General features: G+C 73.0%; 48 protein-coding genes and 3 pseudogenes. 30 read left to right on the top strand and 21 right to left on the bottom strand.

Annotation, left to right across the window (positions count from 1 at the left end; translation table 11 throughout):
* Positions 1–214: 214 nt before the first annotated feature.
* Positions 215–1,126 carry an aminoglycoside phosphotransferase family protein gene (locus tag KJS59_RS12640; protein WP_249714074.1) on the bottom strand — a complete coding sequence of 304 codons (912 nt, stop codon included), beginning with the start codon at positions 1,124–1,126 and terminating at the stop codon, positions 215–217.
* Positions 1,123–2,544, bottom strand: a complete 1,422-nt coding sequence (locus KJS59_RS12635; RefSeq protein WP_249714073.1) for a helix-turn-helix domain-containing protein — start codon at positions 2,542–2,544, stop codon at positions 1,123–1,125. Before KJS59_RS12635 ends, KJS59_RS12640 begins: the two co-directional genes overlap by 4 nt.
* A 505-nt stretch (positions 2,545–3,049) precedes the next feature.
* Here KJS59_RS12635 and KJS59_RS12630 point away from each other — a divergent pair.
* The 4 genes from KJS59_RS12630 (at position 3,050) to KJS59_RS12615 (ending at position 7,120) form a co-directional block, all read left to right on the top strand.
* The gene (locus KJS59_RS12630) at positions 3,050–3,763 is read left to right on the top strand and encodes a hypothetical protein (RefSeq protein ID WP_213453033.1); all 714 of its coding nucleotides are present in this window, start codon (positions 3,050–3,052) and stop codon (positions 3,761–3,763) included.
* A gap of 234 nt (positions 3,764–3,997) precedes the next feature.
* On the top strand, positions 3,998–5,152 hold the full coding sequence (locus KJS59_RS12625; protein ID WP_213453032.1) for an ABC transporter substrate-binding protein: 1,155 nt from the start codon (positions 3,998–4,000) through the stop codon (positions 5,150–5,152).
* The gene (locus KJS59_RS12620; protein WP_213453031.1) at positions 5,149–5,991 is read left to right on the top strand and encodes a class I SAM-dependent methyltransferase; all 843 of its coding nucleotides are present in this window, start codon (positions 5,149–5,151) and stop codon (positions 5,989–5,991) included. The genes KJS59_RS12625 and KJS59_RS12620 overlap by 4 nt, the downstream gene beginning before the upstream one ends.
* A 370-nt stretch (positions 5,992–6,361) precedes the next feature.
* Positions 6,362–7,120, top strand: a complete 759-nt coding sequence (locus KJS59_RS12615; protein ID WP_249714072.1) for a hypothetical protein — start codon at positions 6,362–6,364, stop codon at positions 7,118–7,120.
* Positions 7,121–7,203: 83 nt separating this feature from the next.
* Here KJS59_RS12615 and KJS59_RS12610 read toward each other — a convergent pair whose 3' ends face one another.
* The 4 genes from KJS59_RS12610 to KJS59_RS12595 all read right to left on the bottom strand — a co-directional run bounded on the left by KJS59_RS12610 (position 7,204) and on the right by KJS59_RS12595 (position 12,448).
* The gene (locus tag KJS59_RS12610; protein ID WP_213453029.1) at positions 7,204–8,028 is read right to left on the bottom strand and encodes a hypothetical protein; all 825 of its coding nucleotides are present in this window, start codon (positions 8,026–8,028) and stop codon (positions 7,204–7,206) included.
* Positions 8,021–8,518: a sigma-70 family RNA polymerase sigma factor gene (locus KJS59_RS12605; protein WP_213453028.1), complete on the bottom strand. Its 498-nt coding sequence runs from the start codon at positions 8,516–8,518 to the stop codon at positions 8,021–8,023. Before KJS59_RS12605 ends, KJS59_RS12610 begins: the two co-directional genes overlap by 8 nt.
* A 49-nt stretch (positions 8,519–8,567) precedes the next feature.
* Positions 8,568–9,320, bottom strand: coding sequence for a M50 family metallopeptidase (locus tag KJS59_RS12600; protein WP_213453027.1), 753 nt, complete (start codon positions 9,318–9,320; stop codon positions 8,568–8,570).
* Positions 9,321–9,412: 92 nt separating this feature from the next.
* Positions 9,413–12,448, bottom strand: coding sequence for a glycoside hydrolase family 9 protein (locus KJS59_RS12595; RefSeq protein WP_283775773.1), 3,036 nt, complete (start codon positions 12,446–12,448; stop codon positions 9,413–9,415).
* Positions 12,449–12,742: 294 nt separating this feature from the next.
* Here KJS59_RS12595 and KJS59_RS12590 point away from each other — a divergent pair, with 294 nt between their 5' ends.
* Positions 12,743–14,173: a TerB N-terminal domain-containing protein gene (locus KJS59_RS12590; RefSeq protein WP_306345164.1), complete on the top strand. Its 1,431-nt coding sequence runs from the start codon at positions 12,743–12,745 to the stop codon at positions 14,171–14,173.
* A 1,739-nt stretch (positions 14,174–15,912) separates the two neighbouring features.
* Here the strand turns inward: KJS59_RS12590 and KJS59_RS31765 are convergent.
* Positions 15,913–17,115 (bottom strand): annotated as a pseudogene (locus tag KJS59_RS31765) (serine/threonine-protein kinase); the annotation flags it as partial.
* 80 nt (positions 17,116–17,195) lie between these two features.
* Here KJS59_RS31765 and KJS59_RS12580 point away from each other — a divergent pair.
* From KJS59_RS12580 to KJS59_RS12570, 3 genes are all read left to right on the top strand, one after another.
* Positions 17,196–17,423 carry an acyl-CoA carboxylase subunit epsilon gene (locus KJS59_RS12580; protein ID WP_213453025.1) on the top strand — a complete coding sequence of 76 codons (228 nt, stop codon included), beginning with the start codon at positions 17,196–17,198 and terminating at the stop codon, positions 17,421–17,423.
* A gap of 13 nt (positions 17,424–17,436) precedes the next feature.
* A complete protein-coding gene (locus KJS59_RS12575) occupies positions 17,437–18,072 on the top strand; it encodes a Maf family protein (RefSeq protein WP_213453024.1) in 636 nt (211 codons plus the stop codon).
* Positions 18,073–18,178: 106 nt separating this feature from the next.
* A complete protein-coding gene (locus tag KJS59_RS12570; RefSeq protein ID WP_213453023.1) occupies positions 18,179–18,835 on the top strand; it encodes an O-methyltransferase in 657 nt (218 codons plus the stop codon).
* Between the two features lie 25 nt (positions 18,836–18,860).
* Here KJS59_RS12570 and KJS59_RS12565 read toward each other — a convergent pair whose 3' ends face one another.
* The 3 genes from KJS59_RS12565 to KJS59_RS12555 form a co-directional block, all read right to left on the bottom strand.
* The gene (locus KJS59_RS12565) at positions 18,861–19,616 is read right to left on the bottom strand and encodes an ABC transporter permease (protein WP_213453022.1); all 756 of its coding nucleotides are present in this window, start codon (positions 19,614–19,616) and stop codon (positions 18,861–18,863) included.
* Positions 19,617–19,619: 3 nt separating this feature from the next.
* Positions 19,620–20,576, bottom strand: coding sequence for an ATP-binding cassette domain-containing protein (locus KJS59_RS12560; RefSeq protein WP_213453021.1), 957 nt, complete (start codon positions 20,574–20,576; stop codon positions 19,620–19,622).
* 63 nt (positions 20,577–20,639) lie between these two features.
* Positions 20,640–21,230: a PadR family transcriptional regulator gene (locus tag KJS59_RS12555; RefSeq protein ID WP_249714070.1), complete on the bottom strand. Its 591-nt coding sequence runs from the start codon at positions 21,228–21,230 to the stop codon at positions 20,640–20,642.
* 124 nt (positions 21,231–21,354) lie between these two features.
* On the opposite strand from KJS59_RS12555, the gene KJS59_RS12550 reads away from it, so the two are divergent.
* From KJS59_RS12550 to KJS59_RS12530, 5 genes and pseudogenes are all read left to right on the top strand, one after another.
* On the top strand, positions 21,355–23,106 hold the full coding sequence (locus KJS59_RS12550) for an ATP-binding protein (protein ID WP_213453045.1): 1,752 nt from the start codon (positions 21,355–21,357) through the stop codon (positions 23,104–23,106).
* 36 nt (positions 23,107–23,142) lie between these two features.
* Positions 23,143–24,582, top strand: a complete 1,440-nt coding sequence (locus tag KJS59_RS12545; protein WP_213453020.1) for a GuaB1 family IMP dehydrogenase-related protein — start codon at positions 23,143–23,145, stop codon at positions 24,580–24,582.
* A 33-nt stretch (positions 24,583–24,615) separates the two neighbouring features.
* Positions 24,616–24,666, top strand: a pseudogene (locus KJS59_RS31965) (hypothetical protein); the annotation flags it as partial.
* Positions 24,667–24,897: 231 nt separating this feature from the next.
* Positions 24,898–25,959 (top strand): ABC transporter ATP-binding protein, encoded by a 1,062-nt coding sequence (locus tag KJS59_RS12535; protein ID WP_213453019.1) that lies wholly within the window; start codon positions 24,898–24,900, stop codon positions 25,957–25,959.
* A complete protein-coding gene (locus tag KJS59_RS12530) occupies positions 25,956–26,777 on the top strand; it encodes an ABC transporter permease (RefSeq protein WP_213453018.1) in 822 nt (273 codons plus the stop codon). Before KJS59_RS12535 ends, KJS59_RS12530 begins: the two co-directional genes overlap by 4 nt.
* On the opposite strand, the gene thrS is transcribed toward KJS59_RS12530, so the two are convergent.
* Together thrS and KJS59_RS12520 are read right to left on the bottom strand one after the other, a co-directional pair.
* Complete coding sequence (thrS, locus tag KJS59_RS12525) at positions 26,774–28,063, bottom strand: threonine--tRNA ligase (RefSeq protein WP_283775772.1); 1,290 nt, start codon at positions 28,061–28,063, stop codon at positions 26,774–26,776. The two genes, KJS59_RS12530 and thrS, sit on opposite strands and share 4 nt — an antisense overlap.
* A gap of 159 nt (positions 28,064–28,222) precedes the next feature.
* Positions 28,223–29,626, bottom strand: coding sequence for an NAD(P)H-quinone dehydrogenase (locus KJS59_RS12520; protein WP_213453016.1), 1,404 nt, complete (start codon positions 29,624–29,626; stop codon positions 28,223–28,225).
* A 79-nt stretch (positions 29,627–29,705) separates the two neighbouring features.
* Between KJS59_RS12520 and KJS59_RS12515 the strand changes: the two genes are divergently transcribed.
* A complete protein-coding gene (locus KJS59_RS12515; protein WP_213453015.1) occupies positions 29,706–30,161 on the top strand; it encodes a gamma-glutamylcyclotransferase in 456 nt (151 codons plus the stop codon).
* A gap of 109 nt (positions 30,162–30,270) precedes the next feature.
* On the opposite strand, the gene KJS59_RS12510 is transcribed toward KJS59_RS12515, so the two are convergent.
* Genes KJS59_RS12510 through KJS59_RS12495 form a run of 4 tightly spaced genes read right to left on the bottom strand, consistent with a single transcriptional unit; the run spans position 30,271 to position 33,028 of the window.
* On the bottom strand, positions 30,271–30,687 hold the full coding sequence (locus KJS59_RS12510; RefSeq protein ID WP_213453014.1) for a GNAT family N-acetyltransferase: 417 nt from the start codon (positions 30,685–30,687) through the stop codon (positions 30,271–30,273).
* Entirely contained in the window at positions 30,665–31,426 is a 762-nt protein-coding gene (locus KJS59_RS12505; protein ID WP_213453013.1) for an SCO6745 family protein, read from the bottom strand. Before KJS59_RS12505 ends, KJS59_RS12510 begins: the two co-directional genes overlap by 23 nt.
* A gap of 55 nt (positions 31,427–31,481) precedes the next feature.
* Positions 31,482–32,390 carry a coiled-coil domain-containing protein gene (locus KJS59_RS12500; protein ID WP_213453012.1) on the bottom strand — a complete coding sequence of 303 codons (909 nt, stop codon included), beginning with the start codon at positions 32,388–32,390 and terminating at the stop codon, positions 31,482–31,484.
* A 5-nt stretch (positions 32,391–32,395) separates the two neighbouring features.
* The gene (locus tag KJS59_RS12495) at positions 32,396–33,028 is read right to left on the bottom strand and encodes an MBL fold metallo-hydrolase (protein ID WP_213453011.1); all 633 of its coding nucleotides are present in this window, start codon (positions 33,026–33,028) and stop codon (positions 32,396–32,398) included.
* A 79-nt stretch (positions 33,029–33,107) separates the two neighbouring features.
* Here KJS59_RS12495 and KJS59_RS12490 point away from each other — a divergent pair, with 79 nt between their 5' ends.
* Positions 33,108–34,046, top strand: coding sequence for a DUF4349 domain-containing protein (locus KJS59_RS12490; protein WP_213453010.1), 939 nt, complete (start codon positions 33,108–33,110; stop codon positions 34,044–34,046).
* 66 nt (positions 34,047–34,112) lie between these two features.
* Here KJS59_RS12490 and KJS59_RS12485 read toward each other — a convergent pair whose 3' ends face one another.
* Both KJS59_RS12485 and KJS59_RS12480 read right to left on the bottom strand, forming a co-directional pair.
* A complete protein-coding gene (locus tag KJS59_RS12485) occupies positions 34,113–35,573 on the bottom strand; it encodes an amidohydrolase (protein WP_213453009.1) in 1,461 nt (486 codons plus the stop codon).
* A gap of 596 nt (positions 35,574–36,169) precedes the next feature.
* The gene (locus tag KJS59_RS12480; protein WP_213453008.1) at positions 36,170–37,738 is read right to left on the bottom strand and encodes an acyl-CoA mutase large subunit family protein; all 1,569 of its coding nucleotides are present in this window, start codon (positions 37,736–37,738) and stop codon (positions 36,170–36,172) included.
* Between the two features lie 220 nt (positions 37,739–37,958).
* Here KJS59_RS12480 and KJS59_RS12475 point away from each other — a divergent pair, with 220 nt between their 5' ends.
* Together KJS59_RS12475 and KJS59_RS12470 are read left to right on the top strand one after the other, a co-directional pair.
* On the top strand, positions 37,959–40,103 hold the full coding sequence (locus KJS59_RS12475; protein ID WP_249714069.1) for a serine/threonine-protein kinase: 2,145 nt from the start codon (positions 37,959–37,961) through the stop codon (positions 40,101–40,103).
* A 49-nt stretch (positions 40,104–40,152) separates the two neighbouring features.
* Entirely contained in the window at positions 40,153–41,796 is a 1,644-nt protein-coding gene (locus KJS59_RS12470) for a phospho-sugar mutase (protein WP_213453007.1), read from the top strand.
* Positions 41,797–41,799: 3 nt separating this feature from the next.
* Here KJS59_RS12470 and KJS59_RS12465 read toward each other — a convergent pair whose 3' ends face one another.
* A complete protein-coding gene (locus tag KJS59_RS12465) occupies positions 41,800–42,498 on the bottom strand; it encodes a GOLPH3/VPS74 family protein (protein ID WP_213453006.1) in 699 nt (232 codons plus the stop codon).
* A gap of 28 nt (positions 42,499–42,526) precedes the next feature.
* On the opposite strand from KJS59_RS12465, the gene KJS59_RS12460 reads away from it, so the two are divergent.
* On the top strand, positions 42,527–43,015 hold the full coding sequence (locus KJS59_RS12460) for an NUDIX hydrolase (RefSeq protein ID WP_249714068.1): 489 nt from the start codon (positions 42,527–42,529) through the stop codon (positions 43,013–43,015).
* On the opposite strand, the gene upp is transcribed toward KJS59_RS12460, so the two are convergent.
* The gene (gene upp / locus KJS59_RS12455) at positions 43,012–43,644 is read right to left on the bottom strand and encodes a uracil phosphoribosyltransferase (protein ID WP_213453004.1); all 633 of its coding nucleotides are present in this window, start codon (positions 43,642–43,644) and stop codon (positions 43,012–43,014) included. The two genes, KJS59_RS12460 and upp, sit on opposite strands and share 4 nt — an antisense overlap.
* Before the next feature lie 62 nt (positions 43,645–43,706).
* Between upp and deoC the strand changes: the two genes are divergently transcribed.
* From deoC to KJS59_RS12405, 10 genes are all read left to right on the top strand, one after another.
* On the top strand, positions 43,707–44,657 hold the full coding sequence (deoC, locus tag KJS59_RS12450; protein ID WP_213453003.1) for a deoxyribose-phosphate aldolase: 951 nt from the start codon (positions 43,707–43,709) through the stop codon (positions 44,655–44,657).
* A gap of 2 nt (positions 44,658–44,659) precedes the next feature.
* Positions 44,660–46,096, top strand: a complete 1,437-nt coding sequence (locus tag KJS59_RS12445) for an aldehyde dehydrogenase family protein (RefSeq protein WP_213453002.1) — start codon at positions 44,660–44,662, stop codon at positions 46,094–46,096.
* The gene (locus KJS59_RS12440) at positions 46,089–46,913 is read left to right on the top strand and encodes an aldehyde dehydrogenase family protein (RefSeq protein WP_213453001.1); all 825 of its coding nucleotides are present in this window, start codon (positions 46,089–46,091) and stop codon (positions 46,911–46,913) included. The genes KJS59_RS12445 and KJS59_RS12440 overlap by 8 nt, the downstream gene beginning before the upstream one ends.
* Before the next feature lie 21 nt (positions 46,914–46,934).
* A complete protein-coding gene (locus tag KJS59_RS12435) occupies positions 46,935–47,288 on the top strand; it encodes a BlaI/MecI/CopY family transcriptional regulator (protein ID WP_213453000.1) in 354 nt (117 codons plus the stop codon).
* Positions 47,289–47,295: 7 nt separating this feature from the next.
* The gene (locus KJS59_RS12430; RefSeq protein ID WP_213452999.1) at positions 47,296–48,204 is read left to right on the top strand and encodes a M56 family metallopeptidase; all 909 of its coding nucleotides are present in this window, start codon (positions 47,296–47,298) and stop codon (positions 48,202–48,204) included.
* Between the two features lie 264 nt (positions 48,205–48,468).
* Positions 48,469–49,719, top strand: a complete 1,251-nt coding sequence (locus tag KJS59_RS12425) for a cytochrome ubiquinol oxidase subunit I (RefSeq protein ID WP_213452998.1) — start codon at positions 48,469–48,471, stop codon at positions 49,717–49,719.
* Positions 49,720–49,730: 11 nt separating this feature from the next.
* Entirely contained in the window at positions 49,731–50,387 is a 657-nt protein-coding gene (locus KJS59_RS12420) for a cytochrome d ubiquinol oxidase subunit II (protein ID WP_213452997.1), read from the top strand.
* Positions 50,384–52,066: a thiol reductant ABC exporter subunit CydD gene (cydD, locus tag KJS59_RS12415; protein WP_249714067.1), complete on the top strand. Its 1,683-nt coding sequence runs from the start codon at positions 50,384–50,386 to the stop codon at positions 52,064–52,066. The genes KJS59_RS12420 and cydD overlap by 4 nt, the downstream gene beginning before the upstream one ends.
* Positions 52,063–53,715: a thiol reductant ABC exporter subunit CydC gene (gene cydC, locus KJS59_RS12410; RefSeq protein WP_376771159.1), complete on the top strand. Its 1,653-nt coding sequence runs from the start codon at positions 52,063–52,065 to the stop codon at positions 53,713–53,715. The genes cydD and cydC overlap by 4 nt, the downstream gene beginning before the upstream one ends.
* 59 nt (positions 53,716–53,774) lie before the next feature.
* Positions 53,775–54,278: a permease prefix domain 1-containing protein gene (locus KJS59_RS12405; protein WP_213452995.1), complete on the top strand. Its 504-nt coding sequence runs from the start codon at positions 53,775–53,777 to the stop codon at positions 54,276–54,278.
* Positions 54,279–54,655: 377 nt separating this feature from the next.
* On the opposite strand, the gene KJS59_RS12400 is transcribed toward KJS59_RS12405, so the two are convergent.
* On the bottom strand, positions 54,656–54,985 hold the full coding sequence (locus KJS59_RS12400; RefSeq protein ID WP_213452994.1) for a PadR family transcriptional regulator: 330 nt from the start codon (positions 54,983–54,985) through the stop codon (positions 54,656–54,658).
* Between the two features lie 139 nt (positions 54,986–55,124).
* Between KJS59_RS12400 and KJS59_RS12395 the strand changes: the two genes are divergently transcribed.
* Positions 55,125–56,249, top strand: a complete 1,125-nt coding sequence (locus tag KJS59_RS12395) for a DNA primase (protein ID WP_249714066.1) — start codon at positions 55,125–55,127, stop codon at positions 56,247–56,249.
* A gap of 38 nt (positions 56,250–56,287) precedes the next feature.
* Positions 56,288–57,671 (top strand): annotated as a pseudogene (locus KJS59_RS12390) (transposase); the annotation flags it as partial.

Genomic DNA, 57,671 nt, shown 5'->3' with positions numbered 1-57,671 from the left:
CGGCCGGCGCGGGATCGCGCTGCTCGATGGGCTGCCGCCACCTCCGGGCACGGTCCTGGTCTGCCTGGCGGTCGCAATCGTGCTCGGCTCGTCGAGCATGTCCGACATCGGGCTACTGGCGCATCAGGCACTGGTGTTCGCCGATCCGCCGTCGGAAGCTACTGTGCGCCGCGCCCTGGTGGGGCTGGACGAGGCCGGGCTGCGCTGCGTCGCCTTACTTGTAAGGACTCCAGATTGCAGCTTTATCGCCATCTCGGAAGGTCTTGAAGCGGTGACGCCACTGTTCGGCGAGGCTCGGGTTGCTACAGAGCACGGGAAGGACGCTGGTCACAAGTTGTAGCTCACGGATCGTCCGCATGACTGCGAATCCGGGCCAGTCAAGAATGTTTACCCCGTACGCTTCGGCGAGTTGCTGATGTGTGTCCTGTGAGTAGGAAAAGCGGAGGCTGCCGACCGCGGCTGGTGTGAGGTCCCACTCTCGTGGCCCGACTGCTGCCGAATCGAAGTCGCACATCACTGGCCCCTGGGGGCCGGGTATGAGGTTTCCGATGAAACTGTCGCCGTGAATGGGACCTCGCGGCAGGAAGTAGTCGAGCCGATTCAGGTTCGCTTCAGTTTCGTGACACTTCTCTTCGAGGAACGCACGATCTGACGGCGAGATATTGCCTGTTTCCTCGATCCGCTGCTTAATCGCGGTCGTCGGGCTCCATGCCGGAAGCGCGGGCGGCGGTTCGGGCAAGGAATGGTAGCGGCGGAGGATCCTGCCCAAGTCGTAACCGTTCGGCGCCGGCCCCGTCGCCGGAACTCGGTGCCAGAAGGTGACCTTGTGGTCTCCAACCACCAGCGGCTGCGCGATGTCGGTAAGTAGCCGGACGGACGGCATCTGGTGGCCTTCTAGCCATCGGGCCACCGCTACCACCTTGTCGACACGGTCCCTTACCGCTTGAGAGCCTGGTATTCGCACCACGACTGCCTCGCTAGCGAGGTCGAAGACGGCGTTGTTCGTAAATTTGATCAGTCGGGCGCCTGCTGGGTTCAGCCCGGCTTTGTCGCACGCCTCTCTGAGGATCTTCTCAGGCCACCCGGCGCCAACACTGTCGGATCTTTGGTTTCCTGACGAGCTCATACCACCGTTCGCAGCCTCGTGATGTCGTGCGCAATTTCCTGAATCTCGGGGTCTTTCAGGTACTGCGTTGCGGCATCCTCCAACGGCTGGAGCCGGTCGATGGTGCGGATGGACCGCACAGTCGCGGCTGAGGCTACTGCATCGCGAGCGATGCGCGTGCCGGCATCTCTGTTGCCACATCGCAGGTGCGCGACTGCGAGGGCAGTTGACTCGAAAACCCGACTGCGGGCCATTTCATCGCCACGGTAATCGAGTGCCTTGCCGATGTATTGGATCGCGACGGCCAGTTCGTCGTCGGTGGCGTCGGTCAAGGACGCGTGAGCCACGCCAATGGAGGCGTGCAGGTCGGCTTCGCCGAAGAAGCGGACCCACGCCTGGGCGTTCTCGCGGTTCGCCCGCACGAATTCGTCAGTGGCGCGGTTAATAGATCGTGTCATCTGCTTCCGGTCGCCGATGAGTCCATAGGCCCATGCTTCGTTGGCGCATAGCATTGAGACCGTCAGTCCACAGCCGGAGTCCTGGGCGGTGATCTGGCCGAGCTGGAAGAACCGAAGTGCGTCGCGGTGCATTCCACGATGTAGGTGGAGGCGTCCCATGCGGTAGAGGATGTTTGCCGCCAGGGACAGGTCGTCGGCGGTCTTGGCTTGTTCGAGGGCGCGGGCGAAGTGCCGGCGGGCTGTGCCGTACATGCCGACGTCGAAAGATGCCCATCCGGCCAAGTTGTGCAGGTCGGCGAGCGCGAGCAGCATCCGGGCGTGGATCTCCTCTGAACATGATGCTTCAAGGAGCTGCTGTACCCAGCGGACCTGCGCGGCTACCGCGTCACGGCAGGCTCCACCGCCGTGGCGGTAGTCGAGGGCGCGCATCGCGGCGGTCAACGCCCGCACATGTTCGACGTCGCAGACTCCGACGTGCGACGGCGCTGGGGCAACATCCCGGTCGATAGGTTGCCACCAGCGCGCTACCTCGCTGACCGGGATGCCCATGGTGACGTTGGCAGCATGAGACAACAGGGCCCGCACCTGTTCCCGTTCGCCTTCCTCTGGCGAGCAGGCAGCAGTGGCCAGGTCGAGTGCGGCTTCCGTTGACTCGTCGTAGGCCAGTCCCATGTAGCCGCGCGGCACACCGAGGCCATCCGCGATGCGTACCAGCACGTCGTGAGCCATGACGCGTCGTCCTCGAAGAACCTCGTAGACCTCGGAAGCGCTCTGGCCGGTGAGGCGGGCGATGTGGCGTTGGGAGATTCCAACTCGCTGGAGCCGTTCGTACACCGCCTTGAGGTCGCGAGCGGCCAGCGCGCGACGCATCTCGCGCTGCTCCCAGACTGCGGGTGCGATCACGTCAGGTCCGTGTTGATCCACATTCATGCTGACCGCACCAGCCTTCCTCGGAAGCCTCTTGTGCAGGCTAATCGGCACCAGTACGGGACGGAATCCCTGACATGACAAGGGGACTAGCGCGACTAGTCATCCTGGCGCATATACAAGCCAATCAGTGATAGGTCTTACACGCTCGGTGAACATCGATGAAGCTGGTGGGGCAACGGCTCCGGTCAACCGGCACGCAGGGCCTGGCCGGCGCCGCGATGGAGTCGCAGCCATGGCACCGAATGGATGGACGAGATGGTTCCTATATCTGCCGCTATCGGCACGGTCTCCGGCGGGCGGAATGTCGGCTCCTCCAGTCGAGGATCTCGAGTCGCGCCGCGCCTCCTGCGGGAACCTCGACAGCCGGTCGCAACGGTCCCCTGGTTGCGACCTGCGCCAGCCTGGCCAGTCACGAGGGCTGAGGATTGCTCGGCCTTGAACATGTCGGCCCGCAGTCCAACCCTGTGGCCTGAACGGTGAACCATCCGCGATGACTGCCGCCCACCCATCTTGTAAAGACTCCCCGTCTGGTACACCCCCGAGGCAGGTAGCTCCCGTGTCCACGATCAGCATCGCCCGGTACGACATCCTCTGGATCGACCAAAAGATCTTCCCGCTGGACGGTTTCCCGGAGGGGTTCGCCTTGATGGTGAATGCGGTACTGGAGACCGGCAGTCGGGGCGGTGAGGGCACCTCCGGCGAGGGCGGCTGGGTGCATGTGCGCGGCTGGGTGCTGGACGAGGACGGTAAGCGCCTGACGCTGGGGGTTGATGGTCGACTCTGGCAGATCCGGCTGACGGTTCCGGCCGATGCACCGCATGCTACGGCTCTCCCGCCGTTGGTGCCCGAGCGCAGCCTGCGCTTTCGCCCCGAGTCGCAGGGGGCAACCGGACGGCCCGGCAGAGCCATGATGATCAACATGGCGGGTCAGGGATTCACCCTGGAAGGCCGGCTGCGCTGCGGGCCGCACGACGCCTTGATGACGCCGTATCAGGACGGCCTGCGTAACAGGTTCTACGCGTGCTCCACTATCCGGTGCATCGTCGGCCTGATCCCGGCCGCGCTGATCGAGAACCTGACGTGGATGGAGCTGGCCGCCCGCGCCCCCCGCTTCGCGGCCGCCCTGCCCGACGAGCGGGCCGCGATCCTCGCCAAGATCGTGACCTCGGTTCAGGTCAGTGAACGGGTCGGCGAACTCCGGGTGCACCTGGCCCCGGCCGCTGGCGCCGCTGTCGTCGCGACCGGTCGCCACCCCGTCTCCAGTCGGTAGATCTCGTTCTTTGCTCCAGCCGGACGGCACGGCGCGGGCTGCTGCTTACACAACAGACCGCACCGTCGGGGCGTCCGGAGCCAACCATGCAGGAAAGCCGGAGACGCGCCGCCGCCAGCCCCTCGTCCCGAATCCCTCCGGCTGGTCGCGACCCTGCTGGATCTGCCCGAGTTGGACTCCAGTCCATCTCGGGGCCGCATCACAACTGGACACCACTTTTGGGGAGGCAAGCAGATGCACAGCACCACCGCGCCACCGGACCGCCTCGGCCCGCATCGGCGGGATGCTGGGCGGGATCGTTGGCTGCCGTTGACTGCCGCGGCGGCCGTCCTGACGGTCCTGGTCGCCCCGGCGGTCGTCGCCTGCTCTGCCGACCGGCAGAGCACGGAGAATCTTGCTGCCGGCCGGGGTGCGGACAAGGTCACGTACCTGACCGCGTTCGGCACGCCGGGCCGGGAAGGGTTCGTTTTCCTCGGCAAGGACAAGGGCTACTTCAGCGAGAACCAGATCGACCTGGAGGTCGTGGGCGGCGCGGCCGGGGACAAGAACTTCCAGATGATCGTCGCCGGGCAGGCGCAGTTCGCCGCCGTCGACTACACCGGCGTAGCCATGCTCGCCGGCAACCACAGGCTCGGCGCCGGCAAGGATCAGCTCGGCGATTTCAAGATCGTGGCGGCGTTGCAGCCGACCACGCTGATCGCACTGATGGCCAAGACCAACCGGGGGATCGTGACCCCCCGCGACCTGGCCGGCAAACGGCTGGGCATCGCCTCCGGCGCGGTGCCAGAGAAGTTGTGGCCCGGCTACGCCAAGCTCGCGGGCATCGACGCCAGCCACACCAAGATCGTGAACTTCGCGCCTCCGCAGCTACCCGCCATGCTCGCCGGTGACAAGGTCGACGCCGTCGGGATCTTCGTGACCGGAAAGCCGGGCGTGGCTCAAGCGGTCAGGCCGTCGCAGGTGACCGTCCTGCCGTACGGCGACTACATGAACGACCTGTACGGCAACGTGCTGATTGCCCGCAGCGATCTGATCGAGCGCGATCCCGGCCTCGTCCGCCGGTTCACCGCGGCACTGATCAAGAGCCTGACCTACTCGGTACAGAACGACCAGACCGCGGCCGAGTGCGGCAAGGCCACCCACAAGGCAGCCCCAGCCACCGATAAGGACACCGCCACCGAGGAGATCAAGGAGATGCGCAACTGGGTCAAGGTCGGCCCGGCCAACGAACCGATCGGAAGCCTCGACCCGGCCCGGGTGCGCAAGGGGTTGAGTCTGCTACGCAGCCTCGGCCTGATTGCCGACTCCGACATCGACCCGGCATCGTTCGTCGACTTCACCATCACCTCAACCCCCAAGCCCGTCGATCGACGCAGGAGCACCCGATGATCGCCGCCACCTCACCCACAGGCGACACCTACGCCCTCAGTAACGACCACGAGTTGGCCGCCACTCATCACCGCTTGCTGGCCACGCTGTTCGACCGGACATCCTTCCTACGCGTGGCCGAGATCGACCCGCGCGGTGCCCGCATCCTGTGCGTCGGCGCCGGTAACGGCGCCTTCGCACGCCTACTGGCCGATCAGGTCGGCCCGACCGGCGCGGTGCTGGCCACCGACATCAACCCGATCCCGCACCTGGACACCCCACACCTCCAGCTTGAGATGTCCACGCTCGACCTCAATGACCGGGACGACCCACGGATACAGCCCGGCGCCGACTGGTCACTGATCCACGGCCGACTCGTGCTGTGCCACCTACCCGAACGGGAAGCGATCCTGGCCCGACTGGTGCGAGCACTGCACCCCGGCGGATACATCGTCATTCAGGAGATGGACACCGCGGACATCGACCGCGTCGTGGCCTGCGCCCCGACACCCCAGGACGCCGACACCTACCGCGCATACCAACACGCCGTCGGGCAAACCTTCACCGACAGCGGCACCGACCGTGGTTGGCACCGCCGAGTCCACGGCACCCTACTCGCGCTCGGCATGACCGACGTGACCACCACCATCGACGGCTCATACTGGCCCGGCGGCAGCCCCGGCACTCAGTTCATCGCCGGCACCCTACGCCAACTCACCCCGAAGCTGCTGGAGCGCGGGGTGGAGCCGGAGGTCCTGGAACGGGTGAGGGAACTGCTCGACGACCCGAACTTCGTCCTGACCGGATACCCCCTACACACCACCATCGCCCGACGCCCGACCACGAGTAGCCACGGATAGACACAGGGACTATCCGACCGACGGCCCGTGCCAGGCTCGACTCCACCGGAGCCGAGCCTGGCCAGCGTCAACCCCCCGATCGTCGCCGGCTCGCGCCCACCGCGAATACGACAACCGAAATACCTGTGGCCGCGCCCACCCACTCATACCGGACACCAAACAGGAGCTATAGCGGCACATCCGTAACACCACACCACGCACCCCCTCCCGCTTCCCTTTCCAATTCTCGTGGAGCCCCTTGATGCCCCCACAACCCTACCGCCCACCCGCCCTTCAATGGCAGGTATTCCACGGCAGCGACGCGACCCGCCACGGCCTCCTGACCGAGCACCAACTACGCAGCCAAGCATGGATACGCCTACTCCAAGACGTGTACGCCGACGCACGCCTACCCCGCGACCACAAACTCATGTGCCAAGCCGCCGCCCTACGCCTACCCAAAGGCACCCTGATCGCCGGACCCTCCGCAGCCGCGCTGCTCGGCATCGAAAACGCCGCCTCATTCAGCGACCCGGTCCACGTCATCGCACCCCCACAGGTCCGAATCAGCCAGCAACGCCACGTCCGCGTACACATCAGACAACTACACCCCGACGACACCCACCCCAACAGCGACCCACCACACACGACCGCCGCACGCACCGCCTGGGACATAGCCACCTGGCTACCCACCACCAACGCGGTAGCCATCGTGGACACCATGCTCCGCCAAGGACTCGTCACCCACCACGACCTAGACCACATACTCACCAAACACCAACGCAAACGCGGCAGCCGACGGGGCCGCCTCGTGTTCCAGATCGCCGACGGCATCCCCATCGACCAATTCGTATCATCCCTCCGCACCCGACTGATCCTGGCCGGCCTCCCACAACCACAACTACGCCACCCACTACACCACACCGAACCCGAAATAGTCACAGAAATAGCCTGGCCACAACAACGAGTCACACTCGAATTCAACACCCGAAACACAACCCTACTGACCTTCGCCGGATGGATAGTGATACACGCACCACGAGAACGAATCCGCCAAGACTTCCCAGCCGTACTCGACGAAATACGCCGAGCACTGACACGACGCACCACCCACCTGGGAAACCCCGACGCACCCGAATGGCTCAGTTGAACAAGGCCGCCGTGGGAGCGGACGTGACGGGTTACAGCGGCGAACTCCGGGCCGGGCCCCGGCCAACCGGGCCCGGTCCGGCGTCAGCAGCCGGTCGCCTCCGCGCACATCCGGGTGACGGCTGTGCGGGTGATGGCGACCGCCCGGTCCTCCAACGAGCCGGGCAGGTCGAGGGACGCGACCAGGTCCCCCCGGCGCACGACGGCGTACAGCCGAACCGTCTCCGGGCCGGTGGGCATGCCGTTGGCGTCCTCGCTCCGCATGCCGTGCCGGATCAGCACCGACTCGTCCCCGGCGAACCCGGTACGCAGGACGGCGAGCGTGTGCCAGCCGACGCTCGTGTAGTCCGGTGGCAGGTGGCCGTCGAACGTCCCGCAGCCGTTGGCCACCCGCTGCGCCTCGGGCACCATCCGCTCGGCCCGGCCGGGGAGGAACAGTCGCACATCCTGCACGAGCGACTCGCCGCCGGGGCCGGTCAGGTAGGTTCGCCGCAGCGCGATGTGCAGCCGGAAACCGGTGATCGACAGTGCCGCCCAGCCGGGGCACTCGGTCCACTCCAGCGCCCACCCCTTGGCCGAGTTCGGCCACAGTTCGGTGCGATCCACCAGGTACCCGGGGGCGATGTCGTCCGGCTGGAGCAGGCTCCGCCCCGGTATCGCCTGCTCGTCGGGCAGCAGCGTGGCGGGCGCCGTCGCCGTGCCGTACCGCTGCGGGCCCGTGGTCTGGCGGCGCAGACCCGGCCCGCCGATGGCCACGATCAGCAGCACGGCCAGCGTGGCGGAGCCCCAGCCGATGCCGATCCGGGTGCGCCGGCGGGCGCGACGGCGCAGTTCCTCCGGCGGCAGCCAGTCCACCGAGGCCAGCTCGTCGGCGAGCTGGCGGACCACGTCCGGTACCCGGTCACGCATCGGCGGCCTCCTCCGGCTCCGGGCCGAGGACGCCGGCGAGGGCGAGCCGGCCCCGGGCCAGCCGGGACTTGACCGTGCCGACCGGTACCCGGGTCTGCTGGGCGACCTCGGCGACCGGCATGCCCATCAGATAGTGCAGCGCGATCGCCAGCCGCTGCTCGTCGGGCAGCAGCCGCAGCGCCTCGACCACCTCGAGCAGTTGCGTGTCCGGGCCGGCCACGTCGGCGGCCGGCCCGTGCCGCAGGTACGCCCGCACCCGGCTGCGCACGCTGCGCCAGCGGCTGACCGCGACCCGCGCCGCCACCACCCGCACCCACGCCTCCGGCTCCTCGTACCGCGAGATCGTCCCCCAGCGCTGCCACGCCCGGATGAACGCCTCCTGCACCGCGTCCTGGGCCTCGGCCAGGTCGCCGGTGAGCGCGTAGACGTACCCGAGCAGCCGCTGCCGGCTGCCCCGGTAGAACTCGTCGAAGTCGTCGACGCCGGTCACGGCCACCTCCACCGCGTACACGCGCGGGAGGGGTGCCCGGGTTCCCGGATCAGCGGACGAGTTGCCAGCCGGGCAGGGGACCGTTCGTCAGCGGCTCCAGCAGCAGGTAGCCGCCGGCGGCCAGGGCCAGCACCGTGACGATGCCGAACAGGGCCACCCAGACGATCGCCGGCAGGTGGGTGACCCGGGCCAGCTGGTCGGCGTCCGAGTCGGGCAGGCGGCCGCGCCAGCGCAGCCGCTGGAGTTCCCCGATCGGCCGCACCCCGCCGATCAGCAGGAACCACACCCCCGCGTACGCGAAGATCGCCTGCACCTGCGGGGAGGCGAACCAGGAGACGCCGAACACGGCGGCGCCGGTGGCCAGCACGGCGACGATCCCGTAGCCGTTGCGGATCATCACGAGCATGGCCAGCAGCAGCGCCACGGCCAGCCAGAGCAGCAGGGTGATCCGGCCCCCGGCGAGCAGCCAGGCGCCGAACAGCCCCAGCAGTGACGGCGCCACGTACCCGGCCAGCAGCGTGAACGCCATGCCCGGACCGCTCGGTCGACCGCGCGAGAGGGTCAGCCCCGAGGTGTCCGAGTGCAGCCGGACGCCGGTCAGCTTGCGTCCGGTGAGGACGGCGGCCAGCGCGTGCCCGCCCTCGTGGGCGATCGTGATCGCGTTGCGGGCCACCCGCCAGACGTCGCGCACCCCCACCACCAGCAACGCGACCAGCGCGGTCGCCGCGATGATCAGCGCCGGCGGGTCGGGCTGGGCGCCGGAGAGGTGTGCCCACAGGTCACCGAGGTTGTCGATCGACACAGCCGCACAGGCTACCGCCGGTGCCGGGGCAGGGGGTCGAACCGGGGCGGTGCGGCGGTCTCAAGGACGGCGCCGCACCACCCCGAGCTCCCCTAGGAGCAGCGCGCTCCGTTCAGCGTGAACAGGGTCGGGTCGGGGTTCGCCCCGCCCGGGCTGGTCGCGGTGAACCCGAACGTGACCGTGGCACCCGGCTCGATGCGCCGGTTGCTGCTCACGTTCTTCGCGGTGACGGTCGCCCCGGACTGGTCGGCGGTCGCCAGCCAGATCTCGTCGATCTTCTGCCCGCCCAGGAAGGACCACGTCACGGACCAGCCGTCGATCGCCGAGCGGCCGGTGTTGGTGACCGTCGCCTGGGACGTGAAGCCGGTCGTCCAGTCACCGTGCGTCACGTAGTCGACCTTGCAGGAGACGGTCGGTGTCGCCGACACCGCACCCTGGTCGGCGAGGAACGAGGCCATCCAGGCCAGCGCCGAGTTCCAGTTGATCGCCACCTCGTTGGTCGCGTACGACTCGATGTCGTCCACGTAGCAGAACATCGGCTTGCAGCCGGCCAGCAGCGCCTTGGCGAACGGGTCGTCCAGGCCGGCGTTGGCGCCGCCCGCGATCGAGCCGGCCGGCGGGTGCGGCAGCGCCGGGTCCAGCTGGTGCCCGAAGATCCGGGTGTGCTGGTTCTGGGAGAACTTGTCGCCCCAGCCGGTCACGTACGAGTTGTTCAGCGCGTTGCGCCCGAAGAGGTAGTCCATCCCCCGGATCGCGCCGTCCCGGTACTTGGCCGCCCCGGTCAGGTCGAACGCGGTCGCGAGCACCACGTTGTTGTTGGCGATGTTGCTGTTCGCGCCCCAGAAGTAGTGGCCCGTGTCGCCCGGCATGGGCAGCCCGTACGCCTGCCCGTCCGCGGTCGCCAGGTAGGCGTCGGCGGCGGCCACCACCGAGTCCCGGATCCGCTTCTTCTCGGCGGCCGGCAGCAGGCTCGGCACGGTCGCCAGGTCCAGGCGGCCCAGCGCCGCCACGCCGCCCCAGCCGAAGCCGGCCGAGGTGAACACGGCGCCGGTGTGGTGCGGGGACGCCGTCACGTCGGTCAGGTACGCCGCCTCGCCGGTGGTCAGGTACAGCTCGGCGGCGGCCCAGTAGAACTCGTCGCTGACGTCCCGGTCGCCGTAGGCGCCGCCGCCGTTGCCGTCCGAGTCGCTGGCGATCCGGTTCGGGTTGGCCTTGGCCGCCGCGTACGCGGTCTTGGCCGCGGCCAGCGCCCGGGCCGCGAACGCCGCGTCGTACGGGGCGAACAGCCGGGCGCCCTGCGCCGCCGTGGCCGCCAGGTTCAGCGTCGCGGCGGTGGAGACCGGGTGCAGCTCGCGCGGCTGCGGGTCGTCCTGCGGCTGGAGTGGCAGGCCGGTCCAGTTCTGGTCGTGCAGCTTGTGGTGCGCCATGCCGGCGAACGGCTTGCCGGCCGGCACCTGCATGCGCAGCAGGAACTCCAGCTCCCAGCGCGCCTCGTCCAGGATGTCCGGCGTGCCGTTGCCGCGCTCGGGCACCCGCAGCGTGGAGTCGCCCAGCGCGCCGGGCGCCACGGCGTACGCGTTCTTGGTCCGCTCGAACGCGCTCAGCAACTGGTACGTGGCGATGCCGCCGTTGACCACGTACTTGCCGTGGTCGCCCGCGTCGTACCAGCCGCCCTGCGCGTCCAGCCGGTAGTCGCAGACGCCGGGCTGGCAGGGCACGTTCTTGTCACCCTGGTTCGGCGCCGCGTTGAGGTGCCCGGCCGGGCGGGCGTACTGCTCGCCGACCAGCGCGCCGTCGATCGCGATGCCGCTGCGCTGGAGGTAGAAGAACTGGAGCGAGTCGGCGCGCAGTTGCTTGTAGACGGTGGTGGAGATGTCGAACGGGTAGCTCGTCTCGCCGTCGGCCACCAGCGTGTACCCGGTGCCGGCGGTCCGGTACGCCGAGAAGTCGATCGTCTGCACGTTCTGCCCGGAGGCCGCGTCCACCCCGCGCGGGGTCGCCTTGCCGCTGGCCACGACCGCGCCGGCGGCGTTCTTGAGCTGCCACGCCAGCGGGTCGGTCGCCTCGGTCACGACGGTCGCGTCCTTCGGCCCGGCCGGCAGGTAACCCACCTGGTTCACCCGGACCCGGGAGCCGGTGTCCGGCTCGTACGGCGGCTTGGCGTCGCCGCCGATCAGCGACACGTTGTCCAGGCACAGCCGGTACGCGTTCGCGTTGGCGCCGACCTGGAACGCCACCTGCGCCGCCGTGGTGTCCTCGGTGGCGGTGAGGGTGAACTCCAGGTGCTGCGCGGTGGCGGTCAGCGCGAGGTCCCGGGAGAAGTAGCTGGTGAACGGCTCCGCGCCGAGCTGCACGGCGGCCCGCACGGTGGCGCCGGGCGTCGCGGTCGCGTCGAACGAGAACCGGTACTCGGCGCCGGCCTTCAGGGTCACGCCGTTCTGCCCGACGCCCGCGTCCCACGGGTTCTCCAGGCCCGCGGGTACCTGCGAGCAGAGTTCGCCGTTGACGACGGCGGTCGACGTGGTGCCGTAGTTGTACCAGCCGGCGTCGCCGTTGCCGAAGTCGCCGTTCTGAACCTGCTCGGCGCCGCCGCCGGCGGGGGGCGCGGCGTCGCTGGTCAGCGAGACGTCGTCCAGGCAGAAGGTCCACGGCTCGGCGCTGCCGCCGAGCTGGAGGGTGAACGTGCCGTTGGTCGAGTCGAGGCTGCCGGTGAAGTCGTACGTGAAGGTCTTCGCCTCGGCGGTCAGCGCCACGTCCCGGCCCAGCACCGTGGTGTACGGGTCCTCGTTGAGCTGCACGTTCGCCTTGACGGTCACCGGAGCGCTGGCGGACGCGCTGAACGTCAGCCGGTACGCGGCGCCGTTGACCAGCGGGATGTCGTTGTGTCCGAGGCTCACGTCCCACGGGTTGGCCGCGCCGGCGGGCACGTCGACGCAGAGCCGGCCGGCGTCCGCGCGCAGTGGCGCGTTCGCCGTGGACCACCAGGGCGCGGTTCCGCTGTCGAACGTGCCGTTCCCGATCAGTTCGGTGGTCTCGGCGTGCGCCGGGAGGGCGGTGGCACCGGCCAGGACAAGGGCGAACGCAGCCGCACCGCTGAGCAGTGCGCGCCGTCCGGTCGATCGTTTCAAGGGGGGTCCTTCCGATGGGGCAGGATGGGGATCATCGAAAGCCACCACTGGGAGCGCTCCCAATGGTCCCTCGGATGTTGCCAGGGCGTTTCCGGGGTGTCAATCGATTGCTCTGTATCCGCTGGTGGCCGGGGCCGCGCACCCGGGACCGTCCCGCCGCGGATAATTCGGCAGAATGGATCCACCGGGAGGTCGATGCCGCGCCGGCCGCGGCGTTGCCTATTCTGAATCGCTCCGGCGCGATGGAGGAGGGGGCCCACCTTGACAGCGCTCGGCGGGCCGTCTGCCCGACCCGTGGTCGGGCCCGCGCGCACCGCGCGACCCACGGCCGCCGTGTGGCTACCGGCCGGGGCCGCCCCGGTCTCCATCGGTGGATACCCGGTGGGCGGCGGCCTGCTCTACGTCGGGCGCGGCCTTACCGGCGCGTACACCACCGCCACCGAACCGGCCGCGATCGACCCGGCCCTGCCGGTCAGCCTCGGCCACCCGGAGACGCCCGGCACCGCGCACACCCGCCACCCGTCCTACGAAGACCTGACCCCCGGCGGTCGCGCCGGATACCTGGAGTGGCTGGCCCGCGGGCGCACCGGGCGCACCGAGATCGACCACGTCCTGCTGTTCTTCTTCGGACTCGAACGGCGCGTCCTGGTCGACCTCGCCGCCACCCGGGACGGCCACCAGGAGTACGAACACATCGCCGCCGAGGTCCGCCGACTGCGCGCCACCTACGGGGCGGACGAGGACCTCGTCGCGCGGGCCAACCGGTTCCTGGAACTCGTGGACACGCTCGCCAAGGTCAGCGAACCCGACCTGCGCCCGCCCGGCACGCCGGCCGACCCCACCCGCGACCTGCCGGTCTCGCTGCGCGTCGGCATCGGCCGGTACGCCGCCGCCCGCCGCCCGCTCTCCGCCCGCTGGGCGTACGCCTGGCACGCCCACCACCCGGACCGCGGTTGGCGGGAGACCGCCACCGAGCACCCCGACGAGTTCCGGGCGGCGTTCGTCGCGCTGTACACCGAGTCCTTCCCGGACGGCGGCATGACCCTGCCGCTCGCCGCCAACGACGACCTCACCCTCACCTACCAGCCGGCCAGCCCCGGCTTCGCCGGGCGCTCCCTGCGGGTGCACACCCGGGTACCGGACATCCGCCGCATGGTCGCCCCGGTCCGCCAACTGCACGCCATCGCCGCCCTCGTCCAGGACGACCTGGAGGTCGAGCGCGAGCGGCGCGAATCCACCATGGCCAGCGCCATCGCCCTGCTGCACCTGGCCGCCATCGTCGCGCCGGCCGGTGGGCGCTGGTCCGACGCCACCCTGCGCGAGCAGGTCGCCGACGCGCTCCAACTCGGCCCCGACCAGCGGGACGAACTGGCTGCCGTCCCCGCCCGCCCGCGCCGCACCGCGCTGGTGGACGCCCACCGCCAGTTCGCCCAGGTGCCGCACGCCCAGCGGGCCGCCGCCGCGGACCTGCTCATCGCGGTCGCCGGCGCCGACGGCACGCTCACCCCGGCCGAACAGCGCATCCTCGGCGAGGTCTTCCCGCTGCTCGGCCTGGACCCGGGCGAGCTGGACGGCCGGGTCCGCGAACTCGTCTCCACGATGGACGAACCGGACGACGACGACACGATCATCCTCGACCTGGCTTTGGTCAACCGGAAGATCTCCGAGGCGGCCCCGATGGCCACCCTGCTCTCCGGCCTGCTCGCCAACCCCACCCCCGGCTGACCCCACCCACCGCGGGTCGCGGGTCGCGTCCCGCTCAGGTGGCCGGCGCAGGTGGTGCATGCACCTGGACGTGCCGCGTCGCTGCCCGTGGCGGCCGCGGGTGGCGGAAACTCACGTCGCCTCTCCCCTCCGTCGCCGCACGCCGTCATCGATCATGACGAGCAAGTACCCGGCGAGGGCAGCGGCTATCCGGAGTTGGGCCGGAAGGTCTGCGCAATCGTCTGGAACGTGGCATAGTTCGCGTACCACACCGATTCCGGCGTTGACCAGTAGATCGCGTACGCCTTCTTCTGGCCGGTGACGAAGCCCCGGTTCACCACGTGCGTCCGGACGCCGTTGCTGTCGTACGTCCACTCCCAGTCGGCGGCGGTCTTGAAGTAGTCCACCGCCACGATCTTGACCCGCCGGTACGCCTTCCAGTCCCCGCGCGCCCGCCTGGTTTCCTCCTGCGCCTGCCAGTCCTTCACCGGGTCGCCCTTCGGGTGGTCGGTCTGGTCGATGCCGAGCAGGCGCGGGCCGTTGCGCTCGTCGAAGTAGACCATCGAGCCCCGGCGCCGGACCGTGTAGTCGAACGGGATCGCCACGACGAAGCCGCCCGGCCCCTTGTACGTGTGCCAGCCCGCCGGTATCTGCACCCCCGTGGTCGGGGTGGGCGCCGGCGTGGTCGTCGCCGGCTTGCTGGGCGTACCGGCGCCGGCACCCGCCGTACTCTCGCTCGGCGCGGCACTGCCCGGCGCCGATGGACCGGAACCGTGCGAGCGGGTGTCATTGTCGCTGCGGACCAGCGGAATCAGCAACAGCGCCAGCAGCACCCCGACGACCACCGCCGCGACGATGAGCGCCGTTCGCCGCCGGTCGGGCCGCTTCCCGCCCGGCCGCACCCGCGGCACCGCGACCGCGGCCCGCGCCGCCGGCACGGCGGTACCCGGCCCGGCGGGCTGGCTCGGCAGCATCGGCCGCATCGCGTCCACCCTGGTGGCATCCAACGGCGGCGCGAGCGGATCCGGACCGCCCCTCGCGGCGGCATCCTCCTTTGTAGACTTCGCGGCCCCGCCCGGCGCGGCCCCGCTCGACGCGCCCCCACTCGACGCGCCCCCACTCGACGCGCCCCCACTCGACGCGCCCCCACTCGACGCGCCCCCGCTCGACGCGCCCCCACTCGACGCGGCATCGCCCGTCGTGGCCTCGGTTTGCGGGGTCTCGGTTTGCGGGGTCTCGGTTGGTGCGGTCTCGATGTCGATTCCGGTGTTGCCGGCAGCGGCAGTGCCAGCGCCGCCCCCGGCGCCCGCGAGGGCCGACGCGGCAGCGCCGGCGGGCGAGTCGCCGGGCGACTTCGCGAGCGCCGGCGGCTCCGCATCGGCGGCGCGGCGCGGGGCGGGAACGACGGGCCCGCGCGGGATGGGCGGCGGGCTCGGCATCGGCGGCGCGGTCTGGTCGCCGTCGCGCTTGCCCTTGCGCTTCGTGGTCTTCGGCCCGGCCTTGCCCGCTGGCGCCGGCCCCTCCGCAGGCTCGCCGCCGGTGCCGTCGCCCTCGGCGCGGTCCTCGTCCACGTCCGCCTCGGCCTCGCCGTCGATCGACCGCACGGCCGCGCCCGATTCGGGCGCGGCACCGGAGCCGGCAGCGGCACCCTGGCTGGCGTCGGCCCCGGCGTCGGCGCTGCCGCTCCCCGCATCGCCCTCGGCGCCGCCGAGCCCGCCGCCGAGCCCATCGCCCGACCGGCTCGCGCTCTGCGTGCCGTCAGCCCCCGCGCCGGCACGCGCGGCGCGGTCAACCTCAGCGGCACCAAGCCCGCCACCACCCTCAACCGCCGCGCCGGCACGGTCAGCCCCGGCACCGGTCGCTGCGGCGGCGGACCCTCGCGCTTCGTCGGCCCGGGTCCGGTCGACGGACGGCGCCTCGCCGGCCGGGCGTGGGTCGATCGGCGGGCGGGGCGTCAGCGGCCCGCCGGACGCGGGCGGGACCGCGGCCGGGGGTGCGCCGGCGGGTCGGGGACCCTCCACCGCCCGCGCCGAGCCGCGTACCGTCGGCGGCTTCGGGGGCTGCCCGATCGGCGTGCCGGTCGGGCGGGACGTGCCACCGCGCAGCGGCCGTACCGCCGGCACGAAGGCCATCCCGCCGCGGGACCGGGGGCCGGCGGCGCGGAGCAGGTGGCGCTCCACCTCGTCCGCTTTCATCCGTTCGTGCGGGATGCGCCGCAACAGTCCCAGGAGCACCGCTCGCAGCGGACCGGCCCGGCGCGGCGGGGGCGGCGGCTCGGTGGCGAGGGCGGTCAGCGACGCGATGGCCGACGACCGCGCGTACGGCGAGCGGCCCTCGACGGCGGCGTAGAGCGTGGCCCCGAGGGACCACATGTCACCATCCGGATTGGCCGTACCGTCGCGGGCCCGCTCCGGCGCGATGTACGCGGGCGAGCCGAGCACGAGGCCGGTGCGCGTCACCGTGGAGTCGCCGGGCTGGGTGGCCAGCCCGAAGTCGGTGAGGACCACCCGGCCGTCCCGGCCGAGCAGGACGTTGCCGGGCTTGACGTCCCGGTGCAGCATGCCGAGGCGGTGCGCGGCGCGCAGCGCGCTCAGCACGCCCAGGCCGATCTCCGCCGTCCGCTGGACCGGCACCGGCCCCTCCGCGTCGAGGACCTGCTGCAGCGACCGGGACGGCACGTACTCCATGACGATCCAGGGATAGTCCTCGGAGCGGATGACGTCGAAGACGCGCACCACGTTGGGGTGGTTGAGCCGCGCAATCGCCCGGGCCTCCCGCATGGACCGGTTGCGCATCTCGATCCGCTCGTCGGCCGTGAACCCGGGCGGTGGCACGATCTCCTTGATCGCCACGTCGCGGTGCAGCAGTTCGTCGTGTGCCAGCCAGACGCGGCCCATGCCGCCCTGGCCGAGGGGTTCGACAAGGCGGTAACGATCGGCGACGATGCGGGGCGCGGGAGACATCCGCAAAAAGGTACCCGGAGGTGTTCTGCGCGACACCCGCCGGACCCTCCCCTGTGAGCGGGGTCCCGTATGCTGCCGGCGTGTCCGACGAACCGCGCCCGCTCTTCCGTGTCGTTCGCGGCACGCCCGCCCCGGAGGAGCTCGCCGCCCTCGTCGGCGTCTTCGCCGCGCGCCGCCCGGCCGCGCCGCCGCGCCCGCGGGATTCATCCTTCTGGGCGACCCGTTCGCGGCCCGGCGCGATCTCGCCGGCCGGCCTCCCGGTCCGGTGCGGCGCGTCCGCCTGGCGGGCCTCGGGTCTGCCCCGGTAGGGGGTCGCGCGGCGTGTCGGGAGGTCATGGCGATCACGGGCGTCCGCGGCTGGTGCTGGCGTCCGCCAGTCCCGCCCGGCGGGCCCTGCTGGCGGCGGCCGGTATCGACTGCGAGACCGTCGTGAGCGGGGTGGACGAATCGGCGGTGAGCGCCAGCGGCCCGGAGGCGCTGTGCCTGGTGCTGGCCCGGATGAAGGCCCAGGCGGTCGCCGGGCGGCTCCGCTCGGCCGGCGACGCCGCCCCGGAGGTGCTGGTCGTCGGCTGCGACTCGGTGCTGGGCTTCGACGGCGAGACGCTCGGCAAGCCGGTGGACGCGGCGGACGCGGTTCGGCGGTGGCGGGCGATGCGCGGCCGGTCCGGGGTGCTGTACACCGGGCACCACCTGGTGCAGCCGGCCACCGGCAAGCAGGCGGAGGGCGTCGCGGCCACGGTGGTCCACTTCGCCGACCTGACCGACGCGGAGATCGACGCGTACGTGGCGACCGGCGAGCCGCTCGCGGTGGCGGGCGCGTTCACGATCGACGGGATAGGCGGCGCGTTCCTGGAACGGATCGAGGGCGACCACGGCACGGTGGTGGGACTGTCGCTGCCGCTGCTGCGCTCGCTGCTCGGTGAGCTGGGGCTGTCGATCGTCAGCCTCTGGCGCTGACCCTGGGCCGCCGGCCAGCCGGCGCGGCCGGGCCGGTGCCGTTGGGCCACCCGCCACCCGCGCCCCCGTCCCCCGGGCGGCGGGGAAACCCGATAACGTTCCGGCCATGAGCCGGAAGTCGTTGACGCTCAGCGCGGAACTGCACGAGTACGTCGTCGCGCACAGCACGCCGCTGGACCCGCTGGCCCGGGATCTGGTGGAGGAGACCTGGGCGGCGCTGCCCCGCCAGGCGGGGATGCAGATCGCCCCGGAGCAGTCGGTGTTCCTCACGATCCTGACCCGGCTGCTGGGCGTCCGCCGGGCGGTGGAGGTCGGTACGTTCACCGGGCTGTCGTCGCTGGCGATCGCGCGCGGGCTGCCCGAGGACGGGCAGCTCATCTGCTTCGACATCTCCGAGCAGTACACGTCGGTGGCCCGGCGGTACTGGGAGCGGGCCGGCGTGGCGGAGCGGATCGAACTGCGCCTCGGAGCGGCGGCGCAGCGGCTGCGCGAACTACCCGAGGAGCCCACCATCGACCTGGCGTTCATCGACGCCGACAAGCCCGGGTACCCGGCCTACTGGGCGGAGATCGTGCCGCGGGTGCGCCGGGGCGGGGCGATCCTGGTGGACAACACGCTGCGCGGCGGGCGGGTGCTCGACCCGGCCGGCGACGAGACCGACTCGGCGATCGTCCGCTTCAACGACCTGGCCCGGGAGGACGACCGGGTGGAACTGGTCGTGCTCCCGCTCGGGGACGGGGTGACCCTGGCGCGCAAGCGCTGAACCACCCCGCCCCCGGTACGCCGGGTCAGCGGACGCTGCGGGCGAACGAGCGGGCCGACCAGGTCAGCGCCGCCGCCGTCAGCACCACGACGATCACCAGGGCCTGCCAGACGCTGGCGTCGCCCGGGTGGCCGGCGAACAGCGATCGGGCCGCGTTGACCGCCCAGCTGAACGGGTTGAAGTCGGCGACCCGCTGGAGCCAGATCGGCGCGAAGGCCAGCGGCAGGAGGATGCCGGACAGCAGCAGGATGGGTTGGCTGACCGCGTTCATCAGCGGGGCGAGGGAGTCCTCGCTGCGCAGCTTGAGCGCCAGGGCGTTGGAGACGGCGGAGAGCATCAGCCCGATCATTGCCAGCAGCAGCAGCGTCAGCAGCAGGTCGGCGGCCTTGATGCGCAGCCCGAACGGGATCGCCAGCACGGTGATCAGGATGGACTGGAACAGCAGGCTCACCACGTCCCGCAGCGAGCGGCCGAGCATCAGCGCCATCCGGCTGACCGGGGTGACCCGGGACCGCTCGATGATGCCGGCGCGCAGTTCGGCGATCAGCCCGAAGCCGACGAACAGCGACCCGAACATGGCCAGCATGACCAGCAGGCCGGGCACGAAGGTCTGGTACGCGATCGCGTTGGTCGGCGCGTTCAGGGCCCGTTTGAGCAGCGGCCCGAACAGCAGCAGGAAGTACAGCGGCTGGATGACGCCGATGATCAGCCAGACCGGGTTGCGCAGCACCAGCAGCATCTGTCGCTGGAACACGATCCAGGTGTCGCGGAGCAGTTTCATTCCTCAGCTCTCCCGCAGCGATCGGCCGGTCTTCTCCAGGAACACGTCATCGAGGCTGGGCCGGTGCAGCTCGATCGAGCCGAGCGCGATGCCGGCGCCCTCCAGGGTGCGCATGATCTGCGGGATCGCGGTCGCGCCGGCGTCCACGTAGAGGCGCAGCCCGCCGCCGTCCAGGGTCTCCAGCCGGGAGACGTAGTCGGCGGTGTCGAGCAGTTTGGCGGCCTGCGGGGTGGTCCCGTTCACGCCGACGGTGATCACGTCGCCGGCCACCTCGCGCTTGAGTTCGGCCGGCGTGCCCTCGGCGACGATCTCGCCGTGGTCCATGATGGCGATCCGGTCGCAGAGCGCGTCGGCCTCGTCCAGGTAGTGGGTGGTGATGAAGACCGTCATGCCCTCGGTGCGCAGCCGGCGGACCTCGTCCCACATGTGCGCGCGGCTCTGCGGGTCCAGCCCGGTGGTGGGCTCGTCCAGGAAGACGATCTTCGGCTCGTGGATGATGCCGAGCGCGATGTCGACCCGGCGGCGCTGGCCGCCGGAGTAGGTCTTGCACTTGCGGTCGGCGTACTCGGTGAGCTGGAACGCCTCCAGCGCGCGGACCGCGCGCCGCTGGGCCTCGGCCTTGCCGATGCCGTACATGCGGGCCTGGACCACCAGTTCCTCGCGGGCGCTGCACTCGTCCCACGTGCTGCCGCCCTGGGCCACGTAGCCGATCCGCTTGCGCACCTCGCCGGGCTGCCGGCGCAGGTCGGCTCCGGCCACGGTGGCCTCGCCGCCGTCCGGCTCGATGAGCGTGGCGAGCATGCGCAGGGTGGTGGTCTTGCCGGCGCCGTTGGGCCCGAGGAAGCCGAAGATCTCCCCCTCGCGGACCATCAGGTCCACCCCCCGGACCGCCTCGACGGTCTTGGTCTGTTTGCCTTGCCGGGATCGGAAGGACTTTCGCAGCCCCTTCGTCTCGATCATGGTCAGCTCCTGCTTCCCCCTGATGATGTCGGGGTGCAGGCTAACGCGATATAACGCGGGTGGTCAACCTTGATTATTGCTCGATGTGTCGGCCGCCTCCTCGGACCACGTGTAGGACGCCCCCGACTCGATCCGGTCCGCGATCCGCTCGCACCACTGCGCCTCCGCGTCGCCCCGGGCGCCGAACAGTTCGAACATCCAGCCCACGTGTGGCGGCTTGTCACCCAGCCAGCCGGACGTGGCCGCCGACCGGAAGCCCTCCACCGTGGTACGCAGCACCTTGGCCCGCTGGCGCAGGGCGGCGGCGGCCTCGTCCGGGGGCACGGCGGGCAGGAACGCCAGCGCCGAGGCGAACGGGTCCGCCACCGGCTTCACGTCCCACATCAGGTCGCTGAGCAGCCGGTGGAACTCCGCCCGACCCTTCTCGGTGATCTCGTACCGGGTGCGGGCCGGTCGGGCGCCGACCTGCTCGCTGGGCAACTCCCGCAGCAGGCCCTCCCCGGCGAGCTTGCGCAGCGCGTGGTAAATGGAGCCCGGCTGCACGTTCGCCCACCGGTCCGCGCTCCAGCTCAGCAGCTCGCGGCGAACGTCGTAGCCGTGCACCGGCTCCAGCCAGGAGACGACGCCGAGGATCATCATGCGGGTGGCCGACATGCCCGCAAGCGTAATAGCCAAATTTGACTAAAGCCGGAGGACGCCCGGGAGTTCCCGGACGACACCCTAAACTGCCCGGTAACTTAGGACTGCCCGGTGACTCAGCGGAGGTTCTGCCGTGCCGATCACGAAGGTGCTGGTCGCCAACCGGGGCGAGATCGCGGTCCGGGTCATCCGGGCCTGCCGGGACGCCGGCCTCGGCAGCGTCGCCGTCTACGCCGACTCCGACCGGGACGCCCCGCACGCGGTCCTCGCCGACGAGGCGTACGCGCTCGGCGGCGACCGGGCCGCGGATACCTACCTGGACATCGCGAAGGTGCTGGCCGCGGCCGCGAAGTCGGGCGCGGACGCGGTACACCCCGGGTACGGGTTCCTCGCCGAGAACGCGCGGTTCGCCCAGGCGGTCATCGACGCCGGCCTGACCTGGATCGGACCCACCCCGCGGGCCATCCGGGACCTCGGCGACAAGGTCACCGCCCGGCACATCGCCCAGCGGGTTGGCGCGCCGCTGGTACCCGGCACCCCCGACCCGGTCGGCTCCGCCGCGGAGATCGTGGCGTTCGCCGAGCGGCACGGCCTGCCGGTGGCGATCAAGGCGGCGTTCGGCGGCGGCGGGCGCGGGCTGAAGGTGGCCCGCACAATCGAGGAGATCCCGGCGCTGTTCGAGTCCGCGACCCGGGAGGCGGTGGCCGCCTTCGGCCGGGGCGAGTGCTTCGTCGAGCGGTACCTGGACCGGCCCCGGCACGTGGAGGCGCAGATCCTGGCCGACCGGCACGGCAACGTGATCGTGGTGGGCACCCGGGACTGCTCGCTCCAGCGCCGGCACCAGAAGCTCGTGGAGGAGGCGCCCGCGCCGTTTCTCACCGACGCCCAGCGCGCCCAGATCCACACCAGCGCCAAGGCGATCTGCCGGGCCGCCGGGTACCACGGCGCGGGCACGGTCGAGTACCTGATCGGCGCGGACGGCACGATCTCGTTCCTGGAGGTCAACACCCGGCTCCAGGTGGAGCACCCGGTCACCGAGGAGACCGCCGGCATCGACCTGGTCCGGGAGCAGTTCCGGATCGCCGAGGGGCGGCCGCTGCGCCACACCGGGGACCCGGCGCCGCGCGGGCACGCCATCGAGTTCCGGATCAACGGCGAGGACCCGGGCCGGGATTTCCTGCCCGCCCCCGGCACGGTCGCCGCGCTGCGGCTGCCCGCCGGGCCGGGCGTGCGGGTGGACGCGGGCGTCGACTCCGGCAGCCTGGTCGGCGGCGCCTTCGACTCGCTGCTGGCCAAGCTCATCGTCGTCGGCGAGACCCGCACCGAGGCCCTCGAACGGGCCCGCCGCGCGCTGGACGAGATGGTCGTCGACGGCCTGGCCACCGCGCTGCCGTTCCACCGGGCGGTGGTCCGCGACCCGGCGTTCACCGACGAGCCGTTCCGGGTGCACACCCGCTGGATCGAGACCGAGTGGGCCGGTGGCGTGCCGCCGTTCACCGGTGCGGTCGCGGCCGAGGCGGCCGACCCGCGGGACACGGTCGTGGTCGAGGTGGACGGCAAGCGGCTCGAGGTCTCCGTCCCGGCCGGCTTTCTCACCGGGGCGGCGGCGCCCGCGTCCCCCCAGAAGGCAGCCCGGCGCGGCGGCGGCCGCAAGCAGGCCGCGGCGGCCGGCGGCGACGCGCTGGTCGCGCCGATGCAGGGCACGATCGTGAAGATCGCGGTGGCGGACGGCGACGCGGTGGCCGAGGGCGACCTGATCGTGGTCCTCGAGGCGATGAAGATGGAGCAGCCGATCAACGCGCACCGGGCGGGCGTGGTCGGCGGCCTGTCCGCCGGCGTCGGCGACGTGCTCCCGGCCGGGTCGACCATCTGCACGATCTCGGCCGGCTGACCGGCGCGGCGATCACCGGGCCGGCATGATGGCCCGGTGCGGTTTCTCTCCGGCGCGACCCCCGCGCACGACCTGACGTACAGCGACGTGTTCATGGCGCCCGCCAGGTCCGACGTCGGCTCCCGGCTGGACGTGGACCTGGCCACGGCGGACGGCACCGGCACGACGATCCCGATCGTGGTCTCGAACATGACCGCGGTCGCCGGGCGCCGGATGGCCGAGACCGTGGCGCGGCGCGGGGCGATCGCGGTGATCCCGCAGGACATCCCGATCGACGTGGTCGCGGACGTGGTCGCGTGGGTGAAGCAGCGGCACCTGGTGCACGACACGGCGATCACGCTCGGCCCCACCGACACCGTGGGCGACGCGATCCACCTGCTGCCGAAGCGGGCGCACGGCGCGGTCGTGGTGGTGGACCCGGACGACCGCCCGCTCGGCGTGGTCACCGAGGCGGACACGGTCGGGGTGGACCGGTTCGCGCAGCTGCGCCACGTCATGTCCACCGAGTTGCTGACCGTGCCGTCGACCGCCGACCCGCGGGCGGCGTTCACCCGGTTGCACGAGGGCCGGCACCGGCTCGCCCCGGTGGTGGACTTCGAAGGCCGCCTGGTCGGCATCCTGACCCGCAAGGGCGCGCTGCGGGCCACCCTGTACCACCCGGCGGTGGACGGCAAGGGCCGGCTGCGGGTGGCGGCGGCCGTCGGCATCAACGGCGACGTGGCCGGCAAGGCCGCCGCGCTGCTGGAGGCGGGCGTCGACACGCTCGTGGTGGACACCGCGCACGGCCACCAGGAGCGCATGGTCGCCGCGCTGCGTGCGGTCCGGTCGCTGGAGCCGGGGGTGCCGGTGGCGGCGGGCAACGTGGTCACCGCCGAGGGCACCCGGGACCTGATCGAGGCGGGCGCCGACATCGTCAAGGTGGGCGTGGGCCCGGGCGCGATGTGCACCACCCGGATGATGACCGGGGTGGGCCGCCCGCAGTTCTCGGCCGTGCTGGACTGCGCCGCGGCGGCCACCGCCCTGGGGCGCCACATCTGGGCGGACGGCGGCGTGCGGCACCCGCGCGACGTGGCGCTGGCGCTGGCGGCCGGCGCCGCCAACGTCATGATCGGTTCCTGGTTCGCCGGCACCTACGAATCCCCCGGTGACCTGTACACGGACGCGGACGGCCGCCGGTACAAGGAGAGTTTCGGCATGGCCTCGGCGCGGGCGGTGAGCGCCCGGACGTCGGACGACACCCCGTTCGACCGGGCCCGCAAGGCGGTGTTCGAGGAGGGCATCTCCACCGCGAAGATGTACCTGGACCCGGCGGGGCCGGGCGTGGAGGACCTGCTGGACGCGATCGTGGCCGGCGTGCGTAGCGCCTTCACGTACGCGGGGGCGGGCTCGATCGGCGAGTTCCACGAGCGCGCGGTGGTCGGCGTGCAGAGCGCCGCCGGGTACACCGAGGGGATGCCGCTGCCGACCTCCTGGTAAATCAGTTTGGAGGGGCGACTCAGCCATCGCGAAATGGCGCGGCGCTGCTTCGTCCGGCCCGCTACGCTCACCGGGATCGTCGACACGCTGGCCAGGTCCGGCTATGTGGAGCGGAGGCGGGCCGAGGCGCCCGACCGGCGGGCGGTGCTGCTGGCGCTCACCGATCGGGGGCGCGCGGACGGCCGCCGAACTGGCCGAGCTGATGCAGCGCCGCAAGCCATTGACAACCGTGGACGCAGATCCGGCCAAGGAGGCCGTGATCCGGGAGTTCCTCCGGGAAATCATTCGGATGTTGGGAACGGGAGAAGACGAGCTATGAGCGTCGCCGTCGAGGTCCGCGACCTCGTCAAGCAGTACCCGAAACGGGACGTCAACGCGGTCGACGGGCTGTCGTTCGAGGTCCACTCGGGCGAGATCTTCGGGCTGCTGGGGCCGAACGGCGCCGGCAAGTCCACCACGATCGGCGTGCTGACCACGCGGGTCAAGGCCACCGGCGGCCGCGCGAGCGTGGCCGGCGTGGACGTCATCCGGGACCCGGTGGGCGCCCGACGGATGCTCGCCGTCGTACCGCAGCAGACCAACCTGGACCGGTCGCTCACGCCGCGGCAGAACCTGACCTTCCACGCCGCCTACCACGGGTACCCGCGCGCCGAGCGCAACGCCCGGGCGGCCGACCTGCTCAAGGAGTTCGGCCTGGAGGAGCAGGCCGACGTGAAGGTCGACTGGTACTCGGGCGGCATGGCGCAGCGGCTGATGATCGCCCGGGCGATGATGCACCAGCCGGCCGTGCTGTTCCTGGACGAGCCCACCACCGGCCTGGACCCGCAGTCCCGGCTGTTCCTCTGGGAGCGGGTACGGGAACTGCGCGAGCGCGGCGTGACCGTGGTGCTGACCACCCACGACATGGACGAGGCCGCCGAGATGTCCGACCGGGTGGGCGTGGTCGACCACGGCAAGCTGCTGGCGCTGGACACCCCGGCGGCGCTGACCCACGGCCTGAGCGGCCAGGCGGTCCTGGAACTGACCGTCACCCCGGGGCCGGCCGACGAGCCGGAGAAGATCCTCGCCGCCCTCCAGGGCGTCGAGGGCGTGGAGCGGGCCGAGCGCGTCGGGGCCGGCGGACCCGCCGGCCTGCCACCCGGAATGGCCGGCTTCCCCGGCATGCCCGGCGGGGGCGGCGCCCCGATGGGCCCGCCCCCCGGCGCGGCCGGCGGCGGGGTCACCCTGCGCCTCTACGTGCGCTCCCAGCCGGCGACCCTGCTCGGCCCGGTCGCCACCGTGCTCGCCGAACGCGGTGCCCAGCTCACCGGGGTGCACATCGGCGAGCCCAGCCTCGAGGACGTCTTCATCAACCTCACCGGAAGGGGTCTGCGATGACCGCCGTCGCCGCGCCGGCCGCGACCACCGCGCCGACCACTGCCCGCCCGTCCACCGGCCGGGCCTTCCTCGCCATCCTCTGGCGGGACCTGTTCGTCACCGGCAAGGAGGTCTGGGTGTTCCTCGCCCAGGTCGCCCTCCAGCCGCTGTTCATGCTGTTCATCTTCGCGAAGGTGCTGAACGCCGGCGGGTTCGTCAGCGACCAGTACAAGAACCTGCTGCTGCCCGGCATCGTCGCGCTGACCGCGTTCCTCACCGCCCTGCAGACCGTCTCCTTCCCGCTGATCATGGAGTTCAGCTTCACCCGCGAGATCGAGGACCGGCTGCTCGCCCCGCTCCCGACCTACCTGGTGGCGGTCGAGAAGCTGACCCTGGCGATCGTGCGGGCGATCCTCGCCGCGGTGCTGATGTTCCCGATCGGCGCGCTGGTGCTCGGCGGGGCCGCCTTCCACATCGGTGGGATCCCGCTGCTGGCGCTGAGCCTGGTGCTGGGCAGTTGGGCGGGTGCCGGCATCGGTCTGATGCTCGGCACCCTGGTGCCGCCGGCGAAGATCAGCGTGCTGTTCGCGGTCATCCTGACGCCGCTGATGTTCACCGGCGCCACCCAGTACCCCTGGCACAGCCTGGACTCGATGCGCTGGTTCCAGATCGTCACGCTGGCCAACCCGCTCACCTACCTGTCCGAGGCGGTGCGCGGCGCGACCCTGCCGTCGGTCCCGCACATCGCGCCCTGGATCTGCCTGCTGCTGCTGGCGCTCTCCGGCGCGGTCTTCAGCGCCATCGGCATCCGGGGCTTCATGCGCCGCGCCATCAACTAGAGCGGCACGGCCGCCGCCCTGACGATGCGGTCCAGGGCGGCGGCCACCGGCACGGCAGGCTCCTGGCCCGGTTGGCGGGGCGCGGCGCCGGGCCGACCAGTCCGCTCGTCGCCGCCCTGCGGCCGGATCGACGCCTCGCCCGCTTCGGCCTCGCGCGGCCCGATCACCGCCACGAACGGGATCTTCCGCCGCGCCGCCTGACGGATCCGCGCGCCGAGGCTCCCCTCCGCGCGCCACTCGGCCCGCAGCCCGCGCCGGACGGCCTCGGTGCTGAACGCCCGCGCGGCGCCCTCCTGCCCGGCCCCGACCGGCAGCGCCACCACCTGCACGGGCGCGTACCACGCCGGGAAGGCCCCCGCGTGCACCTCGATCAGGTACGCGAACAGCCGCTCCATGCTGCCGAGCAGGCTGCGGTGCACCATGACCGGGCGCTTGGCGGCGCCGTCGGCGTCTATGTAGGACAGTTGGAACCGCTCCGGTTGGTTGAAGTCGAGCTGGATGGTGGAGATGCTCATCTCCCGCCCGGCCGCATCGAGCACCTGAATGTCGATCTTCGGCCCGTAGAACGCCGCCTCGCCCCTCTCCTCCACATAGGACGCCCCGGCGCGCTCCAGCGCCTCGCGCAGCAGACCCTCGGCCCGCTCCCACACCTGCGGCGTGCCCACGTACTTCGGCCCGCCGTCACGCAGCGAAAGCCGGAAACCGGCCGGGCGCACCCCGACCGCCGCGTGCGCCCGCCGCACCATCGCCAGCACCTCGACGACCTCGTCCGCCACCCGCTCCAGCGGGCAGAAGACGTGCGCGTCGTTCAACCAGATGGACCGCACCCGGCTCAACCCGCCCAGCACCCCGGACCGCTCCGCCCGGTACATGCCACCCAACTCGGCGATCCGCAGCGGCAACTCCCGGTACGACCGCCCCCGCGACCGGAAGACCAACGCGTGCTGCGGGCACAGCCCGGGCCGCAGCACGAACTCGTCGTCCGCCGAGACCGCCATCGGCGGGAACATGTCCTCCGCGAAGTACGGCAGGTGCCCCGACCGCTCGAACAGCTCCTTCTTCGCCACCGGCGGCGAGTACACATGCTGGTACCCGGCCCGCCGCTCCACCTCCCGCAGGTACTCCTCCACCGCGTGCCGCGCGGCGGCGCCCGCCGGCAACCACATCGGCAGGCCCGCACCGCACAGCGGGTCGGACGCGAACAACTCCAACTCGCGCCCCAACCTCCGGTGATCGATCATGTCGCGCTCCCTCGCCTGGACCCGCGACGCCCACCGGCCGGACACGACGAAGCCCCGGGGCGGTGGCGCCCCGGGGCTTCGGATGTCTGAACGGCTCAGCGCATGCCGAGGACGCCGGGGAAACCCGGCGTCGTCGTCGACCGCACCCAACTCACGGACCAACCCTAGCCGGCACGGCAAGCGAATTGCCGGCGACGGCTCGGGTTAGTCCTGGTCGTGGAGCATCAGCTGGCGCGCGGCCTCCGCGATCGAACCGGACAGTGACGGATAGATCGTGATGGTGTGCGCGAGCTGGTCGACGGTGAGGTGGTTCTCCACCGCCATCGTGATCGGCAGGATCAGCTCGCTGGCCTTCGGCGCCACCACCACACCCCCGATGATCTGCCCGGTGACCGGGCGGCAGAACAGCTTCACGAAGCCGTCCCGCAGGTCCGCCATCTTCGCCCGGGCGTTGCCGGCCAGCGGCAACATCACCTGCCGGGCGGGCACCCTGCCGGTGTCCACGTCCTGCTGCGAGATGCCCACCGTGGCCAGCTCCGGTTCGGTGAACACGTTCGCCGAGACCGTGCGCAGCCGCAGCGGCGCCACCGCCTCGCCCAGCGCGTGCCACATCGCGATCCGCCCCTGCATCGCCGCGACGCTGGCCAGCGGCAGCACGCCCGTGCAGTCGCCCGCACCGTAGACGCCCGGCACGTTCGTACGGGACACCCGGTCCACGGTCAGGTAGCCGCCCGGCGCCACCGCGACCCCGTACTCCTTCAGGCCCAGCTCCGCCGTGTTCGGCACCGAGCCGACCGCCATCAGCGCGTGCGAGCCGGCGACGGTGCGCCCGTCGGACAGCTCCACCACCACCCCGTCGCCCCGGCGCCGCACCGCGTTGGCCCGCGAGTTGTTCAGGATCGTCATCCCCCGGCCGCGGAACACCTCCTCGATCGCCGCGGCCGCGTCCGCGTCCTCGTGCGGCATCACCCGGCCCCGGGACGACACCAGGGTCACCGCCACCCCCATCGCCAGGTACGCGGACGCGAACTCGGCACCGGTCACGCCGGAACCCACCACGACCAGGTGCTCGGGCAGCTCCGGCAGGTCGTACACCTGGCGCCAGTCGAGGATCCGCTCGCCGTCCGGTACCGCCGACGGGAGCACCCGGGGCGTCGCGCCGGTCGCGACCAGCACCGTGGACGCATCGATCGAGTACTCTGCGTCACCGTCGCTCGGGGTCACCCGGACCCGGTGCAGGTGACCGAGCGTGTCCTCGCCGAGCCGGGCCCACCCCGCGACAAACGTCACGCCCGCCTGCAGCAGCTTCGCGTGGATGTCCGCCGACTGGGCCAGCGCCAGCCGCCTGACCCGCTGGTTCACCGCCGGGGCGTCCACCGTGATGGCCTCCAGGCCGTCCGAGTGGATCCCGAACTCGTCCCTGTCCCGGTACCCGGTCACCACCTCTGAACTGGCGATAAAGGTCTTCGACGGCACGCAGTCCGACAGCACGCAGGCCCCGCCGGCGCCGGCCGACTCCACCACGGTCACGTCCGCGTCGAGTTGCGCGGCGACCAGCGCCGCCTCGTACCCGGCCGGCCCACCACCGATGATCACGATCCGGCTCACCGCGAAAAACTCCCCTGCTGCCGTCCGACACGCACCGTCGTATTCTCCCCCACGCCCCGCCGGGGTTATGGTCATCGCCGTGCGTCACTACGCCGCCTACGGCTCAAACCTCGACCCCGCCCGGATGCGGGCATACTGTCCGCATTCTCCCCTGGTGGGGACCGGTTGGCTGGAAGGATGGCGGCTGACCTTCGCCGGCGAGGACGTCATCGGCTGGGAGGGTGCCGTCACCACGGTCGTCGAGTCCCCCGCGGACCGGGTCTTCGTCGCCCTCTACGACGTGCACCCCACCGACGAGGCCCAACTCGACGAGGTGGAGGGCGTCACGGCCGGCACGTACCAGAAGCTGCACGTGCGGGTCGCCACGCTGGACGGCGAGATCACCGCCTTCATCTACGTGCTGAACGGGTACGAGGGCGGCCTGCCCACCGCCTGGTACCTCTCCGAGATCGCCAACGCCGCCGAAAAGGCCGGCGCCCCGGACGACTACGTCGCCCGCCTCCGCGCCCGCCCCACCCGCACCGCCAACCCGTAGATCTTGGTACGGATCCGGTCATTTCCGGGCAGTCTGGTACAAGATCTCCGGCATCATCTGCGTGATGGCAGGGGCGCCGGGGTTGCCGGGGGACAATGCGGACGAGCGGTCATGCCGACCGCGCGGCGTGGCCGCGCTCGGCGGCCAGGGCGCGGGCGCGGGCCAGGAGCAGGTCCAGCAGCGGGGCCTGGGCGGGGCGGCCGCGCTCGGGGTGGACGTAGACCTCGGCGAAGTCCTGCGGCCCGGCGGTCGGGTTGTCCAGGTACGCCCACGCCACGACCTCGCCGGCCGGGTCGAGGGCGAGCCAGGAGTCCCGGGTCGGGTCCATGTTGGGGGCGTTGAGGATTTCGTGGATCTCGTCGGACGTGAAGTTGGGGTAGCCGACGGCGACGATGTCGCTGGCGTGCACGACGGCCAGGATCGCCGGCTCGTTGGCGGCGGTGGGGCGCCGGGTGCTCCACCCGGGCGGGAGGGGGCGCTGGTCACCCGCGCAGTTAACTTGCTCAGCCGCCGTGGCGCGACGCATTTGCCGACCGGTACGCGGCCAGTGCGCCGGTGAGCAGGGCCACGAGGCGGGCCCGCTCCCGCGGGGTGAGGACGGCGTACGCCTGCCCGACCAGCCGGTCCGTGATCGCCTCGGCGGCGACCCGTCGCCGGATCAGCGGCCCCACCGGCGGGTACGGGAGCGGCCAGCCGTATGCGACGGCGCCGGGCTCGCCGTCGGGTCCGGCGAGGATCGCCTCGAGCGGGGTCAGGCCGGCCGCGCGGGTGGCGATCAGGTGGGCGCCGCCGCGGTGCTCGCGCAGCAGGTGCAGCAGCACCGCGGCGCGGGCGCCGGGGCCCTCCCGGGGTACCGGCATCGCGCGCCAGGCGGCGAACAGCGGCAGCCCGGCCGGTTCCGCGTTCATGACGATCTGCTCGGCCAACCCGGTCAGTTCGTCGATCTCGGGGACGGTCCGGAGGTGCTCCCCGCCCCAGCGGCAGCACTCGGCGAGGCTGTGCCGGGCCAGTTCGTCCGGGGCGGCGAACCGGCGGGCCACGTCCCACCCGTCGGTGACGGCCTCGGGGGCGATGAAGCCCATCGCGGCGGCCACCGTGTCCGGCCGGACGTCGCCGAGCGCCCCGCCCCGGCCGGCGACGTAGAACGCCCACCCGGACAGGCCCAGTTCACGGGCGCGGCGCAGGGTCTTCGGGTCCTCGGTGAACGCGCCGCCGAGCGTGTCGACGGCCTCCTTGACGGAGGCGGCGGTCTGCTCGGGCGTCACGATGTGAGATTCTGCTCAATTCATTCCGGTCCGTCGAGCCGGGGCGCCGTTTAGATCAGTCCGACGTTTCGAGCGATTCGAGGGCGCCCTCGACCTCGCCGGAGCGTCGCCGGGCGGCCGCCGCCTGCCGCTCGACCGCCTTGCGGGCCACCCGGCGCCGGCCCAGCTCGGCCTCCGCCGCCGACCGGCGCCGCTCCAGCTCGGCCAGGTGCGCCTCGATCCGCGCCAGCTCGTCCGCGCCCTCCCGCTCCTCGCGCGCCGCGCGCTCCGCCGCCGCCCCGGCCTGCTTCTCCTCGGTACGGGCCGCCGCCAGCTCCTTGCGCAGCGCCGCCCGCTCCCGGTTCCGCTCGATCCTCGCCCGCCGCTCGGCGCTGGCCCGGCGCTCCTCCTCCCGGTCGCGGGTGGTGGCCCGGGCGCCGCCGGCCCGCTCGGCTTCCTCGGCCTCGTCGTTGGTGACCAGACGCAGCCGGGGGCGCGGCACCTCCCCGAAGCCCGCGTACGCCACCGACCGGATCAGCCGGCCGGAGCGGACCTGGGCGGCGACCTCCTCGTCGGCCAGCGCGGCAGCGAAGGTGGACTCCACCTCCGCGAGCGGAAGCTTCCCGTCCGCCAACTCCGGCCGCTCCTCGACCGCCAGCGCCCGCGCCCGCTGCACCAGCGCGCCGACCGCCGCCCGGCGCTGGGCGGACAGCTCGCGCAGCCGGGCACCCTTCAGCTCCCGCTGGGCGGTACGCAGCTCCCGGGACAGGTCGGCCAACTCCGCCACCAACTCGGGCTGGCGCAGCGCGAGCAGGTTCACCAGCCAGGCCGCCACGGTCGGCTTGCGCAGCTTGCCGAGCGCGGCGGCGCCCTTCGAATCCCGGTTCCGGCGGGCCTGGTCGACCGCCCGCCGCCGGTTCGCCACGAACTCCGCGGGCGGCGCTGCGTACAGCTCGTCGGCGAGTTCGTCGACGGTGGGTGCCATCGCGGTCAGGCCGGTACGTCCGTGCCGGGCTCCAGGCGGGCGTACTCGCACCGGCCCAGCCGGTTCAGCAGGCTCGTGGTCAGCTGGTGTCCGGCCGCGTTCCACAAGCCGTCGTGCAGCGCGTACGCCCGCCGGGGCCCGACCGCGCGGACGAACTCCACGGTCTCGGACAGCTTCAGCCACGGCCCCGAGACGGGCACGAACAGGGTCTCCACGTGCGCGCCGGCCGGCACGTCGAACGAGTCGCCCGGGTGGTAGACGCTCTGCTCCACGAGGAAGCCCAGGTTCGGCACGCGCGGGACATCCGGGTGGATCTCGGCGTGCCAGCCGCCGTACGCGCGGACCGCGAACCCGGCCGCGGAGAACTCCTCGCCGCTGGTCACCGCCGTGACCACCCCTTCCAGGGCGCCCAGCTTGGGCACCACGTCCGGGTGGGTGTGGACGGTGATGGCCGGGCGGCGGCCCAGCGCGTCGGCCAGCTTGTCCACGTCGAGGTGGTCGGCGTGCTCGTGGGTGATGAGCACCGCGTCGGCGCCGTCCAGCGCGGCCGCCTCGGTGAAGCTGCCCGGGTCGATGACCAGCACCGCACCGTCCCGCTCCAGTCGCACGCAGGCGTGCGCGAACTTCGTTATCCGCATCGTTACCTCCGCCCGACAGTCTGCCGGAACCCCCGACGGTCGCCGCACGTCTCAGCGCTGACCTTAGGGAGGTAACCCAATGAACCGACGTTTCGCGGCAGGGCTGGCCATACTGCTGGTCGCGCCGCTGGCCCTGGCCGGTTGCTCCGGCGGCGCGTCCGACAGCGCGTCGTCCCAGAACGGCGCCTCCACCGTGGGCCGCGCCGACGCCGCCGACGCCGCCGGCGCCGCGAACGCCGGGAAGGTGCCGGCCGCCGCCGCCCCGGAGCAGGCCCTCAAGGACATGCGGGCGGACGTGCCCGCCCGCTACGAGGCGGATCCCCGCGCCATCGTCTACACCGGCACGATCACCGTCCGGGTGCCGAACCCGGACGAGGCGGCCAACCGGGCCGGCGGCATCGCCACCGGCGCGGGCGGCTTCGTCGGCGGCGACCAGCGCACCAGCGACAGCGACCGCTCAGAGGCGACCCTGACCCTGCGGGTACCGGCGGCGACGTTCGCGTCCGTGGTGGACGACCTGGCCCGGCTCGGCAAGGAGGAGAGCCGGGAGATCCGCACCGAGGACGTCACCGAGCAGGTGGTCGACCTGGACGCCCGGCTGGCCAGCCAGCGGGCCAGCGTCACCCGCACCCGGGCGCTGCTGGCCGAAGCGAAGACCATCGGCGAGATCGTCTCGGTCGAGGCCGAACTGTCCAAGCGGGAGAGCGAGCTGGGCGCGCTCGAGGCGCGCAAGCGCACCCTGGACAATCTGACCACGCTGTCCACGATCACCGCCACCCTGCTCGCGCCGCGGGCGAAGGCGCCGGAGAAGGAGCGGACCGGCTTCGTGGCCGGCGTGAAGTCCGGCTGGAACGGGTTCGTCGCCTCGCTGCGCGTGCTGCTGACGGTGGTCGGAGTGCTGCTGCCGTGGCTGCTCGTCCTCGGCGTGCCGGTCGCCGCCGCCGTCTGGCTCACCCGCCGTTACCGCCGCCGCCCGGCGCCGCCGGCACCGGCACCCGCGCCGGAGCAGACCGCCTGAGCAGGTCCGTGCGCCGCGCCCCGATCCTGAGTGGCTCGGGGCGCGGCGCACGGAGACCGGCGGGCGTCAGAAGGCCGGGTTGGTGAGGGCGGCCAGGGCGGTGTGGACCATCGCCCGCACCCCGTACCCGATGCAGCGCTCGTCCACGTCGAAGCCGGACTGGTGGATGTCCCGCAGCGGCTCACCCGGCGTGGCGGTACCCAGCCGCACCATGGCGCCCGGCGCGTGGTCGAGGTAGAAGGCGAAGTCCTCGCCGCCCATGCTGATCTCGGCCTCGACGACCCGGTCGGGGCCGAGCGCGGCGGCCGCCGCCCCCGCGATCGTGGCCGACGCCATCCGGTCGTTGATGACCGGTGGGACGCCCCGCACGTACTCGACATCCACCTCGGCGCCGGTGCCGGCCACCACGTCCCGGACCAGCCTTGTGATCAGCTCAGGGGCCTCCCGCCAGGCGTCCCGGTTGAGCACCCGGACGGTGCCCTTCACGTACCCCGCGCCGGGGATGGCGTTGTGCGCCTCGCCCGCGTGCACGGTGCCCCAGACCATCGACACGCCGGCTCGGGGGTCGACGCGCCGGTCCAGCAGCGACGGCACGTCCACGATGACCCGGCCGAGCGCGTGCACCAGGTCGGCGGTCAGGTGCGGGCGGGCGGTGTGCCCACCGGGCCCGGTCAGCCGCACGCTGACCGTGTCCGCGGCGGCGGTGAACGGCCCGGGGCGCACCCCGACCAGGCCGGCCGGTAGCTGGGGCGCGCAGTGCAGCGCGAAGATCGCGGCGACGTCCTTCATGCCACCGGCGGAGATCACCTCGGGCGCGCCGGACGGCACGGCCTCCTCGGCGGGCTGGAACAGCAGCCGGACCCGGCCGGGCAGCTCGTTCCGCTCGGCGAGCTGGGCCAGCGCCAGCCCGACCCCGAGCAGGATCGTGGTGTGCACGTCGTGCCCGCAGGCGTGGGCCGCCCCGTCGACGGTGGACCGGTACGGGACGTCCTTCGTGTCGGGCAGCGGCAGCGCGTCCAGGTCCGCGCGCAGCGCGATCACCCGGTCGCCCTCGCCGATGTCGCAGATCACGCCGTTGCCCTTGGGCAGGAAGCGCGGGGTCAGGCCGACGACGGCGAGCTCCCGGGCGACCAGCGAGGCGGTCTCGAACTCCCGGTGGGACAGCTCCGGGTGGGCGTGGATGTGCCGGCGTACCGCGACAAGTTCCGCCCCGCGGGCGGCGAGCCAGCGGTCGAGGTGGCCGGGCAGGGGGTCGGCCCCGGGCGGCGGCTCCGGCCACGCGGTCGCCGCGGCGGCGGCGGGGCTGGGCTGCGCCAGGTGCAAAACACTCGTCACGTCGGTTACCTGATTACTGTCGGCGGTTGGGGCGTTTCCGGTATTGCGGGACTCGAACAGCCTAGACCGGGTACGGTGACGCTGCGCAACATCGTTCTGGTGACGGCCGGATCGCGCTCCGTCACGTATTGCCTGGTAGAGGCGCCCGCCCACGGAGGGCGACGGCTCACGGACGCCATGATGCGCAGACATTTCTGCCACACCTCCTACAACGCGTAACAATCGCTCTCGGTTGCGTCGGAGGCCCGGCGAAACCGGTTCATCGATGGCGTCCGGCCCGGGCCGGGAGGCCGACGGCACGCGTCGGCGGGCGTTGTGGCGGACACCACACCGCAGGCCCGTACCCCGCCGGCGGCCGCTCATGCACCACCCGCCCGGTCGACCTTGGAGTTGTCGTGGCCAGCAAAGCGGCCGAAATAGCCGTATCTCGGGCATCACAGGTCCACGATCGGCGCGGGGGTGCCGGGGCGCGGGGCTGACGGGAAGTCGACGGACGCCGATCGGCGACAGCGCGCCGGCCGGGTGGCCGGCAGGCTGCGGCCAGGTGGCTGAGCCGGCCAGCGCGGTCCGGCCTGAGCGCCCGGAAGCCATCGGGGGCGGGCGCTCAGGCCGCAAGCCCCCGGGCGCCCCCACGGGCCGCGGGCCCACGCGGCGAGCACTGGCCCGCTACGGCCGGCGCTCGGCCCTGCTACGGCCGCGCACTTGGCCCCGCTACGGGCCGGCGCGAGCGCCCCACGGCCGGCGCAAGCGCCCCACGGCCGGCGCCCGGAGCGGCTTCGCCTCGACGGTCAGAACCGGTCGACGGGCTGGTAGCGGCCCCAGACCTCGCGCAGGGCGGCACAGACCTCACCGACCGTGGCCCGGGCGCGCAGCGCCTCCCGCATCGGGTACAGCACGTTCTCGGCGCCCTCGGCGGCGGTGCGCAGCGCGGCCAGGGCGGCGTCCACGGCCGGCGTGTCCCGCTCGGCGCGCAGCGTCTTGAGCCGGGCCGCCTGCTCCGCCCCGATGCTCGGGTCGACCCGCAGCGGCTCGTAGGGCTCCTCCGCGTCCACGGTGAACCGGTTGACCCCGACCACCACCCGCTCGCCGGTCTCGATCTGCTGGGCCACCCGGTACGCCGCGGACTCGATCTCGCGCTTCTGGAAGCCGGCCTCGATCGCGTCCACCGCGGAGCCGAACCCGGCCACCCGCCCCATCAACGCGGTCGCCGCCCGCTCGATCTCGTCGGTCATCGCCTCCACGGCGTAGGAGCCGGCGAAGGGGTCCACCGTGGAGGTGAGGTCGGTCTCGTGCGCGAGCACCTGCTGGGTGCGCAGGGCGAGCCGGGCGGCCTTCGCGGAGGGCAGCGCGATCGCCTCGTCGTAGCTGTTGGTGTGCAGCGACTGGGTGCCGCCGAGCACCGCGCCCAGCCCCTGCACGGCGACCCGGACGAGGTTCACCTCGGGCTGCTGCGCGGTCAACTGCACGCCGGCGGTCTGCGTGTGGAACCGCAGCATCCATGACTTCGGATTCTTGGCGCCGAACTCCTCGCGCATCAGGCGGGCCCACATCCGCCGGGCGGCGCGGAACTTGGCGACCTCCTCCAGCAGCGTGGTGCGGGCCACGAAGAAGAACGACAGCCGGGGCGCGAAGTCGTCCACGGCCAACCCGGCATCGAGCGCGGCCCGTACGTACTGGACGCCGTTGGCCAGCGTGAACGCGATCTCCTGCACGGGCGTGGCGCCCGCCTCGGCCATGTGGTACCCGGAGATCGAGATGGTGTTCCACCGCGGGATCTCGGCCCGGCAGTAGGCGAACGTGTCCGCGACCAGGCGCAGGGACGGCTTCGGCGGGAAGATGTACGTACCCCGGGCGATGTACTCCTTGAGGATGTCGTTCTGGATCGTGCCGCTCAGCGCGTCGCCCGCGATCCCCCGCTCCTCGGCGACCAACTGGTAGAGCAGGAGCAGCACCGAGCCCGGCGCGTTGATCGTCATCGAGGTGCTGACCCGGTCCAGCGGGATCCCGTCGAACAGCCGCCGCATGTCCTCGATCGAGTCGATGGCCACGCCGACCTTGCCGACCTCGCCCTGCGCGATCGGGTCGTCCGAGTCGTACCCCATCTGGGTGGGCAGGTCGAACGCCACGGACAGGCCGGCGGTGCCGTGCGCGAGCAGTTCGTGGTACCGGGCGTTGGACTCGGCCGCGGTGCCGAAGCCGGCGTACTGGCGCATGGTCCAGGGCCGGGAGGTGTACATGGTCGGGTACACGCCCCGGGTGTACGGGTACTCGCCGGGGGTGGCCAGCCGCTGCTCGAGATCCGCCGGCAGGTCGCCGGACCCGTACACCGGCTTGATCGGGAACCCGGACTCGCTCATGAGCGAATGTTAAGGCCGGACGGCGCGGGAGCGGGGGTGAGGGACACCGCACGCTGGGTGGCTTTCTCCACACGGAACGCTACCGAGCCGCCACGAGATGTCGATATCTTCCCTGAGTCGTCCAACAGGCCGGTTCGCGGCTTTTCCTTCCGGCCCTCGCACCGGCAATATAGGCAGCGGCCATAACCGCGATCCCTCGACCTCCCCGGTGGCAATTCCCGTGACTCAGATTCCGACGACGTGGAGCGCCACGAACGCCGGTCCGCCGGCCGGGCGCGCCGCGCCAGGCTCCACCATCGGTGGGCGCTACGCCCTGCGCGCCGCCGTGGGTACCGGCGGCATGGGCACCGTCTGGCGCGCCTCCGACACGCTGCTACGCCGCGATGTGGCGGTCAAGGAGGTGGTCCTGCCCCCCGGGCTGGCGCCCAGCGACCGCGACTCGATGTACGAGCGCACGCTGCGCGAGGCGCGGGCGGCCGCGGCCCTGGCGCACCCCAGCGTCGTGCAGGTCTACGACGTGGTCACCGAGGCCGGCCGGCCGTGGATCGTGATGGAACTGCTGGACGCGCGCAGCCTCGCCGACATGGTCATCGAGGACGGGCCGCTGGCCCCGCGCGCGGTCGCCAAGATCGGTATCGCGCTGCTCGGCGCGCTGGAGGTGGCCCACGCGGCCGGCGTCCTGCACCGGGACGTGAAGCCGGCGAACGTGCTGATCTGCTCGGACGGCCGCTGCGTGCTGACCGACTTCGGCGTCGCCCGGATGCCCACCGACGTGCAGCTCACCACGCCCGGCATGGTGCTGGGCTCGCCGCACTTCATCTCCCCCGAGCGGGCCATGGGCAGCGACTTCGGCCCGCCCAGCGACCTGTTCTCGCTCGGCGTGACGCTGTACACCGCCGTCGAGGGGCGCCCCCCGTTCGACAAGGGCGACCCGATCGAGACGATGCACGCGGTCGTGGAGGATCCGCCGGCGCCGCCGGTGCGGGCCGGGGCGCTGGGCACGGTCCTGTTCGGCCTGCTGGAGAAGGACCCGGCCAAGCGCTGGGAGGTCGGCGCCGCCCGCGCCACGCTGCGCGACCTGATCGTCGGCCCGCTGGCCAGCAAGGCACCCACGAATACCTGGACCGATCCGTACTCGGTCGTGCCGGCCCAGCGCGCGCCGGTGCCGGCCGAGCCGCCCGCGCCGCAGCCCACCGGCCAGATCGGCGGGCGCGCCATGCTCCAGCCGGGCGAGTCGCTCACCGACCGCCTGGCGCAGGTCAAGGCCGGCCCGCCCGCGCCCACCTCGCCGGCCGCCGGAACAGCGCCCGCCTCGCCGGCCGCCGCGGGGGCGGCCGGCCCGACGACGGCCGCCTGGCGCACCGCGCCGGACGTCACCGCCCCGGTCCCGACCGCCGGCGACCCGGCGGCCACCACGCAGCGCTGGAATCTGTCGGCCGGGCAGGCCGCCCCGCAATCGCCCCAGCCGTTCGCGCCCCAGCCGTTCGCGCCCCCACCGGCGGGCCACACCCAGCCGTTCCCGCCCCAGCCGTTCCCGCCCCAGCCGGCGGGCCACACCCAGCCGTTCCCGCCCCAGCCGTTCGCGCCCCCACCGCCGGGGCACACCCAGCCGGCGGGCGCCTACCCGCCCCCGCACGGCCCGCACCACGCACCGCAGTACGGGCAGCAGCCCTGGTCGCCGTACCCGCCACTGCCCGGGCAGCAGCCCGGGGGTGCGGGCGCCAAGTCGGCCGGCGCGCGGCTGGTCGGGGCGGTCCGCGGCTGGCCGACGAAGGTGCGGATCGGCGCGGCGGCCGGCGCGGCGGTCCTGCTGCTGGGCATCATCGGGCTCGCCTCGCTCGGCGGTGGCGGCGACGAACCGGCGGTCGCCGGGCAGATCACCGAGGCGCCGTCCAGCGCCACCGCCGCGCCCGCCGCCTTCCCCGTCCAGCAGCACAGCGCCAAGGGCATCGCCCTCAACGTGCCGAAGGGCTGGGAGCGCAAGGCCCCCGAGAAGGCCAGCTACGTGGACTACGTGGACCCCGACAACGCCGGCCGCAAGGTGCGGATCCTGGTGGAGAACTCGAATGCCGAGCCGAACCGGTTCCTGGTGATCGCCGAGAACTACCTGCGCGACAAGTCCACGAGCTGCCCGGACCCGTACGAGCGGCGCGCGCTGAGCACCGCCGAACTGGACGGGCGGCCGGCCGCGGAGCTCGAGTACACCTGCGGAGCGGGCGATGACATGCGGCACGGCGTGTGGCGGGCCGTGGTCACCGGCGGCAAGGCGTACTCGTTCTACCTGACCACGAGCGAGAGCCAGTTCGACGAAAGCCGGCCGATCTTCGAGGAGATGGTCCGCTCGTTCAAGTTCGACGCGGCCTGAGCGGGGGGGATCCGGGCGGCGCGAGTCGGGGGCGTGCTATCAACTCCAGATGACCGATGAGCTGCGCACCGCCGCGCTGCGCTGGATCGCCGACGACCCCGACCCGGCCAGCCGGGCCGAACTGAGCGCCGTGCTGGACCGGCTGCCCGACAGCGCCGCCGACCTGGCCGACCGGTTCGCCGGGACGCTGGCGTTCGGCACCGCCGGGCTGCGCGGCCCGATGCGGGCCGGTCCGAACGGCATGAACCTCGCGGTCGTCACCCGGGCCGCCGCCGGCCTGGCCGCCTGGCTCGCCGCGCGGGGCGCCGAGGGCCCGCTGGTCATCGGGTACGACGCGCGGCACGGCTCGGCCGGGTTCGCGGCCCGCACGGCCCGGGTCGCGACGGGTGCGGGCCGGGCGGCCCTGCTGCTGCCCCGGCCGCTGCCCACGCCGGTGCTCGCGTACGCGGTCCGCGCGCTGGGCGCGGTCGCCGGCGTGATGGTCACCGCCAGCCACAATCCGCCGCGGGACAACGGGTACAAGGTCTACCTCGGCGCCGGGCTGGGCGGCCCGCTGGGCGACGGCGCGCAGATCGTGCCGCCGGTCGACGCGGAGATCGAGGCGGCCATCGCGGCCGTCGGCGAGCTGTCCGCGGTGCCGCTGGGCGCGGACGGCGAGGTGCTCGGCGAGGAGATCGTCACCGGGTACCTGCGGGCGGCGGCGGGCGTCACCGACCCGGACGGCCCCCGGGAACTCGCCGTGGCGTACACGCCGCTGCACGGCGTCGGCGCGGCGGTGCTCGCGGACGCGTTCCAGCTCGCCGGCTTCGCCGCCCCCGCCGTGGTACCCGAGCAGGCCGCGCCGGACCCGGAGTTCCCGACCGTGTCGTTCCCGAACCCGGAGGAGCCGGGCGCGATGGACCGGGTCATCGCGCTGGCCGAGGCGACCGGCGCCGACCTGGCCATCGCCAACGACCCGGACGCGGACCGCTGCGCCGTCGCGGTACCCGACCCGCGCACCGGCTGGCGGGTGCTGCGCGGCGACGAGGTGGGCATCCTGCTCGCGGACCACCTGATGCGCCGCGGCGCCCGGGGCCTGTACGCGACCACGGTCGTCTCGTCCTCGCTGCTGCGGGCGGTGTGCGCCGGCCGGGGGTTGCCGTACGACGAGACGCTGACCGGCTTCAAGTGGATCGTCCGCGCGGAGGGCGGCGAGCTGGTCTACGGGTACGAGGAGGCGCTGGGGTACGCGGTGGCGCCCGACCTGGTCCGGGACAAGGACGGCATCACCGCCGCCCTGCTCGTCGCCGAGCTCGCCGCCGGCCTGCGCACCGAGCTGCGCACCCTCACCGACCGGCTGGACGAGCTGGCCGCCGAGTTCGGGGTGTACGCCACCGACCAGCTCTCGGTCCGGGTGGACGACCTGGCCGAGATCGACCGGGCGATGCGGCACATCCGCTCCCGCCCCCCGGCGGCCCTGCTCGACGAGCCGGTCCGCACCGAGGACCGGCTGCCCGGCGCCGACGTGTTCCTCCTGCGCACCGACAGCGCCCGCGTGGTGGTCCGCCCGTCCGGCACCGAGCCCAAGCTCAAGGCGTACCTGGAGGTGCGCGAGCCGGTGGGTGCGGGCGGCGTGGCGGCGGCCCGGGAGCGCGCGGCGGCGTCGGTGCGGGCGCTGCGCACGGAGACCGCCGCCGCGCTGGGAATCCGGTAGGCGCTAGCGGCGGGGGTGGTCGGCGGGTAGCGCGCCGAGCGCGGTGTCGACGGCGCGGATCAGCGCCGCCACCACGATGGCGACCGAGGGGCGCACCGTGGAGGTGTCCGCGCTGACCGTGCCGGCGAAGCCGGCGCTGTTCGCGATCTCCTCCAGCCGGGCGCGCACCTTGGCCGCCTCGCCCTCGGGCAGGTTCAGCGTGGGTTCCATCCGCGCCGCCGCGACCAGGGTCGCCAGGGCCGCGGTGCGCGGCGGAAGATCGGCACCGCCGGTCAGGGCCGCGGCCAGGCGGGCCCGCACCTCCGCCTCGGGCGCCGGGTCCACCGCCGGGTAGCGGTGCACCGGAATGAACTCCAGGGCGGTCTCGTCGACCTCGCGGACGATTCCGCGGCCCACCAGGTCCGCCAGCACCCGCTCGCGCAGCCCGTGCCGCAGCCGCTGCACCCACGAGGCCGGCGTGTGCGGCGTGTCCGCGCAGATGCGGCGCAGCGCGTCGTCCGCGATCGGGTCGCCCGTCGGTTCGTTCCCGGGCGCCGCCAGCAGGCCGCCGTCGGCCAGCGCGATCCGCCCGGCCAGCGCCAACTCGATCAGCACCGCCGCGGCCATTCCCAGGTCCAGGCCGATCCGCGACCCGGTCGCCTTGCCGGTCTCATCGTCGTACGCCAGGAGGAGCAGTTCCTCGGCGAGCGCTAACGAGGTCATGGTTTCGGACGGTACTAGGGTCACCCGGGTGCAGGCCATCCTCGCCACGCTCGGCTACGTGCTGTCCCCCGACGGGCGACGGCTCCTCATGATCCGCCGCGACGCCCGCCCCGACGACGTCCACTACGGCTTCTACAACGGCCTGGGCGGCAAGCTGGAGCCGGGCGAGGACGTGGTGACCGGGCTGCGCCGGGAACTGCGCGAGGAGGCGGCGATCGAGTGCGACGCCGTCGAGCTGGCCGGCACGATCTCCTGGCCCGGCTTCGGCCGCCACGGCGAGGCGTGGTTCGGCTTCCTGTTCCGGGTGCCGTCCTGGAGCGGCGAGGTGCCGGCCGGCAACCCGGAGGGCACGCTCGTCTGGGTCGAGCTGGCGGACGTGCTGGCCGGCAGGGTGCCCATGTGGCCCAGCGACGCCCACTTCCTGCCGCTGGTGTTCGCCGAGCGGCCCCGGGTCTTCCACGGCGTCATGCCGTTCGCCGGCGGCCGGGCGGTGAGCTGGTCCTACACCGAGCTCTAGAAGCGCGGCATGCCGCCGAACTGGCGGTCGCCGGCGTCGCCCAGGCCGGGCACGATGAACGCCTGGTCGTTCAGCTTCTCGTCGATCGCGGCGGTGACCAGGCGCAGCGGCAGGCCGGAGCGGTCCAGCCGCTGGACGCCCGGCGGGGCGGCGAGCGCGCAGAGGACGGTGATCTCGGTGCAGCCGCGCTCGGCGAGCAGCCGGCAGCAGTGCTCCAGGGAGCCCCCGGTGGCCAGCATCGGGTCCAGGACCAGGACCGGCAGCCCGGTCAGGTCGGTCGGCAGCGACTCCATGTAGGCCCGCGGCTCGAAGGTGTGCTCGTCGCGGGCGAGCCCGACGAAGCCCATGGACGACTCGGGCAGCAGCGCGAGGGCGGCGTTCGCCATGCCCAGCCCGGCGCGCAGCACGGGTACCAGCAGCGGCGGGTTGGCCAGCCGGGTGCCGCGGGCGGTGGCGACCGGCGTGGTCACCTCGATGTTCTCGCGCGGGAAGGAGCGGGCCGCCTCGTACACGAGCATGGTGGTCAGCTCGTGCAGCGCGGCGCGGAACGAGGCCGAGTCGGTGTCGGCGGCGCGCATCGCGGTGAGCCGCGACTGGGCGAGCGGGTGGTCCACGACGAGTACGTCCACGGCGAGCAAACCTACCCGCTCGACCAAGATCACTGCCGGGGCGGGCGGATAGACTCGCGGGCATGACGGCGACAACGACGTCCTCGCTGGCCGAGGTGGGGCGTTCCGCGGCGACCCTGCGGACGTTCCTGCATGGCCTGCCGGGCGTGGATCATGTGGGTGCGGAGCAGCGCGCCGCCCTGCTCGGCACCCGGTCGATCAAGACCGGCGCTAAGGCGTGGGCGATCGACCTGGCGATCCGGATGGTGGATTTGACCACGCTGGAGGGGGCGGACACGCCGGGTAAGGTGCGGGCGTTGGGCGCGAAGGCGCGCCGGCCGGAGCCGTCGGATCCGTCTTGCCCGCCGGTTGCCGCTGTCTGTGTGTATCCCTCGATGGTTCCGGCCGCGGTTGAGGCGTTGGCCGGCTCGGGTGTGCGGGTGGCGAGTGTGGCCACGGCGTTCCCGTCGGGGCAGGTGCCGTTGGAAGTCAAGCTGGCTGATACCCGGGCGGCGGTGGCCGCCGGCGCGGATGAGATCGACATGGTGATTAGTCGGGGGGCGTTTCTGTCCGGCCGGTACGTGGAGGTTTTCGAGGAGATCGTCGCGGTCAGGCAGGCGTGTGGGGCGGCGCATCTGAAGGTGATCCTGGAGACCGGCGAGTTGGGCACGTATGACAACGTGCGGCGGGCGTCGTGGCTGGCGATGCTGGCCGGGGCGGATTTCATCAAGACCTCCACCGGTAAGGTGCCCGTCGCCGCGACGCTGCCGGTGACGTTGATCATGCTGGAAGCGGTCCGTGACTTCCGGGCCGTGACCGGCCGCCTGATTGGTGTCAAGCCGGCCGGGGGTATCCGCACGACGAAAGACGCGATCAGGTACCTGGTGTTGGTCAACGAGACCGCCGGCCCGGCGTGGCTGGACCCGGACCGGTTCCGGTTCGGGGCTTCCAGCCTGCTCAACGACTTGTTGATGCAGCGCGGCAAGCTGGCGACCGGGGTGTACTCCGGCCCCGATTACGTGAGTCTGGACTAGCCATGAACGCATTCGATTACGCCCCCGCCCCCGAGTCGCGTTCGATCGTCGACCTCCGGCCCTCGTACGGGCTGTTCATCAACGGTGAGTTCGTCGACCCGGCCGACGGTGCCGGCCTGAAGTCGGTCAACCCGGCCTCGGAAGAGGTCCTCGCCGACGTCGCCGAGGCCGGCCCGGCGGACGTGGACCGGGCGGTGACGGCCGCCCGCGCCGCGTACGAGACCGTGTGGGGTCCGATGCCGGGCACGCAACGGGCCAAGTACCTGTTCCGGATCGCCCGGATCATCCAGGAACGCTCCCGGGAACTAGCGGTACTGGAATCGCTGGACAACGGCAAACCGATCCGCGAGTCCCGAGACGTGGACCTCCCCCTGACCGCGGCGCATTTCTTCTACTACGCCGGCTGGGCCGACAAACTCCCCCACGCCGGCTTCGGCCCGCACCCACAACCGCTGGGGGTGGCCGGGCAGGTCATCCCGTGGAACTTCCCGCTGCTCATGCTCGCCTGGAAAATCGCCCCGGCCCTGGCCTGCGGCAACACCGTCGTGCTCAAACCCGCCGAGACCACCCCCCTCAGTGCGCTGCTGTTCGCCGAGATCTGCCAACAAGCCGACCTGCCCCCCGGAGTGGTCAACATCATCACCGGCGCCGGCCAGACCGGCGCGGCCCTGGTCAACCACACCGGCGTGGATAAAATCGCGTTCACCGGCTCCACCGACGTCGGTAAACAGATCGCCCGCGCGGTCGCCGGTACCGGCAAGAAACTCACCCTGGAACTGGGTGGCAAAGCGGCGAACATCGTCTTCGACGACGCACCCATCGACCAAGCCGTCGAGGGCATCGTCAACGGCATCTTCTTCAACCAGGGCCACGTCTGCTGCGCCGGCTCCCGCCTACTGGTCCAGGAATCCATCCACGACCAGCTCCTCGAATCACTGAAACGGCGGATGGCGCTGCTCCGCGTCGGCGACCCACTGGACAAGAACACCGACATCGGCGCGATCAACTCCGCGACCCAACTCGACCGCATCCGCGCCCTGACCCAGATCGGCGGCGAGGAAGGCGCGCACCCCTGGTCGCCGCCGTGCGAGCTGCCCGAGCGTGGCTTCTGGTTCGCCCCGACCATCTTCACCGGAGTCAGCCAAGCCCACCGCATCGCCCGCGAAGAAATCTTCGGACCCGTCCTGTCGGTGCTGACCTTCCGCACCCCCGCCGAGGCCGTCGAGAAAGCCAACAACACCCCCTACGGACTCAGCGCCGGCATCTGGACCGAAAAGGGCTCACGAATCCTGTCGATCGCGGACAAACTGCGCGCCGGCGTGGTCTGGGCCAACACGTTCAACACATTCGACCCAGCCTCACCGTTCGGCGGATACAAGGAATCCGGCTACGGCCGGGAAGGCGGACGCCACGGACTGGAGGCATACCTCGATGTCTGAGCGGCTGGCCGTACGCAAGACGTACAAGCTGTTCATCGGCGGCAGGTTCCCGCGCAGCGAGTCAGGGCGGTCGTACCTCGTGGAGAACACCAACGTGGCGCTGGCCTCCCGCAAGGACGTACGGGACGCCGTGGTCGCCGCCCGGTCCGCGGTGAAGGGCTGGTCCGGCGCGACCGCCTACAACCGGGGCCAGATCCTGTACCGGGCGGCCGAGATGCTGGAGGGGCGGCGCGACCAGTTCATCGGGCTGGGCCTGCCCGCCGCCGAGGTGGACGTCGCGACCGACCGCTGGGTCTGGTACGCCGGCTGGGCCGACAAGATCGCCCAGGTGTACGGCGGGGCCAACCCGGTGGCGGGCCCGTACTTCAACCTGTCCGCGCCCGAGCCCACCGGCGTGGTGGGCGTGGTGGCGCCCGGCGAATCGCCGCTGCTCGGCCTCGTGTCGGTGATCGCGCCGGCGATCGTGAGCGGCAACACGGTCGTCGTGCTGGCCGCCGAACCGGCGCCGCTGCCCGCGGTGACCCTCGCCGAGGTGCTGGCCACCAGCGACCTGCCGGGCGGCGTGGTCAACATCCTGACCGGCCGGGCCGCCGAGACGGCGCCGTGGCTCGCGTCCCACCTGGACGTCAACGCCCTCGACCTGACCGGCGTGGCCGACCAGGCGCTCGCCGTCTCGCTGGAGCAGGCCGCCGCCGGGAACCTCAAGCGGGTGGTCCGCCCGCCGGCCGCCCCGATCGACTGGACCGCCGACCCCGGGCCGTCCCGGATCACCGCGTTCCTGGAGACGAAGACCGTCTGGCACCCGAAGGGGGTCTGAGGAAGCGGCTAGGCTTGTGCCGTGATGCGGCTGGGCGACCTCGAACGTGCGGTGATGGACGTGCTGTGGGACAGGGGCACCCCGGCCACCGTCCGCGAGGTCGCCGACGCGCTGGCCGACCGCGAACTGGCGTACACCACCGTGATGACGGTGCTGGACCGGCTCGCCGGCAAGGACATGGTGCAGCGCACCCGGACCGGCCGGGCCTGGAGCTACCGCCCGGCCGCCTCCCGCGAGGCGTACATCGCCCGGCTCATGCTCGACGCGCTGGAGTTGACCGGCAGCCGGGACGCGGCGCTGGTCCGCTTCGCCCGGTCGGTCAGCGGCAGCGAGGCCGAGGTGCTGCGCAAGGCGCTGGAAGACGAGGCGGGCTGAGCCGGCCATGGTGCACGTCAGCCACCTCGCCGCCGCGCTGGCCGCCGGTTACCTGGGCGCGCTGCTGCTGACCCGCTCCCGGTGGACCTGGCGCAGCCCGCGCAGCGCGATCGTCTGCTGGCAACTGCTCGGCCTGGCGCTGGGCCTGTGCGCCATCGGCCTGCCGCTGGAGATCGGGCTGGCGCCCTACCGCGCGGCCGTCGGCCCCGCGCTCGTCGCGTTCGCCCGGGACCTGCGGGCCGGCGCGCTCCCGCCCGGCATGACGGCGTGGCGCGGCGCCCTGGTGCTGGTCGGCCTGCTCGTCGGCGTCCGGCTCGTCGCCGCCACGGTGACCCACCTGGTGCACACGCTGCGGGCGCGGCGCCGCCACCGGGACCTGCTGGCGCTCGTCGCGCGGGCCGACCCGGCGGCGCCCGGCGCGCTGGTCCTCGACCACCCCAGCGCCGCGGCGTACTGCCTGCCGGGGATGCGCTCCACGGTGGTCGTCAGCGCCGGCACCCTCAGCCTGCTGGATCGCGAGCAGCTCGCCGCGGTGCTCAGCCACGAACGGGCGCACGGCCGGGAGCGCCATGATCTCGTGGTCCTGCCGTTCGGGGCGCTGTGCCGGGTGCTGCCGTTCGCCGGGTGGCTGCACGCCGCCCGGGACGCGGTGTCGCTGCTCGTGGAGATGCGCGCCGACGACCGCGCCCGCCAGGCCCACACGGACGGCCCGCTCGCCGGCGCGCTGCTGCGCTTCGCCACCGCCTCGGCGACGCCGACCCCGGCGGGGGCCCTGGGCGCCGCCGAGCACCTCGAGGCCCGCATGGACCGGCTCGTGATCTCCCGCCGCCGGCGCCCGCCCCGGGTCCGCGCCGCGCTGGCGCTCGCCGCTACCGCCGTCCTGGCCGCCACCCCCCTGATCACCTTCCTTTCCTAGCCACCCCACCCTCCGCCACGTCGACCTTGGAGTTCGGCCGGCCCGCCCACGCCCACCTCGCCGGCCGCCGGAACAGCGCCCGCCTGGCGCCCGGGTCGGGCAGATATGTGGGCATTCATTCCCACCACAACGCCAAGATCGGGCGGAGGCCAGGGGTGCCGAGGGACGCCGTACTGTGGTACTACGCGGCGTCGTAGCTATGTGTAGGGCGACTATGTGTAGGGCGGCTATGCAATGACGACCTACCGCCATCGGAGGTGAGGGATGGATCCGCTGCCGCTGGCCCGGCTCCAGTTCGCCACCACGGCGTCGATCCACTTCCTGTTCGTGATCCTCACGCTGGGCCTGGTCACGCTGCTGGCGTACCTACAGACCGCCTACATGATCACCAAGAAGCCGGTGTACCAGCGCCTCACCCGCTTCTGGGGGACGCTCTACGTGATCAACTACGCGCTCGGGATCGCCAGCGGGGTGGTGATGGAGTTCCAGTTCGGCCTGAACTGGAGCGGGCTGTCCCGGTACGTCGGCAACGTGTTCGGCGCCCCGCTCGCGATCGAGACACTGGTGGCGTTCTTCCTCGAGTCCACGTTCCTCGGCATGTGGATCTTCGGGTGGCACCGGCTGCGGCAGGGCGTCCACCTGGCGCTACTGTGGGGCGTCGCGATCACGGCGTACGCGTCCGCGTACTGGATCATGGTGGCCAACGCCTGGCTGCACAACCCGGTGGGCTTCGAGCAACGGGACGGCGTGGCCCGGCTCACCGACTTCGGCGCGCTGCTGACGAACCCGACGCTGGTCATGGCGTTCGGGCACGTGGTGGCGGCGGCGTGGATGACCGGCGGGCTGGTGATGGCGGGGGTGAGCAGTTGGCACTTCATCCGGCGGACCCGCGAGGTGGAACTGTTCCGCACGTCGCTGCGCCTCGGGCTGGTCACCGGGATGGTCGGCGTGACGTTCGTGATGGGCTTCGGGTTCGCGCAGTTCGGGGCGGTCGGGGCGACGCAGCCGACCAAGTTCGGGGACGACGCGGCCAAGGCGGCGGCGGTGGCGGACTTCACGGCCCGGTTCGGCCCGGGGGACTACCTGCCGCCACAGTGGTCCCAGGTACCGCTCGGATTCATGATCCTGATCGCGTTCACGCTGGCCTGGGGCGTGTTCCTGATCCCGCTGTTCGTCCGGGACTGGATCATCCGGCTGCGCCTGCCGCTGTACCTGATGCTGCTGGCCGTGCCGTTCCCGTTCCTCGCGGCGATCTTCGGGTGGCTGGCCCGGGAGGTCGGGCGGCAGCCGTGGGCCGCGTACGGGCTGCTGCGCACGGCCGACGCGGTCACGCCGGTCGGCGGGGGCACGATGCTGGCGTCGTTCCTGGGGTTCGCCGCCCTGCTGGGCGCGCTCGCCATCGCCGACTGGGTGCTGCTGGCCCGGGCCGCCCACCGGGGTCCCGACGTCGCCCTGGGGCGCCCGCCCGCGCCACCCGCGGCGGAGCCCCGCACGCCCGAACCGGTCCTGGCCTGAGAGGGGGAACGATGGAGTTTTTCTGGTACGGGGTGCTCGGGCTGTTCTTCGCCGGCTACCTGGCGCTCGCCGGTTACGACTACGGGGCCGGGCTCCTGCTCCGCGCGGCCGGGCGCGACGGGCTCACCGCGCTCGGGCCGTACTTCCTCGGCAACGAGGTGTGGCTGGTGGCGGCGGTGGGCGTCCTCTTCGGCGCGTTTCCGCGCTTGGAGGGCGAACTGATCTCCTCGCTCTACCCGGCGATCCTCGCGGGTCTGGTGGCCGCGGTCGGCGTCGCCGCCGCCGTGGGGGCACTCAGCCAGGAGGTACGGGCGTCGGTGTCCCGGCCGCTTCCCGCGCTGCTGGGGCTCGCGGCGCTCGTGGGGGTCCTGCTGGCGGCGCGGGTGGCGCTCGGCCGGGGCCGCCCGGGGGTGGCCTTCGCCGCGACCGCCGCCGCGATGGCGCTGCCGGTCCTGCTGGTCGGCGCGGCGCTGTACCCGAACGCCCTCGTGTCCACCGTGGACCCCGCCGCGACGCTCCCGGTGGCCGGCGCCGCCGCCGACCCGGCGACGCTGCGGCTGCTCTCCTGGCTGGCGATCCCGCTGCTGCCGGCGCTGCTCGGGTTCCAGGCGATGCTCTGGTGGGCGTTCCGGGGCCGGCTCGACGCGCGCACACCGGTGTTCTGGTGAGCGGGGTGGCAGGCGGCGACGGTCCCCGCGGCGACGGCCGGCGGCCGCCCGTGGACCCGCGGGTGCTGCGCCGGGTACCGGCCGCGCGGGCGCAGTTCGCGCTGCTCGGCGCCCTCGCCGTGGCGACCGCCGGGCTCATCGTGGCCGGGGCGACCGCCCTGGCCACCGTCCTCGCCGCCGCCGCCGAGGGCCGGCTGGACCGGGGCGCGCTGGCATGGTTCGTCGCGGCCGTCGCGGGCCGGGCGCTCACGGCGTGGGCGCAGGGCGCCGTGGCCGTGCGGGCCGCCGCCACGGTCAAGGCGGCGCTGCGTGGGGAGTTGCTGGGCGCGGTCGGGCAGCGCGGGCCCGGGTGGCTGTCCGGGCAGCGGGCGGGCGAACTGGCGACGCTGGCCGGGCGCGGGCTCGACGCGCTCGACGACTACATCACCGGGTACCTGCCGCAGATGCTGCTCGGGGCGGCGGTGCCGGTGGCGGTGCTGGCCCGGCTCGCGTTCGCGGACTGGGGTTCGGCGCTCATCGTCGCCGCCACGCTGCCGCTGATTCCGGTGTTCGCCATCCTCGTCGGCTGGCAGACCGAGGCGGCCACCCGGCGCCAGTGGCGGCGCCTGGCCCTGCTCGGCGGGCACTTCCTGGACATGGTCGCCGGCCTGCCGACGCTGCGCGCGTTCGGCCGGGCCCGCGCGCAGGCAGCGGCGGTGCGGCGGCTGGCCGGCGAGCACCGGCTCGCCACCATGCGCACGCTGCGGATCGCGTTCCTCTCCGCGCTGGTTCTGGAACTGGTGGCGACCCTGTCGGTGGCGCTGGTGGCGGTGCCGATCGGGCTGCGCCTGCTCGACGGCGGGCTGACCCTCGGCACCGCCCTGCTGGTGCTGCTGCTCGCGCCCGAGGCGTACCTGCCACTGCGCGCCGCGGGGGCGAAGTTCCACGCGAGCATGGCCGGCCTCACCGCCCTGGACGAGACGTTCACCATCCTGGACGCCGCACCGGCGGGCACCGACCAGCGGGCGGGCGGGCCGGTGGGCGCGTGGCGGGAGATCCGGTTCGAGAACGTCACCGTGGAGTACGACCGGGGCGCCGCCCTGCGGGACGCGACGCTGACGATCCGGCGCGGGGACCGGGTCGCCCTGGTCGGCCCGAGCGGCGCCGGCAAGAGCACGATCCTGGCCGTCCTGCTGGGATTCGTCGCCCCGGCGTCGGGCCGGGTCCTCGTGGACGGCGTGGACCTGCGCGACCTGGACATCGACGCGTGGCGGGCGGGGCTGGCGTGGGTGCCGCAGCGCCCGCACCTGTTCGCCGCGACGCTGGCCGACAACATCCGCCTCGGCGCGCCCGAGGCCACCGACGAGGCGGTACGCGAGGCGGCGTCGCTCGCCGTCCTGCCGGTCCCCGTGGAGACGGTGGTGGGCGAGCGCGGGCACGGGCTGTCGAGCGGGCAGCGGCAGCGGGTGGCGCTGGCCCGGGCGTTCCTGCGCGACCCGGCGCTGCTGCTCCTGGACGAGCCGACCGCCCGCCTCGACCCGGCGTCGGAGGCGGCGGTCCTGGCCGCGACCCAGCGGCTGGCACACGGGCGCACCGTGCTGATGGTCGCGCACCGCCCGGCGATGCTGCCGCTCGCCGACCGGACCATCACCGTCCAGGATGGGCAGGTCACCGAGCGGGCGACGGAGGCGGCGGCGTGAGGGTGCTCCTGGCGATGACCCGGCCCTACCGGTGGCGGCTGGCCGGCGCGGGGCTGCTCGCGGCCGGCACCGACCTCGCCGGCCTGGCCCTGATGGCGACCGCCACCTGGCTGCTCATCAGCGCCGCCGGGCGGCCGCCGCTACAGGCGCTCACGGTCGCGATCGTGGCCGTGCGGGCGCTCGCGGTCGGCCGCGGCACGCTGCGGTACGTGGAGCGCCTCGCCGGCCACGACGCGGTGCTGCGCCTGCTGACCGACGTGCGGACCCGGGTGTACGAGTCGCTGGCCGCGATGGCGGTGCCCGTCCGGCACACCGGGGACGCCCTGAGCCGCCTGGTGTCCGATGTGGACGCCGTGCAGGATCTGATGCTCCGGGTGCTCGTCCCGGCCGGCGCCGCCGCCACCGTGGCCACCCTGGCCGTGACCGGGGCCGCGCTGGCCAGCCCGGCCGCGGCCGCCGCGCTCAGCGCCGGGCTGCTGCTGGCCGGGCTCGCCCTGCCCGCCGCCGCGCTGGCGCTGACCCACCGGGCGGCCGCCCGGGTCGCGCCGCTGCGCGGTGCGCTCGCCACCGACGCGGTCGACCTCACCGCCGGGGCCGCCGACCTGGCCGCCTACGGCGCCACCGGCACCGCCCTGCGCGCCGCCGCCGGCCGGGCCGCCGAACTGGCCCGGGTCGAGCGCCGCCTCGGCTACGCGGGTTCCGCGCTGGACGCGGCCGGCGTGCTGCTCGGCGGCGCCACCGCCGCGGCGGTCGTCGTGGTCGCGCTGCGCTCCGGCGCCTCGGGGGTCACCGTAGGGGTCCTCGCGGTGCTCTCGCTCGCCGCGGTGGAGGCGACGCTCGCGCTGATGACCGCCGCCCGCCTCTACCCCGGGTCCCGGGCCGCCCTCACCCGACTGGCGCCCCTGCTCGCCCCGCCCGCCCCGGTCGCCGGCGGGTCGACCGACGTCCCCGAGGCCGACGTCGTGGCGCGGGACCTGGCCGTCCGGTACCCCGGTAGCGACCGTCCCGCGCTGGCCGGTGTGGATCTCACGCTCGCACCCGGGCGCCGGGTCGCCGTCGTCGGCCCGAGCGGCGCCGGCAAGAGCACGCTCATCGCCGCCCTCGCCGGCCTGGTCGCCCCCACCTCGGGCAGCGTGACCCGTGGCGGGCACCCCATGCACGAGTACGCCGAGCAGGTCCGGCCGCGGATCGTGGGCGGCCTCATGGCGGAGGCGTACGTCTTCCACGCCACCCTGCGCGAGAACCTACTGGGCGACGGGGACGTGGACGGTGCCCTGGCCGCCGCGGGGCTGCTCGACTGGGTCCGCACGCTGCCCGACGGGCTCGACACCCCGGCCGGCGCCGACGGGGCGCAGCTCTCCGGCGGCCAGCGGCAGCGCCTCGCGCTCGCCCGCGCGCTGCTGCTCGGCCCCCGGGTCCTGGTCCTGGACGAGCCCACCGAGGGCCTCGACCCGGACGCCGCCGACCGGGTCCTCGCCGGCACCCTCACCGCCGCCGGACCGGGCCGGGCCGTCGTCCTGGTCACCCACCGGCTGCGCGGGCTGGAGGGGTTCGACGAGATCCTCGTGCTGGACGGCGGGGTGGTCATCCAGCGGGGCACCCACGTGCGGCTGAGCGCCACCCCGGGGTGGTACCGCGAGCACCTGTGAGCGGATTGGGGGAAAGGCCCTGATCACCGCCGCGGGGCAGGGGTGGCGCCCTGGGCGGTATGCGCGTCGGGGAACAGGTGATCGACCAGCACCTGCGGGCCCTCGAACGGCGCCTCGCCGGCCCCGGCCGGCTCAAGGCCGACCTGCTCGCCGAGGCCCACGACGACCTGCTCGACGCGGCCGAGGCGTACCGCGCGCAGGCCGTGCCGGCCGCCGCCGAGGCCCGCGCGGTCACCGACTTCGGGCCGCTGCGCCGGGTCGCTCCCGACTACCAGACCGAGCTCGCCGTCGCCGCCGCCCGCCGCGCCGCCCGCTGGGTCGCCCTCGGCGGTTCGCTCGCGGTCCTCCTGCTGTTCGCCAACGGCATCACCATCTACCTGATGAGCCTGCACACGTTCGGAACCGCGATCCTGACGTGGACCCCGATGCAGGTCGGCGGGCTGGCGGTGCTCGCGGGGTACGGCTGGCTCGGTTGGACCCTCCGCCGGGCCCTGATCGCCACCCGCCGCCCCTCCTCCCCCGTCGATCTTGGACTTGCGGTGGTGCACAACGGCGGTGCCTGACCGACCCGCCCCGGGCTGCTTCGCTCCCCACTTCTGGATTCGCCCCTCGGGTTGGGAGCGCTGTGTCGTGCCGCTTTACTCTGCTTCCGTGTCGGAAGCATCACCCCCTTACCTGGTGGCACTCGCTGACCGTTTCGGCGCCGCGTCGGTGCCCATGGCGGCCGCCGGGTGGGAGATCTTGGCACCGATCTGGCCAGAAAAGCGGCGTGCGTTGCCAAGATCTCGCCCCAGGGCTGCCCTCCGGGCGGCGGCGTAAGGGTGCAAGAACCAAGTCGGGCGTCGCTTCGGGCCGGCGGCGTCACGTCGGCACGGGTCCGAGGTCGCGAGGCACCACACCGGCGAGATCGACGAACTTGGCGGCGCGGGCGGGGGAGCGGTCAGGCGGGGTTGGGGTTGCCGAGGAAGTTGGCGACGGTGGCGCTGAACTCGGCCCAGTTGCTGCGCTCCCCGGCCAGGGCGCGGGCGCCGGCCGCGGTGAGACGGTAGGTGCGGCGGTCGCGGCCACCCACCGTGCTCCATTCGCTGCTGACGTGGCCGGCGCGCTCCAGGCGGCGCAGTGCCGGGTAGACGGTGCCGGTAGGGAGGGTGAGGGCGCCATCGCTGCGACCCTTGAGGGCCTCGATGATGGCGTACCCGTGCAGCGGGCCACCCTCGAGGACGGCGAGCAGCAGCGCGTCGAGGTGGCCGTGCAGCGCCTGGGCCTTCATGGGTAGCAAGGCTACCCGTCGCGGGGCGCGGACCGGAACCGGCCGCCGGGACCGGAACCCGGGATGCGGCCTCCACGGGAGGGGCCCGGCCGGCTAGGGTGTGCGCTGAGTCAACGACCCGATCACACCGGAGGTCACCGTGGCCCGCACTTCGCCCGGGCGGCGCAACGACGGCAAGTCCTCGGCCAAGCGCGCCGAGACGACCGACGTCGATGCCGATGAGGTGACCGCGGCCGGCGCGACAGACGCCGGAGACGCGCCGGACGCCGGGGACGCCACGGGCTCGACAGACAGCGGAGACGCGCCGGACGCCGGGGACGCCACGGGCTCGACAGACAGCGGAGACGCGACGGACGCCGGGGACGCGACGGACGCCACGGACGACGACGCGACGGATGCCGGTGCGGCGGAGGACGTCGACCGGTCGCTCTGGGAGAGTGCCGGTATCGAGCCGGTGGAGATCGCCCTGCCGGCCGGCGTCGGGTACACGCTGCGGGCGTACCGCCTGGACACGGACCTGACCCCGACGGACATCTCGGACCGGGACGAGGAGGACCTGTTCGCCGAGCGGTCCGCCGAGGACGACGAGGTGGTCATCCTGGACGAGGAGTTCCTCGCCGGGGTGGAGGAGGACGAGCGCGAGGATCTCCAGGTCGCCCGGGAGCGGCGCCGGGCCCGCTCCAAGGCCGACGAATCGGATGAATCCGAAGAGGACGAGGACGGCGAGGCCGACGAGGCCGAGGAGACGGCCGAGGCGGACGAGCCCGAGGAGGAGCCCGAGGAGGTTCCGATCTTCCTCAGCCACCGGGGCAAGCTGCTGCTCTTCCGCACCCCCGAGGGCCTGGTCTCCTACGTGCGCTCCGGTGGCCCGCACGATCTGGCGCAGTTGGACAGCTGGGCCGGCGTGGCCGAGGGCATCCAGCCGGAGTTGATCGCCCCGACCGACGAGGACTCGTACGAGCTGGACCTCGTCGTGGAGAACCTGCGCGGCGGCCACGACACCTGGGACACCACCCTGCTCATCGAGGCTGGTGAGATCTCCCGGGATCTGGCGTACGCATTGCGCCTGGTAGCGGTCCTGGACGCGCTGGCGCCGGGCAGCCCGCTGGACGACCTGGACGAGGCCCTGCGGGCCGCGGCGGGCGGCGGTATCGGCGGGTTCCGGGGGCGCCGGCGGCTGAAGAAAATCGGGGCACAAACCGCAACTCTGGGCTGGCGCACGATTATCGGGAAGATCAGTGCCGTCGTGGACTGGCGCGACTGACCCTTGACCAGGGAGCATCATTCCTTGGCACACGACAGCTGTCCCGGGAGGAGGACGACGCCGTGGCGCTCGTGCGCGTGTACTGCGGTCTGGCTGCGGCCGATCCGTCGGCTCCGGCGGCATCGGCCGCCTCGCTGACGGTCGCGGTCGTCGACGACGCAGGGCGGCTGCTTGACGTCTGCGAGCTGGGTGACGACCCGGCCGGGTACGCCCGGCTCGGTGCCCGGCTCGCCGAGCGCTCAAGCGACCCGACGGGCGTCGCGCTCGCCGCGGACAGCGACCACCACCTGGTGACGATGCTGCTGACCGCGGCCGGCCGGGCGCTCGCCTTCGCCGACGACGACGCCACCGACGACTTCGCCGAGCGGTTCGCCGACGACGAGTCCGCGGACGAGATCGCCGCGCCGCCGGCCGAGCGCCGGGCCGTCGGCCTGGCCCGGGCACTACAGGCCGGCGCGCTGTCCGCCGTGGCGATGCCCGTCCCCCGTGACCTGGCCCCGCACAAGCCGATCCTGGCCGCGCACGCCGCGCTGATCGGCGGGCGCCACGGCGCCGCCGTGGCGCTGCGCGAGGTGCTCCGCGAGCTGTACCCGGCGGCGCTGCGCGCCTACCCCGACCCGGCCGAGCCGGTCTGCCTGGCCGTGCTGGACGCCCTGCCCGAGCCCGGCATGCTGACCGCCAGCGGCACGGGCGCCCGCAACCGGGACGGTGCGCTGGCCGACGCGGTCGCCGCGCAGCTTGCCGCGTCCGGGGTGGCGGACACCGTCACCATCACCGAGGCCATCACCGCGCTGCGGGTCGCAATCGCGGAGACGCCGCGCCGCACCGGGGTGACCCGCACGATCGTCCCGATCGTGGCGGAGACCGTCCGGCAGGCCGTGGCCGCCGTGCGCTCCTGCGACCTGGCCTGCGACACCCTGATCGGCGCGCTGGCCGAGCGGGTGACCGGCACGCAGCCGGCGCCGTCGGGTCGCCGGGCGGCCCGCCGGGCGGCGGAGGCCACCTCCCGCGCGACCACCCCGTCCGTCCGGTCGATCGGCGAGGTCGGGGGCGGCGACACCCCGCCGAACCGGGCCGCCCGCTCCGCCGGCAGCCGGGCCGCCGCCGCGTCCAACCAGGACGGGAGCGGCGAGCCGTCCCGGCTGGCATCGGCGCTGGGGGCCCGGCGCTCCCGGTCCCAGGCCGCCGCGGTGAGCGCGCCGCCGGCCGGGCCGCAGCCGGTCCAGCCGCCGCCGGTCGCGCCGGCGCCGATCGCACCACCGCCCGTCGCGCCGATGCCGGTGCCGCCGGCCGCCGCGCCGCCTGTGGCACCCGCGGCCGCCATGCAGCAGCACCCGATGCCGGTACCGCCGCAGCAGATGCCAGCCGCGCCGGTCACCGCACCGCCGGCGGCGCCGATCTCCGGCTCGCCGGTGCCGGCGG

The organism is Rhizomonospora bruguierae, assembly GCF_018397995.1.
Classification (GTDB): domain Bacteria; phylum Actinomycetota; class Actinomycetes; order Mycobacteriales; family Micromonosporaceae; genus Rhizomonospora; species Rhizomonospora bruguierae.
The sequence above is the reverse complement of the archived record's forward strand: the minus strand, read 5'-3'. Positions and strand labels throughout refer to the sequence as shown.

Excerpts from the sequence above, each read along its gene's own strand:
- KJS59_RS12470 (WP_213453007.1), top strand. The coding sequence starts at position 40,153 with ATGACCGATGAGCTGCGCACCGCCGCGCTGCGCTGGATCGCCGACGAC.
- KJS59_RS12625 (WP_213453032.1), top strand. The coding sequence starts at position 3,998 with ATGCACAGCACCACCGCGCCACCGGACCGCCTCGGCCCGCATCGGCGG.
- KJS59_RS12430 (WP_213452999.1), top strand. The coding sequence starts at position 47,296 with ATGGTGCACGTCAGCCACCTCGCCGCCGCGCTGGCCGCCGGTTACCTG.
- KJS59_RS12565 (WP_213453022.1), bottom strand. The coding sequence starts at position 19,616 with ATGAAACTGCTCCGCGACACCTGGATCGTGTTCCAGCGACAGATGCTG.
- KJS59_RS12535 (WP_213453019.1), top strand. The coding sequence starts at position 24,898 with ATGAGCGTCGCCGTCGAGGTCCGCGACCTCGTCAAGCAGTACCCGAAA.
- KJS59_RS12485 (WP_213453009.1), bottom strand. The coding sequence starts at position 35,573 with ATGTCTGCGCATCATGGCGTCCGTGAGCCGTCGCCCTCCGTGGGCGGG.
- KJS59_RS12425 (WP_213452998.1), top strand. The coding sequence starts at position 48,469 with ATGGATCCGCTGCCGCTGGCCCGGCTCCAGTTCGCCACCACGGCGTCG.
- KJS59_RS12510 (WP_213453014.1), bottom strand. The coding sequence starts at position 30,687 with ATGCGTCGCGCCACGGCGGCTGAGCAAGTTAACTGCGCGGGTGACCAG.
- KJS59_RS12495 (WP_213453011.1), bottom strand. The coding sequence starts at position 33,028 with ATGCGGATAACGAAGTTCGCGCACGCCTGCGTGCGACTGGAGCGGGAC.
- KJS59_RS12480 (WP_213453008.1), bottom strand. The coding sequence starts at position 37,738 with ATGAGCGAGTCCGGGTTCCCGATCAAGCCGGTGTACGGGTCCGGCGAC.
- KJS59_RS12620 (WP_213453031.1), top strand. The coding sequence starts at position 5,149 with ATGATCGCCGCCACCTCACCCACAGGCGACACCTACGCCCTCAGTAAC.
- KJS59_RS12555 (WP_249714070.1), bottom strand. The coding sequence starts at position 21,230 with ATGTCGGCCACCCGCATGATGATCCTCGGCGTCGTCTCCTGGCTGGAG.
- KJS59_RS12405 (WP_213452995.1), top strand. The coding sequence starts at position 53,775 with ATGCGCGTCGGGGAACAGGTGATCGACCAGCACCTGCGGGCCCTCGAA.
- KJS59_RS12440 (WP_213453001.1), top strand. The coding sequence starts at position 46,089 with ATGTCTGAGCGGCTGGCCGTACGCAAGACGTACAAGCTGTTCATCGGC.
- KJS59_RS12420 (WP_213452997.1), top strand. The coding sequence starts at position 49,731 with ATGGAGTTTTTCTGGTACGGGGTGCTCGGGCTGTTCTTCGCCGGCTAC.
- deoC (WP_213453003.1), top strand. The coding sequence starts at position 43,707 with ATGACGGCGACAACGACGTCCTCGCTGGCCGAGGTGGGGCGTTCCGCG.
- KJS59_RS12530 (WP_213453018.1), top strand. The coding sequence starts at position 25,956 with ATGACCGCCGTCGCCGCGCCGGCCGCGACCACCGCGCCGACCACTGCC.
- KJS59_RS12465 (WP_213453006.1), bottom strand. The coding sequence starts at position 42,498 with ATGACCTCGTTAGCGCTCGCCGAGGAACTGCTCCTCCTGGCGTACGAC.
- KJS59_RS12570 (WP_213453023.1), top strand. The coding sequence starts at position 18,179 with ATGAGCCGGAAGTCGTTGACGCTCAGCGCGGAACTGCACGAGTACGTC.
- KJS59_RS12400 (WP_213452994.1), bottom strand. The coding sequence starts at position 54,985 with ATGAAGGCCCAGGCGCTGCACGGCCACCTCGACGCGCTGCTGCTCGCC.
- KJS59_RS12445 (WP_213453002.1), top strand. The coding sequence starts at position 44,660 with ATGAACGCATTCGATTACGCCCCCGCCCCCGAGTCGCGTTCGATCGTC.
- KJS59_RS12490 (WP_213453010.1), top strand. The coding sequence starts at position 33,108 with ATGAACCGACGTTTCGCGGCAGGGCTGGCCATACTGCTGGTCGCGCCG.
- KJS59_RS12640 (WP_249714074.1), bottom strand. The coding sequence starts at position 1,126 with ATGAGCTCGTCAGGAAACCAAAGATCCGACAGTGTTGGCGCCGGGTGG.
- KJS59_RS12500 (WP_213453012.1), bottom strand. The coding sequence starts at position 32,390 with ATGGCACCCACCGTCGACGAACTCGCCGACGAGCTGTACGCAGCGCCG.
- KJS59_RS12610 (WP_213453029.1), bottom strand. The coding sequence starts at position 8,028 with ATGCGTGACCGGGTACCGGACGTGGTCCGCCAGCTCGCCGACGAGCTG.
- KJS59_RS12560 (WP_213453021.1), bottom strand. The coding sequence starts at position 20,576 with ATGATCGAGACGAAGGGGCTGCGAAAGTCCTTCCGATCCCGGCAAGGC.